This is a genomic window from Pseudomonas sp. TE6288, from assembly GCF_054062095.1.
On sequence record NZ_JBSSEW010000008.1, the window covers coordinates 171,702 to 229,372 of the forward strand.

A 57,671-nucleotide genomic window follows, 5' to 3' on the forward strand; every position below is an offset into this window, starting at 1 on the left:
GCTCAGGGACTTGCTGCGGTACGGCAGGCCGTCTAGGTATTCGCCGAGCACACCGCCCTGGGCCAGGTTGGCGCCCTTGCGCAACGCGCCGGGGTCGCGGCTCATGTAGGCACTGGCGCTGGCGATCTCGTTGAAGAAGTCGCCTGGCGAGCTGCGGGTCTTGCGCGCGGCATCGACGATCAGCTTGAGCGACTGCTGCAAGTCGTTGAGCTGCAGCTTGGTCAGCATCACGCACACCTGCAGGGTCGGCAGCATCGGGTTGGTCAGGTCGCGGTCGGCGGTCCAGGCGCTGACCAGTTGCGGCGCCTGGCTGGCGCCGTGGCGGCCAAGGAAGTCCATGTGCATGGCGTAGCCGATGGCCTGCGACTTGGCCGCCAGGCTCGAGGCCGAGGTCAGCAGCGGCACGGGTTGCGGTTGCTGGTTGCGCACCTGGTGCACCAGGTCGGCAAAGGTCGAGCCGATCTCGCGCACGCGGTCGCCGAAGGCACCGACTTCACCGCCCGGCACGCTGACGTAGAGGTCGCCGATCTGCGGGTTGCTGTCGGCGGTGAGCACACGGTACTGGGTCTCGGCCGCGCCGTGGTTCTTGAGCCCGGCGGGGGTGCGCAGGTGCAGGGCGTAGATCTTGATCTGCTTGCTCAGGGCGGCCTGGCGCACTTCGGCTTCGTTCATCTGGGTGCTGCTGAACGGGTCGTTCTTGCGCAGCGCGCCGGCATCGCTGACCAGCAGGATCAGACGCCCGCCGTAGCCGGACCAGTCCATGCCCTCGACCGCCTGCATCACGCCGGCGAAGGCGTCCTCGTTGAACGAGTGGCTGGAGACGCTGGTGGCCTTGACCTGCGAGGCGGCCTTGAGGAAACGCGCCGGATCGCGGCCCTGCTCCAGGCTGACCAGGGTCTTGCTCAGGTACTCCAGGCCCGGGGTGCGCTTGACGCTGTTGCGAAAGCCGACCAAGCCGAAGCTGACGCTGTCCAGCTCACCACGGGCCGCCAGTTGCTGCTGCAGCTCGCTGACCACCTGGCGCACCCGATCGATGTACGGCTGCATGGACACCGAAGTGTCCACCACCAGGACGATGCCGGTACGGAAGCTGTTGTCGCCGACCGCCGCGACGCCGGCCGCCTTGGGCGCGCTGTCGCGGGCGCTGGCACCGGGGTCGATGGAGGCGATGTTAAGCAGTTGCACCGGCTGGCCGCCGGCGTCGAAGCTTTCGCGGTAGTCGAAGATCGGCATCAGGTAGAACTGGTTTTGCGGCACGGCGCTGGCCGCCGGTTCCAGGGCCATCACCTGGGGCACCTGGTCGGGGTTGTTCTGCGCCTTGAGCAGGCTGTCGCGGGCTTGGGCGGTGTCGTCGAGCAGATGCTGCACATCGTCCACCTGACGCATGAACATCACCGGCGAGCGCCCCGAGCGTTCGGTGAACTTGAGCACCAGGCTCTGTTTCCAGTCACTGGTTTGCGCCGCCGGCAGCCAACCCTCGCGCTGGCCGTCACTGGCGGCGCCGACCTGGACCCAGGCCTGGCCGCCGACGTCCTTGCGCTGGTAGACATAGAGCACGGAGAAAGCTGGCAGTGTCTCGCCCGCGGCATCGCCAGGCTGGGTCACCAGCTGGGCATCAGGCTTGGTCAGCACACGCTGGAACAGGGTCTTCTTGCCGGGCATCAGCAGTGGACGACCGTCGTCCGAGGCGGCCACCGGTGTGACTTTGGGTTCGGTGGGGGCCACGCTGTCGGCGGGCGCCTGCACCACCGGCGTTTCAGGCGCGGGCGCGTCATTGCCGCCGAGCAACCAGAAGAACGCGCCGCCCAGCCCCAGCGCCGCCGCGATCGCCACCGCCAGCACGGCCTTGGCCGGCTTGTTCGAGGCGGGCTTCACAGCGGGCGCGGGCTTGGGTTCGGACCGCCGGGCAGGCTCGCTCACGGGAGCGGCAACGGCTTGCGGAATATTGATGGACACCGGCTGCGGGATGGCCGGTGGCGGGATCGGCAGCGGGCGAACCAATGTGCTGTCGTTGTCCTCGACCGGCGCCTGGACCGTCAGGCGATCCAGCGCCGCCAGCAACGCCGCCGCGTCAGCGAAGCGCTCGTTGGGATCCTTGGCCAGCAGACCGCGCAGGATGTCCTGGTAGCGGCCATGTTCGATGGGCAGTTCCGGCAACGGCTCGGTCAGGTGCGCCAACGCCGTGGACAACGCATCGGTGCCGTTGTACGGCAGCTTGCCGACGAGGATTTCGTACAGCACCACACCCAATGCATACAGGTCGGCGCGCCCGTCGATGTCCATGCCGCGCGCCTGTTCCGGGCTCATGTAGCTCGGCGTGCCGACGGCGAAACCGGCCTGGGTGAACTGGGTGCGGTCATCCAGCGACTTGGCGATGCCGAAGTCCGATAGCACCGCGGTGCCATCGGCGCGGAACAGGATGTTGGCGGGCTTGACGTCGCGGTGCACCAGGCCCTGGGCGTGGGCATAACCCAACGCCTGGGCGATCTGGCGCACGTAGACGAGGCCCTGCTCGGGCGTCAGCCCCGCGGCGATCCGCTCCTTCAGCGTGCCGCTGGGCAGGTACTCCATGGCCATGTAGTACAGCTCGCCGACGTTGCCGATGTCGTGGATGGTGGCGATGTTCGGGTGCGCCAGCCGCGCCAGGGTTCGGCCCTCGCGCAGGAAGCGCTCGCAGAAGGTCGGGTCGGCGGCCAGGCTCGCCGCCATGATCTTCAGCGCCACCTTGCGCTCCAGGGAGCGCTGGGTGGCGAGGTACACGCTGGCCATGGCGCCCTGGCCAAGCTCGCTGTCGATGTCGAATCCGGGAATCTGCATGTCCATGGTGTCTTCAGCTGGCCTTCACGACGACGGCGGTGATGTTGTCGGGGGCGCCACGGGTCAGCCCCAGGTGTACGAGACTGCGCACTACCTCATAAGGGTCGGCGTGGCCGAGCACCTCGGCGATCTCGTGGTCCTCGGCGGTCTTGTTCAGGCCGTCGCTGCACAGCAGGTAGGTGTCGCCGGGCTGCACCTGCAAGGCAACGGCCTGCAGCTCGAGGTGGTCCTCGACGCCGATGGCGCGGGTGACGATATTGCCGCGAGGGTGCACACGGGCTTCGGCTTCGTTGAGCAGGCCGCTGTCCTGCAGCTCCTGGACATAGCTATGGTCGTGGCTCAGGCGCTCGATGCGGCCGTCGCGCAGGCGGTACAGGCGGCTGTCGCCGGCCCACAGGCCAATCGCCTGGTCGCCACGCGCCGCCAGCACCACCACCGTGCTGCCCATCATCGCCACGCCACGGCGCACGGTTTCCTCGCGCACGATGCCGTTGACCCAGGCCAGGCCGTCGCGCACCTCGCCGCTGAAGTCGTCGAGCGAGTCGAGCATCGGCAAGCTGCGCAGGCTGTCCATGGCCAGGCTGCTGACATAATCGCCCGCCGCATGGCCGCCCATGCCGTCGGCCACCGCCCACAGGCCTGCCCAGGTCAACTCCAGGCAGGCGTCCTCGTTGATCTTGCGCACCATGCCGACATGGCTGTAGCTGGCCGCTGTGTACTGCATGCCGGTCATCCGATCCGCGCCTCGCTACCCAATAGAAAACCGGCGAAATCCTCGCTGCGCGGCAAGCCCGCGCAGCGCATCAACCCCGGGGCGATCCGTTCGGAACCCTTGCCCCACCAAAGGCTCATGCCTTCGCAGGCGCATTCGGCCAAGGCCAGTGCGCGCCCCTGCGGCGTGGTCGCATCCAACCGCTGCAACCCGCCCACCGTCACACGCGGTTCTTGCACAAGCGGCCTCGCGAAGCGAAACGGCTGCAAAGCGGCCTCGAACGCCTCGAAGACGGCACCCGGCTCAAGCGTCGCCAGCAAGGTTTCCTCGACCGCCTCGAACCATTCCTCGGCCCCGGCCACCACAGGCGCCAGCGGCTCCCCCGGCTCCAGCACTTGGGCCACGGTCAGCGGGAAGTACCGCCCCACCCGGTCGATGCTCGGCATCAGCACCCCGACCACCCCCTCGGGCCCGCAAAGCCCCGGCGCCAGGGCGAAACGCCACAAGGGGCTGACCAGATAGGCCTCGAGCCAGCGCTCGCCCAGGGCCTGCTGGCTCGCCTGGATCCCCGCCGCCAGCCACTGGTCCCAGGGCTGGATGAAACCGTGCGGCAGGCCGCGGCTGACAAAGTCGCCGCGGCAGGCCAGCTTTCCGTAGAAACCCACGTCGTTCACAGATGCTCCGGCAGGCTGAAACCGCTGAGCACTCGGCTGCGGAACGGGTTGAAGGCGCTGCTGGCACGCAGCTCGTAGGACACGCTGGCGCCGTCGACGCGCAGGCGCAGGTTGAAGCGCTCCGGCGAGCCGCCGGCCACCAGGTCGGACTGGTCAAGCAGGCGGAACCAGGCCCACGGCCCTTCCACGGTCAGCCCCGAACGGCCGGAGGCCGACGGTGGCGAGATCGACAGGCGCACCACGCCGATGCTGTTGGGGTTCGGCCACTGCAACGCCACCGGCCGGCTCGGGCCGTGGTCGTAGCTCACCTGCTGGCCGTCGAGGTCGAGCAGGAACTGGGTGATGGTCGCGTCCATCGCCACCGGCTTGAGCTCAAAGCGCACCCCCGGCTGCACGCCGTTGCTGTTGCGGAAGAACGCGTCGCGGATGCTCGCCGCGCGCTGGAAGGTGTACAGCACGTTGCTGTTGATCCCCAGCTTCTGCGCCGCGCCGGGCTGCCAGCTCCAGGGCGTGCTCGACGTGTTGACGTAGGGTTGCAGGTACTTGCGGAAGTAGTTGTCCATGACCCCGCCGACGCCGAAGAACAGGCCGAAGTCTTCCAGGGTCGCATCCCGCGAACTGCCGGCCACCAACGGGTAGCGGCCGCTGAGGGACTGACGGTAGACATTGACCACTTCGCTGGTCCAGGCGGCGTTGAGCTGGTTGCGCACCCCACCCATGACCAGGTTGTGGGTCGAGCCAAGCACCGAGCTCACCAGGTTCTGCACCACCTTCGGCTGACGCGCGGCCCCCAGGGCAACACGCTGCGCCGCGGCCTGGGCCTGGTTCTTGGCCTCGCCCAGCAGCGCGTCGCCGCTGGCGCCGACCATGGCGCTGACCTGCACGTACAGGGCGTTGAGGTCGGTAAGCAGGCCATCGATGGCCGCAGGCTGGCCTTCGCCGGTTTCCACCAGGCCGGCCAGCTCGGCGAAGTGCGCGGTGACCGGGTCCACCTCACGGGCGGCCGGGTTGTCACTGGGCAGCGGCGCATCGCCGAGCAGGCCGCCCAAGCGTTGGCGCAGTTGATCGACACCGGCCTGCTCGGCTTTGGCCTGGACCTTGTCGAGGGTGGTCGGCTGTGCCAGGTTGGTCTCCTTGGCGACCGCCTGCAGCAGCTTCTTCATCGGCGATGTCGGCCCGGACAGCACCCGCAGCACATCGGCGGCCTGGCCGACACTGGTGATCGGCACGAAGTCCAGGTCGGCCAGCAAGGCATCCCAATGACGGATGTAGTCCTGGTAGTACAGCTGCAGCACATCGTCGGCCAGGCGCTTGGCATCGGCCGACTCGCTGGCCTCGCGGCCCAGCACCCAGCGCTCCTCGGCCAGGGTCTCGCTGTGGGCCAGGCTGGCGGCGAGGAAGGCCTTGCGGTAACCCTCGACGGTGAAGATACCCGGCAGCGGCTCGCTCAATGGCTTGCCGTCCTTGAAGCGGAACACCAGCGCGGCGTCACGCCCGGCGGCATCGCTGACCCGGAAATCGCTGAGCCCGGCGGGCAGCTTCTGGCGCTTGACCCGGTCGTAGACCCGTTGGGCCACCGGCAGTTGCTGCAGCTGGCGACGGGTGTCGTCGATCAGGCGCTGGTCCAGGCGGGCGTTCGGCGGACGCTTGTCGAACAGCGCCGCCAGGTGCTGCTCCAGGGCCTGGCGCAGGTCCGGCGCCAGGTCGCGCGGCAGGCTGCGCTCCCAGTCCAGGGTGACCCAGGCCTTGATGAACTCGGCGTCGTAGTGTTCGCCGTCGGCCAGCATCAGGTAGGCCTTGAGCCCCTCGTAGAGGTAGTCGGACGGACCACCGCCGTACAGCTGCTCCTCGATGCGGGTGACCAGGCGCGGGGCGAAGATGGCGATCAGCAGCTTGCGGTAGACGCTGTCCGACTCGCCTTCGAGCATGTCGCCCTGGTACAACCCCAGGCCCTCGGCCCAGCCAGGCGGATCTTCGGCCAGGCGGCGCACGCCATTGAGCAGCGGCAGCACCTCGACCACGTTGCGCTGCGCCGGGCTCAGCTCCTGCACGCTCTTGCCCAGCGGCTTGAGGCGGCTGTCGACCTCGGCGATGTATTGCTGGTTGGCGCGGTAGCTCAGGGTCCACAGGGTACCGACCACCAGCACCAGGGCCACGCTCAGGGCCAGGGCGCCACGGGCGATCCACTTGCGCCGCTGCTCGACCTTCGGGTTGCTGCCGACCAGGCCGCGCTCGGCGAAGGCCACGGCGCTGAACAGCTTCTCGATGAAGTAGCTGCGCCCGGTGCCGTTCTGTCGCGCCAGGTGGGCACGGTCCAGGCCCATGCTCTGGGCCATGCTGCCGATCAGGCGGTCGATGGGGCTGCCTTCCTGGGTACCGCTGGTGAAGTACACACCGCGCAGCAGGGCGCGCTCTTCGAAGGCGTTGGGTTTGAAGATGCCGTCGAGGAAGGTTTTCAGGTTGCCGCGCAAGGCGGCGAACTGCTGGACGAAGCCGTAGACCAGGTCGCGCCGCGCCGGATCGCGCTCCTGCTGCAGGCGCTCGACCAGGCGTTGGTTCAGGCGCTGCTCCAGCAAGGCGAATTCATTGCCGAACTGCGCCAGCGGTCCGTCGCCCTGCTGGCCATCGTCGAGCGGGAAGGTCATGCCCCATACCTGGGCGCGCTCCTCCTTGCTCAGAGTGTCGAAGAACTCCATGAACCCCGGCACCAGGTCGAGCTTGGTCAGCATCAGGTAGATCGGGAAGCGCACGCCCAGCTGGCTGTACAGTTCCTGGATGCGGGTACGGATCGCCGCCGCGTGCGCGGCGCGCTCGGCGTCACTGCCCAGCAGCAGGTCGGACAGGCTGATGGCGATGAACGCGCCGTCGATGGGGCGGCGTGAGCGTTGGCTCTTGAGCAGGTCGAGGAAGCCCAGCCAGGCCGCCTTGTCCACCTGGGCATGGCTGTCCTGGGTGGTGTAGCGGCCGGCGGTGTCCAGCAGCACGGCCTGGTCGGTGAACCACCAGTCGCAGTTGCGCGTCCCGCCAACACCACGGATGGCGCCTTCGCCCAGCTGCGCCGCCAGCGGGAAGTGCAGGCCGGAATTGACCAACGCAGTGGTCTTGCCCGATCCGGGCGGGCCGATGATCACGTACCACGGCAGTTCATACAGGTTGCGTCGCTCGTCGCCGCCCAGGCGTGCCTTCTTCAGCAGCACCAGGGCTTCGTCCATGCGCTGGCGCAGGGTCGCCAGTTCTTCGGCGGTGGCCACGCTGGCGGGGTCCGGCGCGGTCTCCGCAGCCAGGCTCTGCATGACCTTGGCCGCCTGACGGCGGGCCTGGACGATGCGCCATACGCGGTAGGCGATCCACACTGCGAACAACAGGGCGATCAGCACCAGGCGCGGGGCGGCCGGCACCAGCATGTCCAGCAACGGGCCGAGGAACCAGATGATCAGGCTCAGGGCCAGCAGGCCCAGCAGCGGAATCACCCAGCGAATGACAAAACTGAAAAACGCCTTCACTCGACGCCCTCCGCCAGAACGGTGATTTCAACCCGGCGATTCTTCGCCCGGCCTTGCGCGCTGTCGTTCGACGCCAGCGGTTCGGTGTCGCTCAGGCCCTGCGCGGTAAAGCGCTCGGGCTGGCCGGTGCGGGCGGCGAGGAGGTTCTTCACCTCTTCGGCGCGGGCCTGGGACAACGCCCAGTTGGACGGGAAGCGCAGCGTGGCGATGCGCTGGTTGTCGCTGTGGCCGGTGACTTTCACGTTGCCTTTCACTTTCGCCACGGCTTCGGCGATGCGCAGCATCAACGGCTCGAAGTCGCCCTTGATGCTGGCGCTGGCCGAGGCGAACAGTTCGTCGCCACGGATGGTCACCACCGAACGGTCCACCGCGTCCTGCACGGCGACCCGCCCGGCCTTGATGTCTTCGGCAAGGAAACCGGCCAGGCGCGGACGCTCCACGGGCTTGGGCTGCACCACCGGACGATCCATGGCCTGCACCGGGATCTCGCCCAGGGCATGAATGCCGCGGAACACCGGCTCCGCGTCGGCCGCCAGCTTCAGGCGCAGGCCGAACAGCACCAGCAGCAGCAACGCCAGGGCCACCGCCAGGCCGACCCAGGGCGGCACGAACTGCGCCAGGCGATCGCGGGCCACGGTGACACCGCGCCAGTGCGGTGACAGCTCGCGCTCGAACTCGCCACGGGCGCTGCGGATAGTCGCGGCGGTGCGCTCGCGCAAGGCTTCGAGCTGGGCGCGGCCACCGTTCATCACCCGGTAGCGGCCTTCGAAGCCGAGGCTGGTGCACAGGTACAGCAACTCCAGCAGATGCAGGCGTTCACGCGGGCTCTGCAGGCAATGCTCCATCAGCTGGAACACCTTCTCGCCGCCCCAGGCCTCGTTGTGCACGGTGATCAGCAGGCTCTGCTTGCCCCAGTCGCTGGCGCTGCCCCAGGGCGTGCTCAGTACCGCCTCGTCGAGCGCGGTGCACAAGGCATAGCGCGCCAGCAGCACCTCGTTGCGCGGCACCTCGGCGGCCTCGGCGCGCTCCTCGAACTGGCGCAGGTAGGCCAGCAGTTGCGCACGCAGGCTGGCCGGGGCCGGATGGGCGATGGTGTTGCGCAGGCGCGTGAGCAGCGCCAGCAATGGACCGGCCGCTTGCTCCAGCGGGTTCAGGCCCGCCGCCTGCCCAGGCGCCAGCGGTTCGGCCGGCACGTTCAGGGGTGGCGGCGGCGCAGCTTGCGCAGGCCCCGGCGCGGCCGGTTGCGGACCACGGCCACCTGGGCGCGGCATGAACTGGGTGCGGTCGTTGGCGAGCGGATCGTCCGATTGCATCGCGGCTTATCCTCGAATGGCCCAGAAGGCCAGGTTCAGGCCGGGGAACTCGCCGGCGACGTAGAAGGCAAAACCACCGGAATGCTGCAGCTGCTTCCAGTGTTCGCTGCCCCGGTCGAGCTCGAAGTAGGTGGAGCCGGCATGGAACGGAATCTGCCGTGGCGCCACCGGCAGCGGCAGCAGGCCGATGCCCGGCAGTTGCAGGTTGACCAGGTCGCGGATGTGCTCCACCGCGCCGATCTTGCTCTGTTGGCCAAAGCGGCTGCGCAGGGTTTCGCTGGGCACGTCGGCGCGCACCACCAGGATGAAGCTGGCGCTGTCGAGCAGGCTGCGGTCGGCGAGCATGCCGACGTGGATGCCGTAGGCCTTCTCGACCAATGGGATGGCCACGGCCTTGCTGTCGATCAGCATCGACAGCGCCTCGCGCAGCGCGGCCATTACCGGGGCAAAGGTCGCCGCCAGGTCGTCGTGCTGGTACACCGGATAGCTGTCCGGACGGCGGCCATCGCGGGTGAAGGTGGCGAACTCGCCGGCCAGGGCCACCAGCTCGCTGTACAGCCGCTCGGGGTGCAGCGGCGTCAGCTGGTTGAGGTGCTCGACCAGTGGCTGGGCGCGGTTGACCAATTGCAGCAGCATGAAGTCGGCGATCTCCGAGGCGCCGCCATTGGCCGAGGCGACCACGCGCCCGGCCAGGGCTTCGCCGCGCTGGTGCAGCAAGCCCAGCAGCTCGCCACGAAAGCCTGAGAGCGGGTTGCTGGCGGCCACGTCAAGCAGTGGCGGGATGTAGCTGTCATCCAGCACCAGTGCGCGGTCGGCACGTTTCTCGCGGATACGCACCACGCCCAGCGCGGCATAGTCGCTCAAGCCATCCTCGGCGCGCAGCAGGCGCAGTGCACGGCTGCCCAGGGCAAGCGGCGCGCGGTTCTCGAACGGGGCGTTGTCGTCGCGCACTTCGCTGACACGGCTGACGTAGCGCGCGCCGTCAGGCACCTCGCCGTCGTCGACGGTATCGCGGGCGCCGGCACGCTTGAGCGGCAGGCCGAGGTGGATCACACCGTTGCGCAGGTCGTCGGGAATCTCCAGCGGCGCGGGCGGCAGGTCGTCACGGGGAATATCGAACGGCGTGCCATCCGGCAGCAGGCCACGGGCGCTGAGGATCGCCAGCTTGCCTTGGGCCAGCAGGCCCTGATCGATCAGCAGTTCGGAAAACCCCCAGGCGGCGGCGCTGAGCGGCCGGCTGCGGGCATCGACGAAGTTTTCCAGGTAGCGGTCGTGCTGCTGGAAGTGCTGGGTGGTGATGAACATCCCTTCCGACCAGACCACGCGATTGTTCCAGGACATGCTTTCTCCGATTGCCTAGCGGGCAGGCTCAGGTTGTGGGGCGGCCACGGCGCTGCGCACGGCGCGCACATCGAGGCTGATCTGATAGTCACGGGGCGGTACCGGCAGCACGCTGCGCCACTGGGCGCGATCGACCTCGCGGTAACCGACCACCAGGCCGATCTGGCGCGTGGCCGGGTCGAGCGGGCGCTCCAGGCGCAGCTGCTCGCCGGGCTGGAGCAGGACTTCGTCCTGGTCGATCAGGTCGGCGCCCAAGGTGGCCTGGGCGCGTTCGGCCAGGGCGAAGTAGTCGGCACGGGCGAAGGCGGCGCTGTTCTTCAACTCGTAGATGCGCACCCGTACCGGCGCGGGCATGCCGCTGGCACCGGGGTTGAGCCCGGCGGCGGCGCTGAAGTACAGGGTGACGCCCGTGGCGGGCGCCGCCTCGGGGGCTGGCTCGCTCGGCGTGTCCTTGCTGCAGGCACTGAGCAGCACCATGGCCAGGGCTGCGATCAGTCTTGTTGCACTCATCCTCGTCCTCATGACGTCTTGTGTTCTTCCTGTGTCCCGGGCATTGGCCTCAGGAACGTTGAATGCGTTGGCTGTGGGCCTCGTAGGCGCGGCTGAATTCGCGGCCGAACAGGTCCTGGAAGTCGTCTTCGGCTTCCCGGGAAATCTGGCTGTAGAGCTCGGTGAACTGCTGCCAGCAATGGGCCTGGCGTGAACCGCCGAACAGCTTGGCCAGCCCGGCCGCTGGCGCCAGGCGTTCCTCCAGGCGGGCGGGTTCGAAGCGTTTGAGCAGGTGCTTGAGCGCCGCCTCGATACCCGCCATCACCGCCAGTTGGTGGGCGCGCAAGTCGTCGAAGCTGTCGCGTACCGCCTGGTCGGGGGCCATGAACGCCTGGTTGCCCTCGCGCAGCAGCAACAACAGCGCTTCGTCGGCATTGGGGGCGAACTTCAGCGGGTTGTTCTGTACCGGGGCGATGGTGGTCTGCTGCATGCGGAACTCGCCTTTGAGGCTGCTGCGCGCGCGCAACACATCGATCAGGCCCTCGACCATGAGCCGATAGCTGCGGCCAATGGCCTCCATCTGCGCGGCGGCATCGACGGCGTCGATGCGCAGGTGCTCGATACCTGCGCCACGCAGGAAAGCCTGGAGCAGCGCATCGCTGTCAGCAGGCGCGGCAACCGTCACGACGGGCTGCGGCCGAACAACAGGCTCGCTCGGGGTCAGTGGCTCCGGCAGCGGCGGTGGCGGTGCTGGCGCCAGTACAGGGGCGGGCTGGATAACAGGTGCCGGGGTTTCATCGAACAAGTTCCAGTCATCCGGGATCACGCCCGGCGCGCCGGGCATGGCTGCCGGTAAAGGCGCGGGCGGCGGCGCCACCGGCGTGGGCGGTCGAAAATCATGCTGCTGCGCGGGGACATGATCCGGCTGGCTGACAGGCGGCACGCTGGAAGGGCCGAGAAAATCGAACAGATCCGGCAAGGTGTCGTGGCTCGACGCCCCCTGCAGGAAGGCGGCGGGTGCACCGGCGATGGGCGCGCTCGGAGTGGCCACCTGGTTGGCCATCAAGGCCTCGAAACTATGGGCCTCGGACTGCCCGGCAATCGGGATCGACAAGCCGGAATCAATACGTGCCTGGATCTCGTAATCGCCAATTCGAATAACTTCGCCGTCCATCAACGGCTCACTGTTACCGCGACGCAGGCGAATGCCGGCATGCACCAATTCCACGCCATTGGTGCTGTTATCGGTCAAATAGTAGCGACCATCCTTGAACTGGATCACACAATGTTTCGAAGAAACAAGGCGTTCCGGATCGGGAAGTACCCAATCATTATCCGCGGCCCGACCGACGCTGATGGCACCGTTTTCCAGCAACTTCTCCGGGCACTGCCCCGGGGTGATCTTGTGATAACTGGTAATGGTCAGGCAAAGTGCCATCATGCCTCCTTGCATATATATGAAACACTCATCCATCCATTTGAGTGGATAAACGAGCCCGACCCGGCATTTCGACCAAGCCCTTTGAAATCAAGGGCTGGATGCCAAAACACGCTTCCCGGAAGGCCGTATTAAACCCTATCGGCAAGGCACTTTGATGGCACCTGACCAATGGACGCCAAGGGTTGCCAACTGGTTCACAGTCGCCTTGCGCGGCGCGTAGCTTACCTTGACAGCAATTTGGAAATAAACCATAAATGCGCAACTTAAGAGTGCCAAAGTGATATCACCGTGATATCAAGTTCGCATTCTTTGACAAGTTTGTGCGCCAATTCACATTTGCAACTTGGCGCATACGAAGCCCTCGCCAAGGGCCGATATGGAGATCGATTTCTGGTGAACTCACCGCAGCTGCTCGCCGCTGTTTCCGCAGACTTCCCGTGCGGCGATGACCTCGAATACGACGCCGATTTCCTGCAACTGGAACGCGATGCCCAGGGCCGCCCCGAGCGCGTGATGGGCGATGCCGTGCAAGCAGCCGAACCGCCGCAGTGGCGCGCCATCGAACAGTCCTGCACCGACCTGCTGCAACGCAGCAAGGACCTGCGCATCACCCACTTTTTGGTCCAGGCCAACCTGGCCCTGCACGGCCTGCCGGGACTGGCCGCCAGCCTCGAGCTGATCCGCGACTTGCTCGGCGAATACTGGCTGCACCTGCACCCGCAGCTGGATGCCGCCGACGACAACGACCCTACCGTACGCATCAACGCCCTGGCCGGCCTTACCTGCGACACCAACATCGGCCTGCTGCGCGACGCCGTGCTGGTGCGCTCCCGGGCGTTCGGCCCGGTGACCCTGCGCGCCGCCCTGCATGCAGCCGGTGTGCAGCACTTCGCCAGCGAGCAGCTGAGCGCAGAGGAACTGGCCGCCGCCCTGCGCGATGCCGACCCCGAGCAGCTCGAACAGTGCCGCCAGGCGCTGCAACTGGCCCGCGACGCCCTTGACGTCATCGAGAGCCGGGTCAATGACCAGGTCGGCTCGTCCAGCGGCGTCGATCTGTCCGCGTTGCGCCAGCCGCTGCGCCAGGTCCAGCAGGTGCTGGCCGACTACAGCCCGGAAGGCGCAGCGCCGCCTTCGAGCAGCAGCGAAGACCAACCCGCCAGCAGCAGCCATGACGACCGGCAACCCGTTGCCAGCGCCGCCGGGCCACGCCCGACGGCGCGGCCCGGCGAAGTGAACAGCCGCGACGACGTGCTGCAGAGCCTCGAACGCCTGCTGCAGTACTACGCCCGCCACGAGCCATCGAGCCCGTTGCCGGTGCTGCTGCGCCGGGCGAAGAACCTGGTCAACGCCGATTTCGCGACCATCGTCCGCGACCTGATCCCCGAGGGTCTGTCGCAATTCGAGAACCTGCGCGGCCCCGAAGGCGACTGACGCCTCGACACCGCATCAACACCGACGCCTGCAACAAGCAACGCCGCCTTACCGGCGACCAGGAGGAACAACGTGGCGAAAGACAGCTCCCAGAAGTTCATCGCGCGCAACCGTGCGCCGCGGGTGCAGATCGAATATGACGTCGAGCTGTACGGCGCCGAGAAGAAGGTCCAGCTGCCCTTTGTCATGGGCGTGCTCTCGGACCTCGCCGGCAAGCCCGCCGAACCACTGCCGGCGGTGGCCGACCGCAAGTTCCTGGAGATCGACGTCGACAATTTCGACTCGCGCCTCAAGGCCATGAAGCCCCGCGTGGCGTTCAACGTGCCCAACGAGCTGACCGGTGAAGGCAACCTGAGCCTGGACATCACCTTCGAGAGCATGGACGACTTCAGCCCAGCCGCCGTGGCACGCAAGGTCGACGCGCTGAACCAGCTGCTCGAGGCCCGCACCCAGCTGGCCAACCTGCTGACCTACATGGACGGCAAGACCGGTGCCGAGGACATCATCCTCAAGGCCATCAAGGACCCGGCCCTGCTGCAGGCCCTGGCCAGCGCGCCGAAACCCGCCGACACCGAGCCGAAGGCCTGAGGAGACCGACCATGAACGATCCGTTGCGCGACAGCCAGGCCCCGCAGGCGGCCACCCAGGACCCGAGCGAGTTCGCCAGCCTCCTGCTGCAGGAATTCAAGCCCAAGACCGAGCGGGCCAAGGAAGCCGTCGAGAGCGCCGTGCGCACCCTCGCCGAGCAGGCCCTGGCGCAGACCAGCCTGGTGTCCAACGATGCCATCGGCTCGATCGAGCAGATCATCGCCGCCATCGACGCCAAGCTCACCGCCCAGGTCAACCAGATCATCCACCACGATGACTTCCAGAAACTGGAAAGCGCCTGGCGTGGCCTGCACTACCTGGTCAACAACACCGAGAGCGACGAGCAGCTGAAGATCCGCGTGCTCAACATCTCGAAGAACGACCTGCACAAGACCCTGAAGAAGTTCAAGGGCACCGCCTGGGACCAGAGCCCGGTGTTCAAGAAGCTCTACGAAGAGGAATACGGCCAGTTCGGCGGCGAGCCGTACGGCTGCCTGGTGGGCGACTACTACTTCGACCAGTCGCCGCCCGACGTCGAGCTGCTCGGCGAGGTGTCGAAGGTTTGCGCCTCTATGCACGCGCCGTTCATCTCCGCCGCCTCGCCGACGGTGATGGGCATGGGCTCGTGGCAGGAGCTGAGCAACCCCCGTGACCTGACCAAGATCTTCACCACTCCGGAATACGCCGGCTGGCGCTCGCTGCGCGAATCGGAAGACTCGCGCTACATCGGCCTGACCATGCCGCGCTTCCTGGCGCGCCTGCCCTACGGCGCCAAGACCGATCCGGTGGAGGCCTTCGCCTTCGAGGAAGACACCGACGGCGCCGACAGCAGCAAGTACACCTGGGCCAACGCCGCCTACGCCATGGCGGTGAACATCAACCGCTCGTTCAAGCACTACGGCTGGTGCTCGCGCATCCGCGGCGTGGAGTCGGGTGGCGAAGTCGAAGGCCTGCCAGCGCACACCTTCCCCACCGACGACGGTGGCGTGGACATGAAGTGCCCGACCGAGATCGCCATTTCCGACCGCCGCGAAGCGGAGCTGGCCAAGAACGGCTTCATGCCGCTGCTGCACAAGAAGAACACCGACTTCGCCGCCTTCATCGGCGCCCAGTCGCTGCAGAAACCGGCCGAGTACGACGACCCGGACGCCACCGCCAACGCCAACCTGGCCGCGCGTCTGCCGTACCTGTTCGCCACCTGCCGCTTCGCCCATTACCTGAAGTGCATCGTTCGCGACAAGATCGGCTCGTTCAAGGAAAAGGACGAGATGCAGCGCTGGCTGCAGGACTGGATCCTCAACTACGTCGACGGCGACCCGGCGCACTCCACCGAGACCACCAAGGCCCAGCACCCGCTGGCGGCCGCCGAAGTGGTGGTCGAGGAAGTCGAAGGCAACCCGGGTTACTACAACTCACGCTTCTACCTGCGCCCGCACTACCAGCTCGAAGGGCTGACCGTGTCGCTGCGCCTGGTGTCGAAGCTGCCTTCGGCCAAAGGGGCCTGATCATCGCGGGCCAGCCCGCTTCCACGCTGGGGGCGGGCTGCCCGCGATTAGCCACTCAACGCTAACCGACGCGAAATCCCGAGGACATCATGGCTGTAGATATTTTCATCAAGATCGGCGACATCAAGGGCGAGTCCCACGACAAGGCCCACAAGGACGAAATCGACGTGCTGAACTGGAGCTGGGGCATGTCCCAGTCCGGCAACATGCACCTGGGCAGCGGTGGCGGCTCGGGCAAGGTCAACATCCAGGACCTGTCCATCACCAAGTACATCGACAAGTCCAGCCCCAACCTGATGGCCCACTGCTCCAGCGGCAAGCACATCGACAAGGTCAAGCTGACGGTGCGCAAGGCCGGCGGTGAAAGCCAGGTCGAGTACCTGATCATCAACCTCGAAGAGGTGATCATCAGCTCGCTGAGCACCGGCGGTTCGGGCAGCGACGACCGCCTGACCGAGAACGTGACCCTGAACTTCGCCAAGGTCACCGTCGACTACCAGCCACAGAAAGCCGACGGCACCAAGGAAGGCGGCCCGATCAAGTACGGCTGGAACATCCGCTCGAACGTCAAGATCTGATCGACCGCGCCCGTGCCGCGCCACCGTGCGGCGCGGGTGCACCTCCCCACGCGTCACCCGCTCACGGTGAACATCATGGCCAAGCCTTCTTTCATCAACCTGTGGAATGCCTACCCGAGCGTGTCATCGCCCTGCGACGGCCCGTGGGACAACCAGTGCGCCATCCGCATGAGCATCGCGCTCAACGGCGAGATGAGCCTCAAGGTCAACAAATCGACCTATACCGAACCCAAGTGCGCCCACGACCATGCCCGTGGCGCCGAATCCCTGGCCAACTGGCTGGAGACACGATTGTTCTACCCGCTGAAGATTGCCGGTACCGCCCAGGCCCGCGACGCGCTCAAGGCCAAGACCGGGATCATCTTCTACAAGGACTGCTTCGCCCGCACCGGGCAAAGCCAGGAGAACCGCACGGGCGACCATATCGACCTGTGGAACCGCGGCCTGACCAAAGGTTTCTCCGACCACAACTACCAGTCGAAGCAAGTCTGGTTCTGGGAGCTCACATGACCCGCGCTGCCCTGGCCGGCGCCCTGCTGCTGGCCCTGAGCGCCTGCGCCGACGCCGAACTGCTGAACCAGGCGAATCTGGGCGGGCAGACCGTGACACTGAGCGAGAATGCCGGCCAGTGTGTGCTCGATCGCGGCGAACAGCGCCTGGCGCTGGACATGCAATGGCCCTGCGACCTGAGCCCGGACCGCGCCGGCAAGGCCCGGGTCGAGCAGTTCAATGGCACGCCGATCGTGCTGGTGACCCATGTACAGCCACACCCAACGCTCAAGGGTGAATGCCTGAAGACCTCGCGCGCCGTGCGCCTGACCCAGGCCGGCCTGGAAGCCTCCACGCCCGCGCCGAGCGCCTCGTGCGACACCGGCTTCGAAGACCAGAAAATGTTCACAGGGATGTTCCAGTGGTAGCCGAAATCGCCACCCGCGACCGCCTGCAGCCTTCGCTGCTGGATCGCCTGACCGACGATGACCCGGGCAACCCACAGGAAGCCCCCGACAAGCGCGTGCTCAGCCTGCAGCAGCTCAAGGCCTCGGTACTGCGCGACCTGGCCTGGCTGCTCAACACCACGTCGCTGCTCGACACCGGCGCCACGCTGAACTCCCCGGCCGGCGCCTCGGTGATCAACTACGGGTTGCCGGCATTGGCCGGCAACAGCGCGTCGAACATCGACCTCAACGCGCTCGAACGCATCATCCACCAGGCTATCGCCACCTACGAGCCGCGCATCCTCGCCCATACCCTGAAGGTACGCGCCCAGGCCGCGCCCGGCGAGATGAACGCCAACGCCCTGAGCTTCGAGATCGAAGGCGACCTGTGGGCCCAGCCGGCGGCCCTGCCGCTGCTGCTGCAGACCGACGTCGACCTGGAATCCGGGCACGTGCGCGTGGCCCCCGCCGACCGCCGGAGGCGCGCATGAACCCGCGCCTGCTAGAGCTGTACAACCAGGAACTGCAGCACATCCGCGAGGGTGCCGCCGAGTTCGCCAAGGAATACCCGAAGATCGCCGGGCGCCTGACGCTGTCCGGGATCGAGTGCGCCGACCCTTACGTCGAGCGCCTGCTCGAAGGTTTCGCCTATCTCACCGCGCGGGTGCAGCTCAAGCTCGACGCCGAATACCCGACCTTCACCCACAACCTGCTGGAGATCGCCTACCCGCACTACCTGGCGCCGACCCCGTCGATGACCGTGGTGCAACTGCAGACCGATCCCGACGAAGGCTCGCTGGCCGCCGGGTTCCAGCTACCCCGCGACAGCGTCCTGCGCGCCAATCTCGGGCGCAATTCGCAGACGCCCTGCGAATTTCGCAGCACCCAGGACGTCACCCTGTGGCCGTTGCAGGTGGCCCGGGCCGAGTATTTCGGCAACCCCGGCGCCGTGCTCGGGCGCCTGGCCGCCAGCGAACCGAAAGCCCGCGCCGGGCTGCGCCTGACCCTGCGCAGCGGCGCCGAGATTCCGTTCTCCAGCCTGCCGCTGACGCACTTGCCGCTGTACCTCAACGGTGCCGACGAAACCCCGTTCCGCCTGTACGAACAACTGCTCGGCAGCGCCTGCGCGGTGTTCGTGCGCCAGCCGGGCGCCGACTGGGTCGAACGCATCCCGGTCGAGGACGCCTTGCTGCCCTGTGGCTTCGATGACCGCGAAGCGGCATTGCCGGTGGTGCCGCAGGCCTTCCAGGGCTACCGCCTGCTGCAGGAGTACTTCGCCCTGCCCCAGCGCTACCTGTTCGTCGACTTCGCCGGGCTCGAGCGCGCGGTCAAGCGCTGCGACGGCCAGGAGCTGGAGCTGCTGGTGCTGTTCGACCGCATCGATACCGCGCTGGAAAGCAGCGTGGGCCCTGCCCAGTTCGTGCCGTTCTGCACCCCGGCGATCAACCTGTTTCCGCGCCGGGTGGATCGCATCCACCTGACCGACCGGGTCCACGAGCACCATGTGATCGCCGACCGTACCCGGCCCACTGATTTCGAGATCCACTCGTTGCAGCGGGTCACCGGCCACGGTACCGGGCCGGACCAGGAATTCCTGCCGTTCTACGCGGTACGCGACCCGTCGCGCTATGGCCGTGACCAGGCGTATTACCTGGTGCGCCGCGAACCGCGCGTGCTCTCCAGCGAGCAGCGGCGCAACGGTACGCGCTCCAGCTACATGGGCAGCGAGACCTTCGTCAGCCTGGTCGATGGCAACCAGGCGCCGTACCGCCATGACCTGCGCCAACTGGGCATCAGCGCGCTGTGCAGCAACCGCGACCTGCCGCTGTTCATGAATGTCGGCGACGGGCGCAGCGACTTCAGCCTGGCCGACAGCGCCCCGGTATCCGCCGTGCGCTGCCTGGCCGGCCCCAGCCGACCGAAGGCCAGCCACGCCCACGACAACCGGGCCTGGCGCCTGATCAGCCAGTTGTCGCTGAACTACCTGTCGCTGGCCGAACAGGGCCAGGGCGCCGCCGCCCTGCGCGAGCTGCTGCGCCTGTACGGCGACCAGCAGGACAGCGCCCTGCAGCTGCAGATCGACGGCCTGCGCGAAGTCAGCTGCAAACCCTGCACGCGGCGCCTGCCGATGCCCGGGCCGATCGTCTTCGGCCGTGGCCTGGAGATCACCCTGACGTTCGACGAGAACGCCTTCCGCGGCACGGGCGTGTTCCTGCTGGGCGCGGTGTTCGAGCGCTTCCTGACCCGTTACGTGTCGATCAACAGCTTCACCGAAACCGTGCTGCGCACCAGCGAACGAGGCGAGATCATGCGCTGGAAAGCCAAGCCCGGGCGCAGGCCGAACCTGTGAACACGCTACAGGCCATGCAGGCTGAGCCCTGGGAGTACGACTTCTTCCAGGCGCTGCGCCGTCTCGAGGCGGAGAACCCCGAGCTGCCCCGCTTCGGCCACTCGCTGCGCCTGGCTGACGAACCGGTGCGCCTGGGCCAGCGCCTGGACTGCGGCTTCGCCCCGGCGACCCTGGCCTCGGTCACGGCCAACGACGACCAGCCAGCGCGCCTGGAGCAGTTTTTCTTCGGCCTCGGCGGCCCCAACGGCCCCCTGCCGCTGCACCTGACCGAGTACATGCGCGAGCGCCAGCGCAACCACGCCGACCCAACCAGCAAGCGCTTTCTCGATGTCTTCCACCACCGCTTGCTGAGCCTGTTCTATCGCGCCTGGGCCGAGGCCCGTCCAACCGTCAGCCATGACCGCCCGGGCGACGATTACTGGGCCGCGCGCCTGGCCGCCCTCAGCGGCCGCGGTCAACCGGAGCTGCAAGGCCAGGGGCCGCTGGCCGATACCGCCAAGCTGCACTGGTCCGGTCACCTGGCCGCGCAGACCCGCTACCCGGATGGCCTGTGCAGCATCCTGGCCAGCTACTTCGGCGTGCCGGTGAAGCTGGAGGAATACGTCGGCCAGTGGCTGGAGCTGCCTGAACGCAGCCAGCTCGGCGTGCGCGCCAACCGCCTGGGCGTCGACCTGTGCCTGGGCCGCTACGTCTGGGACCGCCAGCACAAGTTCCGCCTGTGCCTGGGCCCGCTCACCCTTGACCAGTACCACGCCCTGCTCCCCGGTGGTCAGGCGTTCGTCGAGCTGGCTGCGTGGGTCGCCGAGTACCTGGGCCAGGAGCTGGACTGGGACCTCAACCTCATCCTCGCGCAGGGCCAGGTGCCCGCGCTGCAACTCAATGCCGGCCAACGCCTGGGGTTCGACACCTGGCTCGGCCGGCCGTCGCACGATGCCAACGACCTGAAGCTCGCCCGGTACTACGCCGAGCGGCCGGTCAACGCCCCGCCAACAAGGAGTCAGGACCATGGGTGAAATCAGCCGCGCCGCGCTGTTCGGCAAACTCAACAGCGTCGCCTACAAGGCCATCGAGGCCGCCACGGTGTTCTGCAAGCTGCGGGGCAACCCCTATGTCGAGCTGGCGCACTGGCTGCACCAGTTGCTTCAGCTGCAGGACAGCGACCTGCATCGCATCATCCGTCAGTTCAACATCGAGCCGGCGCGCCTGGCCCGCGACCTGACGGACGCCCTGGACCGCCTGCCGCGGGGCTCGACGTCGATCACCGACCTGTCCTCCCAGGTCGAGGAAGCCGTTGAGCGCGGCTGGGTGTACGGCAGCCTGATGTTCGGTGAAAGCCAAGTGCGCACCGGCTACCTGCTGGTTGGCATCCTCAAGACCCCGAGCCTGCGCAACGCCCTGCTGGGGCTGTCCAGCGAGTTCGCCAAGCTGAAGGTCGAGGCCCTGAGCGAACGCTTCGACGAGTACGTGGGCGATTCGCCGGAAAACAACCTGGCCGCCAGCGATGGTTTCAGCGCCGCCGCCCCCGGCGAGGCCAGCGGTGCCGTGGCGCCGGCGGCGATGGGCAAGCAGGAGGCGCTCAAGCGCTTCACCGTCGATCTCACCGAGCAGGCGCGCAGCGGCAAGCTCGACCCCATCGTCGGCCGTGACGAGGAAATCCGCCAGTTGGTGGACATCCTCATGCGCCGCCGCCAGAACAACCCGATCCTTACCGGCGAGGCCGGCGTCGGCAAGACCGCCGTGGTCGAAGGCTTCGCCCTGCGCATCGTCGCCGGCGACGTGCCGCCGGCCCTGAAAGACGTCGAACTGCGCAGCCTGGACGTCGGCCTGCTGCAGGCCGGCGCCAGCATGAAGGGCGAGTTCGAGCAGCGCCTGCGCCAGGTCATCGAAGACGTGCAGGCCTCGCCCAAGCCGATCATCCTGTTCATCGACGAAGCCCACACCCTGGTCGGCGCCGGTGGCGCGGCCGGCACGGGCGATGCCGCCAACCTGCTCAAGCCGGCCCTTGCCCGTGGCAGCCTGCGCACCGTGGCGGCAACCACCTGGGCCGAGTACAAGAAGCATATCGAGAAGGACCCGGCGCTGACCCGGCGCTTCCAAGTGGTCCAAGTGGACGAGCCGAGCGAGGCCAAGGCGCTGCTGATGATGCGCGGCGTGGCCTCGACCATGGAGAAGCACCACCAGGTGCAGATCCTCGACGAAGCGCTGGAAGCCGCCGTGAAGCTGTCGCACCGCTACATTCCGGCGCGCCAGTTGCCCGACAAGTCGGTGAGCCTGCTCGACACCGCCTGCGCCCGCGTGGCCATCAGCCTGCACGCGGTGCCGGCCGAGGTGGACGACAGCCGTCGGCGCATCGAGGCGCTGGAAGTCGAACTGCAGATCATCGCCCGCGAGGCCGCCATCGGTGTGAACACCGGGCAACGTCAGCCCCAGGCCGACAGCCTGCTGGCCGAAGAGCGCGAGCGCCTGGCCGCCCTGGAAAGCCGTTGGGCCGAGGAGAAAGCCCTGGTCGACGAGCTGCTGGCCACCCGCGCGCAACTGCGTGAACAGGTCGGTGTGGTCGATCAGGAAGTGGACGTGCAGGGCAGCCATGAGCTGCGCGAAAAACTCATCGACCTGCAGCAGCGCCTGAGCCAGCTGCAAGGCGAGAGCCCGCTGATCCTGCCAACCGTGGATTACCAGGCGGTGGCCTCGGTGGTCGCCGACTGGACCGGTATCCCGGTGGGGCGCATGGCGCGCAACGAGATCGAGACCGTGCTCAACCTCGACTCGCATTTGGCCAAGCGCATCATCGGCCAGGATCACGCGCTGAAGATGATCGCCAAGCGCATCCAGACCTCCCGCGCAGGCCTCGACAACCCGAACAAGCCGATCGGCGTGTTCATGCTCGCCGGCACCTCCGGCGTGGGCAAGACCGAGACCGCCCTGGCCCTGGCCGAGGCCATGTATGGCGGTGAACAGAACCTGATCACCATCAACATGAGCGAATTCCAGGAAGCCCATACCGTCTCGACCCTCAAGGGCGCGCCACCCGGCTACGTCGGCTACGGCGAAGGCGGCGTGCTGACCGAGGCCGTGCGCCGTCGCCCGTACAGCGTGGTGCTGCTGGACGAGGTGGAAAAAGCCCACCCCGATGTGCATGAAATCTTCTTCCAGGTGTTCGACAAGGGCGTGATGGAAGACGGCGAAGGCCGCCAGATCGACTTCCGCAATACCCTGATCCTGCTCACCACCAACGCCGGTACCGAGCTGATCGCCAACACCTGCAAGGACCCGCAGGCCCTGCCCGACCCCGAGGCCGTGGCCACTTCGCTGCGCAAGCCGCTGCTGGAGATCTTCCCACCAGCGCTGCTTGGCCGCCTGGTGACCATCCCCTACTACCCGCTCAGCGACACCATGCTCAAGGCCATCACCCGCCTGCAGCTGGAGCGCATTCGCAAGCGTGTGGAAGGCACCCACAAGGTCGGCTTCGCCTACGACGACGAGGTGGTCGAGCTGATCGTCTCGCGCTGCACCGAAACCGAAAGCGGTGGCCGCATGATCGACGCCATCCTCACCAACGGCCTGCTGCCGGATATGAGCCGCGAGTTCCTCACCCGCCTGCTCGAGGGCAAGCCGCTGGCCAGCGTCAGCATCAGCCGTCGCGACAGCGACTTGCACTATGACTTCGGCGCCGCCGACTGACAGGACCGACCATGCTGTTCAAGCAGTTCACGCGCCTGGCGCAAATCAACAGCCCCCTGGGGCCGGACAAGCTGATCCTTGCCGAGATGGGCGGCAGCGAGGAGCTTGGCCGCCTGTTCGACTACGAGCTGCAGCTGACCAGCGACGATCCGGCCATCGACCTCAACCAGCTGCTGGGCAAGCCCATGAGCCTGAGCGTGCAGCAGAGCGTCGGCACATCGCGGCACTTCCACGGCATCGTCGCCCGCTGCAGCCAGTCGGTGGATCAGGGCCAGTTCGCCAGCTACCGCGTCACCCTGCGCCCTTGGCTGTGGTTGCTGACGCGCACCAGCGACTGCCGGATCTTCCAGCACCTGAGCGCGCCGCAGATCATCAAGCAAGTGTTCCGCGACCTGGGTTTCTCGGATTTCGAGGACCTGCTCAGCCGCAACTACCGCGAGCGCGAGTACTGCGTGCAGTACCGCGAGACCAGCTTCGACTTCGTCAGCCGGCTGATGGAGGAGGAAGGCATCTACTACTTCTTCCGCCACGAGCAGGAACGCCACGTGCTGGTGCTCGCCGACGCCTATGGCGCGCACCAGAAAGCCCCCGGCTACGAGACCGTGCCCTACTACCCGCCGGACGGCCAGCACCGCGAGCGCGACCACATCAACGACTGGCACCTGGCTCAGGAAGTCCAGCCCGGCTCCCTGGAGCTAAACGACTACGACTTCCAGCGCCCCAGCGCGCGCATCGACGTGCGCTCGGCCATGCCCCGGCCGCACCAGGCCGGCGACTACCCGCTGTACGACTACCCCGGCGCCTACGAGCAGACCCAGGACGGCGAGCACTATGCCCGCACCCGCCTGGAGTCGCTGCAAAGCCTGCACGAGCGCGTCGAGCTGCGCGGCAACGCCCGGGGCCTGGGCAGCGGCCATCTGTTCAGCCTGAGCAACTTCAGCCGCCAGGACCAGAACCGCGAGTACCTGATCGTCGCCGCCCGCTACTACGTGCACCAGGAACGCCTGGAAAGCGGTGGCGGCAGCGGCGCGGCGCAGTTCGAGAGCAACCTGAGCTGCATCGACGCGCAGCAGAGCTATCGCCCGGTGAGCAGTTCGCTGCGCCCGATCGTCAAGGGGCCGCAGACCGCCGTGGTGGTCGGCCCGGCTGGCGAGGAGATCTGGACCGACCAGTACGGCCGGGTCAAGGTGCACTTCCACTGGGACCGCCACGACCAGTCCAACGAGAACAGCTCGTGCTGGATCCGCGTATCCCAGGCCACGGCCGGCAAGAACTGGGGCTCGATCCAGGTCCCGCGCATCGGCCAGGAAGTCATCGTCAGCTTCCTCGAAGGCGACCCCGATCGGCCGATCATCACCGGGCGGGTGTACAACGCCGAACAGACCGTGCCCTACGACCTGCCCGGCGGCGCCACCCAGAGCGGCATGAAGAGCCGTTCGAGCAAGGGCGGCAGCCCGGCCAACTTCAACGAAATCCGCATGGAGGACAAGAAGGGCGCCGAGCAACTGTACATGCATGCCGAACGCAACATGGACACCGTGGTCGAGCAGAGCGAGACGCTGTCGGTGGGCATCAACCGCACCCAGACCGTCGGCATGCTCGAGACCATCACCATCGGCCAGGACCGCATCCGCGCCGTGCGCCGCGACGACATGCTGCTGGTCGGCGCGAGCAAGACCGACAGTGTCAGCACCAGCTACCTGATCGAAGTCGGCGAGAACCTGCGCCTGGTCTGCGGCAAGAGCGTGATCGAGCTCAACGCCAGCGGGCAGATCAACATCAGCTGCGAGCAGTTCAGCTTCCACGCCAACGCCGACGCCGAGATCAACACCGGCGGCACCCTTGACCTGAACGTGGGCAGCGGCGCGCAGACCGCCCCGAACAACCAGGGCGTGAAAACGGCCATCGACGGCGCGGTGAAGGCCCTCTTCCCCGGCGCCGGCAAGTAACGAGACCAAACCATGAGCTACCGCGTCAACGAATTCCGCTTCGCCCTGCCCGATGCGCAGGTGCGCGACACCAGCATCAACATCCTGCGCTTCGAAGCCCTGGGCACCTCGCTGATCGTCAGCCGCAGCCTGCTCGAAGAGGGCGAGACCCTGCAGAGCAACTTCGACGGCCAGTTGCAGCGCCTGCAGCAGCAGGTCAAGGACCTGCAGTTCCAGCCGGCCCGCGCCACCCAGGTGGGCGCGGCGCAGCCGATCGAGGCGATCGAGCTGAGCAGCCAGTTCAGCAAGGGCCAGGAAAAGGTCTACCAGTACCAGCTGGCGCTGGTGCTGCCGGGCACGCGCAAGATGTTCGCCCTGAGCTACGTCAAACCCACCCCCCTGGGCGAAGCCGAGGCGACACACTGGGCGGCGCTCAAGCAGTCCCTCGACTTCGACAACCTGGGCTGACCCCGCACCATGTCCGACGCACTCTGGGCCGCCCGCGAAGGCGATGCGCTGCTGCACACCTCGGTGATGGCCGACATCATCGGCGGCGTGCTGGAAGTGGCCGCCAACGTCGCCATCGGCGCCCTGGCCACCGCCGCGGTGGCCGCGGCATTGGGCATTACCGTGGTCACCGGCGGCCTGGGCTGCTTCGTGCTGGGCGCGGTGGTGGGCCTGGTGGTCGGCGTGGTCATGGCCAAGACCGGCGCCGACACCGGGCTCAGTCGATTATGCGAGGGCATCGGCAACGCCCTGTTCCCGCCGACCGTGCAAGCCACCATCGCCAGCGGCTCGCCCAACACCAAGACCAACGGCAAGCGCGCCGCGCGCGCGGCCGGCGTTGTCACCGCGCCCTCGGCACCGGCCAGTGGCGAGGGCGGTGGCGCGCAGGCCGAGGAACAGGAAGAGACCTTCCTCGACATGGCCAAGGGCTTTTTCTCGCAGATGTGGCGGCCGACCGTCGCCAGCCCCGCGCCCAACACCCAGGAAGCCCCCGACGACAAGGTGCTGTGCACCAAGCACCCGCCGATGCCGCCGCAGTACCTTGCCGAAGGTTCGAGCAAGGTATTGATCAACGGCCACCCGGCCTGCCGCAGCGGCGATCGCAGCACCTGCGAGGCGGTGATCGTCGATGGCGGGCTGGTTTCGGACAACGTGCGCATCGGCGGCGGGCCGATCGTGGTGCGCGAGATCCGCAGCGGCAAGACGCCGGGGATCGGCCTGGCGATCACGGCGTTGATGATGTTGCGGGGGCGGGGGGGGAAGTTTTATAGCAAGTTTGGGTGCATGCTCGTCGGAGGCGTGGTCAGTTTTGCCAGCAGCCAGGTGACCGCCGCCCTGACTTCGGCCATCGTCGGCTCGCCAAACCCTGTCCACGCGCCTACTGGCGCGAAGATCCTGAGCGACGAACACGACCTCGACTTCACCCTCCAGGCCATGATCCCACTGGACTGGCAACGCTACTACAACAGTCGCGATGAACGCCGCGAGGGTCTGTTCGGTGCCGGTTGGAGCGTCCCCTATGAAGTGTCTGTAAGGGTCGAGCACGACCGTCTGCTGTATACAGACGAGCAAGCTCGTGTCATCGACATGGGAATGATCGCCCTCGGCGACGCCGTCTTCAGCGCTGGCGAAGGCATCAGCGTGCGACGCGCCCTTGATGGCGAGCTGCTGATCGAAGACATCAGCAGCGGCCTCTATCGTTTGTTCGAACCCAGTCCACAGGACGCCAACCACCTCCGTCTGGCGAAACTGGGAGATCGCAACGACAACCGCATCCACCTGGACTATGACGATCTCGGGCGCCTGATGTGGCTGCGCGACACCTTTGACCGCGTGCGGATCAAGCTGCACTACAGCGGCGCTTGGCCACGTCGAGTCAGCCATATCGAACGGGTGTTCGTCGATGACGATGCTGAAACGCTCGCCAGCTATCGCTACGACGCCGCTGGCGATCTGGCCGAGGTCCACGATGCACTGGGGCAATTGCAGCGTCGATTCATGTATGACGAAGGTCGGCGCATGGTCGGGCATCAAACAGCCAATGGCCTGCTTTGCCATTACCAGTGGCAGAAACTGGACGACTGGCGGGTGATCCGGCACTGGACCAACGCCGGCGACGAGTATCACTTCGAATACGATATCGAGGCTGGCATCACCTGCATCACCGACCCGCTGCTACGCACCAGTGTGCGGCGCTGGAACGCGCAGTTCCAGATCATCGAGTCGAGCAACGCGCTGGGCCAGACCTGGCGCTTCCACTGGAACGATGAACGTCAGCTGCTTGCCGCCACCGATCCTGAAGGCGGTGAGTGGCGCTTCAGCTACGACGAATCCGGCAACCTGTGCGAAACCATCGATCCGTTGGGACGCAGTGAATCGACCCAGTGGCTCGAGCATTGGGCGTTGCCTCGCAGTGAAACCAATGCCGCCGGGGCAACCTGGACCTATCGCTACGACCAGCACGGCAACTGTATTCGCGAAACCGACCCCTTGGGCGAGGTGACGCGCTACCGCCATGACGAACATGGCCTACCGCTGGAAACCATCGACGCCACGGGCAAGCGCCAACGTCAGCGCTGGAACGAACAAGGTCTGCTGATCGAGCAGGTGGACTGCTCAGGCTACGCCACACGGTTGCGCTACGACCGGCGCGGCCATTTGCAGAGTCTGACCAACGCCCTCGGCCAGACCAGCCACTTCCAACACGATGCCTTGGGACATCGGATACGCCAGGAGCTGGCGGATGGGCGCATTGTCCAGTACCGGTACACCGCCTCGGGCCTGCTCGAATGCTTCATCGATCCGCTCGGCAACACCGAGCATTTTCGCTATGACCTGAATGGCCAGATCATCGAGCAGCAGGACAACCTTGGCCGTCCGACACTGTTTACCTATGACCGTTGCACACGGCTGGTGGCACTGACCAACAGCAACGGTGAGTCCTATCGTTTCACTTGGGATGAGGCGAACCGCCTAGCCGTGCATGAAAATCTGGATGGCAGTCGCAAGGCCTATCAGTACGATGGACTCGGCCAGATCATCGCCATGGACTTCATTCCGGCTCCGGGCGCCGGAGAGGCGCCGATCCATCACCGCCTTCGACGTGACGCCGCCGGCAGGCTGGTTGCGTTGCTTACCGAGGACGACAGCACTACCTACAGTCTCGATCCGATGGACCGGTTGATGGAGGTGATCAGCGAGGATCGTCAGGGGAATGTGCAACGCGTCGCGTTCGAGCATGATGCCTGCGGACGCCGCACTGCCGAAAGCAACAGTGCCGGAAGGCTGGAGCACACCTACGACGCACTGGACAATCGCTTGCAGACGCGGCTGCCCGATGGCCGCCAACTGAACCGCCTGGTGTATGGCTCGGGACACCTCCATCAGATCAACATCGACGGGCAGGTGATCAGCGATTTCGAGCGCGATCGCCTGCACCGTGAGGTCTCGCGAACCCAGGGACGGCTGCTGACCCGTAACCAATACGACCTCAGTGGCCGACCGAGCGCCCGTCTGCGCTGGGACACCGACCACAACGAACACCTGCCCGCGCCCTGGCAGCAGCGCTTCGACTTCGATGATCGCGACAATCTGGTGCGCTACCTGCGCCAGCAACCCGATCATCAGCATCAGCTGCTGATGCATTACGACGCAACGGATCGCCTGCTCGCCAACCAGGGACCGTTGCCAGGCCAAAACGAACAATACCTCTATGACGCTGCGGCAAACCGTGTGCCCGGTGCTGGGCAAGTCGCCCGCCATGACCAGTTGCTCCAACTGGAAGATCGCCACTACCGCTATGACGGTTTCGGGCGCCTTTCGGAAAAACGTAGCACGCTGTATGGCGAACAGCATATGAGCTACGACCAGCATCATCGCCTTGTTCAAGTGCGCTCTATACGCGGCGGACGCGAGCGCATCGTCAAGCTGCACTACGACCCTCTCGGACGCCGCATCGGCAAGACCGACCACGACGATCAGGGCAATCTGCTGGGCAGCACCGACTTTGGCTGGGACGGTCTCAAGCTGCTGCAAGAACGCTGCAACGGCCACCTCACCCTATATGTCTATGAGCCGGGCTATAGAGTCCTGGCACGTGTCGACGGTCAAGGCGCGCATCAACGCACGTTCCATTACCACAACGCCCTCAACGGTCTGCCCGAGCAACTGACCGACAGTGACGGTACGTTGGCCTGGGAGGGCGAATGCTCCGCCTGGGGCATGACCTTACGCGAGTGGCGGGCTGACGACTTCATCGAACAGCAGAACCTGCGCTTTCAAGGTCAGTACCTGGACCGTGAGACAGGCCTGCACTACAACCTGTTCCGCTACTATGACCCACAGAGCGGCCGCTTCACTCAGCCCGACCCTATTGGCCTGGAAGGCGGCATCAACCTATACCGCTATGCGCCGAACCCTGTCGGCGGGATAGATCCGCACGGGTTGGACTGGAGCTATTTCCTTTCCGACGAGAAAGGCAACCCGTATTACAACGGGCGAGCCTCGGACAACGATACGCTCGAAGGCGTGGTACGCCGACATATGGAGACCAAGGGCGCAGACGGCCCACGCCTCAAGGAAGGTGACCGCATCAACCGCGTGACACCGATTGGTACCGACTACGACACGATACGCGGCATTGAGGATTCGGGGATCCGCGAGCGAGAAGTGCTCGGCAGGAAGAACCCGAACGTGCGAGGCAACAAGATCTATGGCATCTCCGACGCCAAGGCGAAAAAAGACCCTGGCCTCGAGCGGATAGCGCTCGCCAACGACTTCCTGAAGGCACGCGGTGTCAGCAAAGTCACGCAACTGCCCGTGCTCGACAGCCGTGGCGCCCTGCCCCCCAAGGCCAACAAAAGCTCCTGCGGGAAATGAACATGACTGCAACTCCGGAACAACTTTGCAAGATCCTCAAGGCCCAGCATCCCAGCGAGCCACCAAGCTCGGCGCTGGTAGCCACAGGCCTGGCGACCGAGACCCGCAGGATGAGCCATGACCAGGTGCTTACCTGGCTGTTCAAGGAGCGAGAGACCGTGGTGAAGAAAGAGGTGGTCGCCAACTTTCTCACCGGTGTCGAGCGCAACCAGGCCTACCTGCGCGCGGCTCTGTCGGCCTATGCTTGCGCGACACACCTGCCGCAACACGCTTTCACGGCGCAGGACCAACCGAACTGTCAGGTCTGCAGTTTCTTCAAGGAGCGCGAAGTCAACTTCATTGCCCTCAACAGGGTGCGTTTTCTGATCGGCGCAGCGCTTTTCGGCAGCCCCTCCCACATCGCGTTCCAGTTGCAGGAACATAGCGCCGGGCCGAAAGAACGGCCGGGTAACCTGGACCTAATGGTGTCGATTCTGGACCTGATCCGTAACGTGCCTGCCGTGACCAAACCCAAGGACCTGCTCAAGCTACTGCGTAAACTACCCGGCATCAAGATGAGCGAAGAAGAAGGCCGGGGTTTCCTCGACCTGCTTGGACACTGCGGGATACTGCAGACCCCGGAGCACCCTGGCCTGCTGTACCGCTACACCAACCTCGGCCTGGCACCACGCAGCGCACGCTCGTCGGACTGGAGTTACCCGATGGACTTCTGGCGCGGTGAGCATGGCCTCAACCAGGACGCCCTGCGCTATTGGTTCAGCGACTATCCCGAGTTGCTCAAGGCGTAGGCCATTGGCAGGCAGATCACAGCAACAGCCACGACCATTGCGGAACTGCACAATCAGACTCGCCAAAAGCAAAGGATGCTATCGACCATGAGCTCGCAAAAAATCGTGCTTTCCGACCAAGATCACGGTCTGGGCCAGATCGGCGGCGGTGCCCGCCTCAAGGATGCCTCGCTGTGGCCAAGAAGCCCGGATACCGGTGAGCCGATGACCCCACTGCTGACATTGAGCGAACGCTTCCTGCCCGTCACCTTCATTCCACCCGGCATGGCAATCACGGTGTTCATCAGTGCGCGTCAGCATGACGGCGCCTTCAGTCGTTCCACCCAGCGCCATTACACCGTCAACCAGCAGAGTGAGCTCGACGAAAAACGCGCCAAAGGTTTTGCCCGGGTCATTCTGCATGAGCTGGCCGACCAGTCGATCGCGCCGCCCACCGCAGCCCTCCTGCTGGAACGTGCCTACATCCAGTTCGAACCGTTCAACGATGAAGAGGAAGAGCAGGAACTGGAGGACGAGGACAGCGGTATCGACCTGAGCAAGCCCGTCGGGCGGCCTTGCTGGCTGCAGGATCCGATCTACGAACCCCAGCGCTTCCTGTTCCTGATGCAACTGCTCGACAGTGATGTGGCCAGCGCCAGCCCGCAGCATGTGGGATTGTTCTCGGACGGTATCGGCTACCTGTATATCGACAGGCAGGCTCGGCGCGGCAAGCAAGGCGATGAAGCCGGCTTCTTCTTCATCCAGTTCACCTGATCGGATACCGCGACCTTGGCTCCCATCGAAACTGGCCGTAGCTACCGCCCCAGGCAATTCCGCGTCGAGTAACAGTCTTTTACCGAAACCCCAGGTTTTCCCTGCGCAGCCTTTGCCTATCCTAGGCCAGGTCATCCCGCCTGCGATGGACCCATGAAAGACTCGCTCCCCAGCCGCTATGCTTGCCTGTTCCTGTGTCTGGTCTTCACGATTGCCAGTGCCCCTTTCCTGCTTGCCCACACCTGGCTCTGGCCCTTCATCGTCATCAGCGCCCTGCTCAGCCTGGTCGGCCTCAACGACCTGCGCCAACGCCACCACGCCGTGCGCCGCAACTATCCGATCCTGGGCAATATCCGCTACCTGATCGAGACCATCCGCCCGGAGATTCGCCAGTATCTGATCGAGGGCGACGACGACAAGCTGCCGTTCTCCCGCGCCCAGCGTTCGCTGGTGTACGCCAGGGCCAAGAACGAAAGTGCCGAGAAAGCCTTCGGCACGCTCAACGATGCCTACAAACCGGGCTTCGAGTTCATCAGCCACTCGATGCTGCCGGTGCCGATGCCCGACCCTGCGTCGTTCCGCATTCGCATCGGCGGCCCGCAGTGCCGTCAACCGTACTCGGCGTCGATCTTCAATATCTCGGCCATGAGCTTCGGCGCCCTCAGTGCCAACGCCATCGCCGCGCTGAACAAGGGCGCGCGCCTGGGCCGTTTCGCCCATGACACCGGCGAGGGCAGCATCAGCCCCTACCACCGCGAGCACGGCGGCGACCTGATCTGGGAAATCGGCAGCGGCTACTTCGGCTGCCGCAGCGAAGACGGCCAGTTCGACCCCGAGCGCTTCGCCGAGCAGGCCCGCGCCGCCCAGGTGAAGATGATCGAGATCAAGCTCAGCCAGGGCGCCAAGCCGGGCCATGGCGGGATCCTGCCGGGGCACAAGGTCAGCGCCGAGATCGCCGCCACCCGAGGCGTGCGCGAGGGCGAGGACTGCATCTCGCCGGCCGCCCACAGTGCCTTCGCCACACCGCGGGAGCTGCTGCAGTTCGTCGCCCGGCTGCGCGAGCTGTCCGGCGGCAAGCCGGTGGGCTTCAAGTTCTGCCTGGGCCACCCGTGGGAGTTCATGGGCATCGCCAAGGCCATGCTGGCCACCGGCATCACCCCGGACTTCATCGTCGTCGACGGCAAGGAAGGCGGCACCGGCGCGGCGCCCCGGGAGTTCTCCGACAACATGGGCGTGCCGCTGCGCGAGGGCCTGATGTTCGTGCACAACACCTTGGTGGGGCTGAACCTGCGCGAGCGCATCCGCATCGGCGCGGCGGGCAAGCTGGTCAGCGCCTTTGACATCGCCAGCGTGCTGGCCATCGGCGCGGACTGGGTCAACTCCGCCCGGGGCTTCATGTTCGCCATCGGCTGCATCCAGTCGCAAAGCTGCCACACCAACAAGTGCCCGACCGGGGTGGCGACCCAGGACCCGCTGCGCCAGCGCGCGCTGGTGGTGCCGGAGAAGGCCGAGCGGGTCGCAAGCTTCCACCGCAATACCCTGCACGCCCTGGCCGAGATGCTTGCCGCCGCCGGTCTGGACCATCCTTCTGAACTCAAGCCCAAGCACCTGGCGCGGCGTATCAGCGCCAGCGAGATTGGCCTGTTCTCGCAACTGCACACCTTCCTCAAGCCAGGCGAGCTGCTCAGCGGTGCGATCGACAGCGAGTTCTATGCACGGATGTGGCGGATGGCGCGCAGTGACAGCTTTGCGCCGGAGACGGGGGAGATCGAGGTGGCGCCGGTGACGGCCAGCGTGCTGCGGAAAGAAACAGCCCCGGCATAGGCCGGGGCTGCGGGTGACGCGGGATCAGGATCAGAAGATGCTGATCGGGTACTCGACGAATACGCGGACTTCGTTGCCGTCGTCGTTGTATTCGCTCTGGCGAACAGCCGTGTTGGTGCGCAGGAACGAACCACGCAGCTTGACCGACAGGTCCTTGGCCGGGCCTTCCTGGACGACGTAGCGGATCTGGCTGAACAGTTCACGTTCTTTGCCTTCACCATAGCCTTCTGGCTTGTCCAGGGTACGGGTATTGATGTTGTCACCCACGACGTAGGCAATTTTGTAGGTCAGGCCCGGTACGCCGAATGCGCCAAAGTCCAGGCCGTAGCCCAGCTGCCAGGAACGCTCGTCCTCGGCGTTGAAGTCGGACCAGTAGGAGTTGGCCAGGTAGATGGTCGAACCACCGTCGCCGATGCCGCCGCCTTTCTGGTAGCCGCCGTAGTTGTAGCCGGTATCGCCCGTGCTGCGCTGGTAGGCCAGGGTGAACGAGTGCGGTCCGTAGGCGTAGGTGGCTGCCAGGCTCCAGATGGTGTTGGAGTCGCCGGTCAGACGGCCTTCGACGTATTTCTTGTCGATGTCCGACTTGTAGCCGTTGAAGTCCAGGGTCAGGGACTGGTCAGCCGCAATCGGGAAGACGTAGTTCATGCCCAGGTAGTGCTTCTTCATCACGTCTTCGTTGTCGGCGGTGTACAGCGACGCGGTGAAGTTGTCGGTGAACTTGTAGCTGCCGCCCAGGACGTTGATCGACTTCAAGCGACCGCTGTCATGGCCTTGGGCGCTCTTCTGCACTTCGCTGGTGAAGCGACCGGCATTCAGCTCCAGGCCCTTGATCTCCTTGGACGTGATCAGGGTACCGCTGAAGCTCTCTGGCAGCAGGCGCGAATCGTCGTACTGCAGCACAGGCAGGGCCGGCATCTGGTCGCCGTACTTGAGCACGGTGTTGGAGACACGGAACTTGATCGCGGCACCGGCACGCGCCAGGTCGTCCGCTGCATCGCTACGCTTGCGCTCGTTGACGGTGTTCTCACGCTTGAAGAAGTCGATACCGCCGCCGCCGTTGCGGCCCTTGCCGCCATCGAGGCGCAAGGCGTACAGGCCGAACGCGTCGACACCTACACCGACGGTACCCTGGGTGAAACCGGAGGAGAAGTTGGCGATGACGCCCTGGCCCCACTGGGACTGGTCGTTGGTGTGATGCTTCTTGTCACGGTTGATGAAGGCGTTGCGCAGAAGGACGTTGGCGTGGCTGTCCTCGATGAAGCCCTTGCTCTCGGCCTGGTCATTGGCCTGTGCCTGGGTCGCGGCGATCATCGCCAGGGCGACCAGGCTGATCCTGGTTTTCAACATGTTATTTTCCTTATTTCGTATTCAAAAACGCTCTGCATCAGAACGCCAGGAACCAACGCCCCTTCGTAGGTTCGACGCTATGCGGATCCAAGCCGAAGGCCCGCCAATGGTCTGCAACGGGCCTTGCAGCCGCATGGCCAGAGAATGGCCAGCAGGCGTAGAGCCCGAATCCTAGCCCTGCCTGCTTATACATGTCAAAAAAACGTGAAATGCAGGTTGATATAACCAAAAACAAGGTCAGCGCTGGTGCATTTCCATGCATATCTGCCGTGGGTCAGCGCAAATTTGTCTCTTTTGTGGAAAACGCTCGAAATCCATAAAACCGTCATACGGCCATGTTCCCGCAGGCCTTCCGAAAGCCTGTTGGAAAGTGCCCTGCCCTTCCAGCTGCGCTGTCACGCGCAGAGCAGCATTGCACGCACCGCCGCTCCCACAAGCCATTCCGGAAATGCACCCCTAAGAATGCCAAGATAATTTCAAATCAATTCAAATGAATAGCAACATCTTGAAACATTTGTAAAGACAACCCTTTACAAATGTCGATGCAACAGTAAATAGCAAGCATTACCATTCGCGCCCAATTTCTCACTCCTTCCCTTGGACGCCTTCGATGCCTGCCCCCTGCCGCCTTTCACCCTTGACCCTGGGCCTGTCGCTGCTGTTCAGCGCCGGCCTGGCCAGTGCTGCCACCACGACCCTGCCGGAAACCTCGGTGACCGCCGACAGCACCCGCGAAGAGGACAACCCGCGAGTCAAGGACGTGACCACCGCGACCCGCACCTCGACCCCCGCGCGCTACGTGCCACAGGCCATCGATTCGGTGAAGACCCGCAACGTGCTGGACTACGGCAGCAGCAACCTGGGCAAGGCGCTGGAAGGCATCCCCAACGTCAGCAGCGGCGCCGACACCCGCTTCGACAGCCTGCGTATCCGCGGCTTCGACGCCAGCAACGACTTCTACCTGGACGGTGTCCGCGACGACAGCCAGTACACCCGCGATCTGCACAACATCGAGCGGGTCGAGGTGCTCAAGGGGCCGGCGGCAGTGCTTTATGGCCGTGGCAGCCAGGGCGGCATCGTCAACCGGGTGAGCAAGGCGCCGGAGCACGGCCGCCGCTCGACCATCGAGGCACAAGGTGGCAGCCAGGACCTGCGCAGCCTGTACGCCGACCTCAGCGCCGACCCCAGCGACACCCTCAGCCTGCGCCTGAACCTGGGCAACGAGGACAAGAACAGCTTCCGCGAAGGCATCGACGGCAACCACCGCCAGCTGTTCGCGCCGTCGATGAGCTGGCAGATCACCCCCGAGCTGAACTGGCTGGTGCAGTACGAGTACAGCCGCTACGACCGTACCCCTGACCGTGGCATCCCCGGCAACCCGCTCACCGGGCGCCCGGCCGATGTCAGCCGCAAGACTACCTACGGCGACACCCAGCGCGACTACATCAACGACCGCGCCGAGTCGCTGCGCTCGCGTCTGAACTACGAGCTGAACGATCAGTGGCAACTGCGCCACACCTTCAGCCTGTTCACCCTGGAGAGCGACTTCGACAACACCTACCTGACCGCCTACCGCCCCGTTGCCGGTCTGGTGGACCGCCAGCGCTGGCAGCAGGACCTGAGCACCCGCAATCTCTACAACACCGTCGAACTCGAAGGTCATGTAGAAACCTTCGGTCTGGAGCACACGCTGCTGGTGGGCCTGGAAATGGGCGAACAACGTCGCAACTCGCTGCTGAGCCAAGGCGTAGGCGTTCCCTCGGTACCGCTGCAGGGGGCCACGCCCAGCCAGCAGCACAACGGCACGATGCGGGTGTCCAGCAACAACCACACCGACGTCGAGAGCCGAGGGATCTACCTGCAAGACCAGATCCGCCTCAACGACCAGTGGCAGCTGCTGGCCGGCGTGCGCTTCGACCAGTTCGAGGTGGACACCACCAACAAACTGCGCAACATCTCGGAAAAGCAGAAGGACAACAGTTTCAGTCCGCGTATCGGCGTGGTGTACACCCCCTGGCAGGACCACTCCTTCTATGCCTCCTGGAGCAAGACCTACTCTCCGGTCGGTGGCGGCCTGATCGGCATCACCCCCGGCGCGGCCGGCAACGCCAACCAGACCGACCCGGAACAGACCCGGCAGAAGGAAATCGGGGTCAAGAGCGAATGGTTCGACGAGCGCCTGAGCACCACCCTGGCGATCTACGAACTGGAACTGTACAACCGCCGTACCCGCGACCCGATCAACCCGGAACTGATCCAGCTCAGCGGCCTGCAGCGTTCACGCGGCATCGAGCTGACCGCCACCGGCAACGTGGTGGGCAACTGGTACGTGCGCGGCGGCATCGGCCTGCAGGACGCGACCATCGTCAAGGACAACAACGGCCAGCAGGGCAACCGCATCAACGACGTGGCCAAGCGTAACGCCAGCCTGTTCGTGACCTGGAAGCCGGAGCTGGGCTGGTACGCCGAAACCGGCCTGACCCTGGTCGGCGACCGCTACGCCGACAACCAGAACACCGTGATCCTGCCGGGCTACGGCCGTTGGGACGCGCTGGCGGGCTATCGCACCCACGACTGGGATGTACGCGCGGCCTTGAGCAACATCACCGACAAGGCCTACTACAGCTCGGCAACCAGCGCGGCGCAGATCCAGGTGGGCGATCCGCGCAGCCTGGTGGTGACCGGAACCTACAGCTTCTGAGTTGTGACAGCAGCGAGCATCAAGGACGGGCCGCCCAAACGAAAACGCCACCGCAATTGCGGTGGCGTTTTTTTCTGCGGCGGGATCCTTCCCGGTCAATGCCAGATAGCCAGCAGAGCTTCGAGCTCTTCCTCGCTGATCAGGCCTTGGGGGTATCGCCCATCCAGCAGGCGTCGTGGGTCGGTCGTCCTGACCCGATCGTCTCCATGACGTTTCAACCACTGAGCCAGGATTCTGAGCGATTGGTGACTGGCCGCCGTTGAGGGCAAAGCCGACTCACTTGCTGCGTTCATTTCCTCACGTACTCCCTGGGCCGAGTGAGCGGCTAAGTTACTTCAGATGCATTACAGAATGGCGTAGGCCCATTCGTCTGAAGTACGAGGAAAAATCAATACAATTGCTGTGCCATGCCGCCCGACCGACTATCGCGAGCATTAAAAACCCGCCTTTCGACGGGTTTTTCACTCATTGGCCGATCAACGTTTTACCGGTGCCGGTTGCTGCTGGGTCAGGCAGTGGATGTTGCCACCGCCTAACAGCAGCTCACGCCCCGGGATCATCACCACTTCGTGATCCGGGAAGACCTTGGCCAGGATAGCTCTGGCTTGCGCATCAGCAGGGTCGTCGAAGCTCGGCGCGATGATGCCACCATTGACGATCAGGAAGTTCACATAGGACCCGGCCAGGCGTACCGAAGGGTCACGCTCTTGGCTGCCCACCACATGATCGACGCCATCGCATTCGGCCTGGGTGGCGTAAAGCGGCCCCGGAATCGGCATCTTGTGCACCACGAACTCGCGCCCTTTGGCGTCGCGGGTGTTTTTCAGCACCTCGTAGGCGGCGTGGCAGCGCGCGTAGTTGGGGTCATTGGAATCATCGGTCCAGGCCAGTAACACTTCGCCTGGGCTGACGTAACAGCAGAAGTTGTCGACGTGGCCATCGGTCTCGTCGTTGTACAAGCCGTCCGGCAACCAGACGATGGTCTCGACCGCCAGGTGCTCGCGCAGGATCTCCTCGATCTGTTCGCGGTCCAGGTGCGGGTTGCGGTTGCGGTTGAGCAGGCATTCTTCGGTGGTGATCAGGGTGCCTTCGCCATCGACGTGGATCGAACCGCCTTCGAGCACGAAGCCTTCGGTGTGGTAGCGCTGCACGCGCTCCATCTCCATGACCTTGGCGGCCAGCTCCTCGTCGCGGTTCCAGGGCGCGTACAAGCCGCCGTCGAAGCCGCCCCAGGCGTTGAAGCCCCAGTCCACGCCGCGTACCTCGCCGTGGTCGTTGATGACGAAGGTCGGGCCGGTGTCACGCACCCAGGCGTCGTCATTGCTGATCTCGACCACGCGGATGTTGGGCAGGTCGAGCTGGCGACGGGCGTTCTCGTACTGGCCGGCGGACACCGCCACGGTGACCGGCTCGAAGCGGGCAATGGCCTTGGCCAGGGTCACGTGCGCGGCCTGCGCCGGCTTGCCGCCCAAGCGCCAGTTGTCCGGACGCTCCGGCCAGACCATCCATACCTGGGTCTGCGGGGCCCACTCGGCGGGCATGTGGAAACCGTCGGCGCGGGGGGTCGAGTTGAGGGTCTTCATGGGTAACCTCTGCGAAGGCCCGGGGCCAGTGGCGCCAGGTCAGTGATCGAAAAAGATGCAGGCTCGCCAGTATAGGCAGCGTAATGTTCAGCCGATATTACAACCGATAAATATCGACTTTAAATAGCTAATCACAAAATATTTAGGCATAAAAAAGCCTGGCGAACCGATAACAATCGACTTGCCAGGCCTGCATGCCGTGATTCAGAGCCCTTCGCCGAGGACCCGCTCCACGCTGTCGACGAAGTAGTCCACGCTGGCCCGCGTGGTGCACATCGGCGGCTTGATCTTGAGGATGTTCAGGTAGTCGCCGGTCGGCTGCATGAAGATCCCCAGATCGCGCAGGCGATCGCACAGAATCATGGTCTCCTCGGTCGCCGGTTCCAGCGTCTGGCGATCGCGTACCAGCTCCAGCCCCAGGTAGAACCCGGAACCATGGGCGGCACCGGCAAGCGGATATTTATCGACCAATGCCTGCAGGCGTGCCTTGAAGTAACGGCCCACGTCACGGGCGTTGTCCCACAATCCTTCGTCACGCATTACGTCCAGCACCGCCATGCCGATGCGGCAACTGACCGGGCTGCCCCCGGCCGAGGAGAAGAAGTAGCCCTCGGCCTCCAGCGCCTCGGCGATCTCGCGCCGGGTGATCACCGCGCCCAGCGGCTGGCCGTTGCCCATGCCCTTGGCCATGGTGATGATATCCGGCACCACACCCTGCTCCTCGAAGCCCCAGAAGTACTCGCCCAGGCGCCCGTAACCGACCTGCACCTCGTCGGCGATGCACACCCCGCCGCGCTGGCGCACCTTGGCGTAGGCCTCGCGCAGGTAGCCCGGCGGCAGCGAGATGCCCCCGGCGTTTCCGTACACCGGTTCGCAGATCATCCCGGCCAACTGGCGACCACGGGCGTCGAGGTCGGCCAGCTTGGCATCGACATCGCGCAGGTAGTCGGCGGCGCTGTCGGCGCCCCGGTAGCGCCCGCGGAAGGTATTCGGCGCCTCCACCGGATGCACCCAGTCCGGCCGGGTCTCCAGGGCCTGGGGGTTGTCGGCGATGGAGGTGGAGATCGCGTCAGTGGCCACCGACCAGCCGTGGTAGGCCTCCAGCACGCTGAGCAGGTCGCGCCCGCCGCTGTAGGCCCAGGCCAGACGGATCGCCAGGTCATTGGCCTCGGTGCCGCTGTTGACCAGGAACACCCGGTCGAAGCCTTCCGGGGCCACTTCCAGCAGGCGTTCGGAGAATTCGGCGATGGCTGCGTAGTGAAAGCGCGAGTTGGTGTTGACCAGCGACCACTGGCGCGCCGACTCAGCGGCCATGCGCGGATGGCCATGGCCGAGCACCGCGACGTTGTTGAGCATGTCCAGGTACGAGCGGCCTTGCATGTCGATCAGGTAGTTGCGCCAACCGCGCTCGATGTGCGGAGGCTGGGCGTAGTAGTGCTTCTGCGAGCGCGCGAAGCTGGCATCGCGACGGGCCAGCAGGGCCTGCGGGTCGGCCAGCGGCTCGGCGTCGCAGGCGAAGCCCAGCAAAGCTTGTGGCGACGGGCACAAGGCCAGCCAGGCGGCAGCATGGGAGGGCGTGGCAAAGAAGGGTGGGCGGGTATCGGTATCCAGACACAGCTGCACGCGAAGGTACCCACAGGTCGCGCCCATGGCTTGTCCCTTGAGCAGCGCCTGGCCATCCGTCGGCGCCTCTTCCAGGCCTTCGAACCACAGGTTCCAGTGCGCGGTGCGCAAGCAGCCACGACCATCGCCGATACATTGCCATACCCCAGCTTCGGGCGCTTGCAACGCGGTGCCGGGCGACAGGTTCAGCTCTACGCCCAGGGCGCAGGTGGCCGGTTCTTCAGGTCGGTCGATGTGGGTTTGCGACAGGCGGTACTGCCCATGCAGGCTACACGCCGGCCCTGGCTGGATAGCGAGCAGACGCTGGTCAAAGCCGGGCTGCTCCCAGTTGCCTGCCTCGCAGTGAGGGCTGAGCACGCCCAGGTCGACGCGGATCACCGACTGGCCGTTGAGTCCTGGCAGCAACACGGCGCAATCACCAAGGTCGATGCTGGCCGGCTTTCGCCCGGCCGCCTGGAGAATTGCCGCCTCCATCAAAGCTACGGGCACGGCGCAGGCGGTATCGAAGATCTCCCATTCATGGGCGATGTTGTCGCGGGTGTACTGGTTGTCCGGATCAATGGCCAGTTGCTGTTCGCTGCTGAGCACCAGCACGGCGGCGCGGTTCAGCACCAGCGGCCAGAGGGCGCGCAACTCGGCGTCCTGCAGGGGATTCACGGCATGATAGGCGCTGACCGCCGGCAGGATCCGCAGCGGGTCGCCCTCGGCGTGATGCAGCAAGGCCGCGCAGGTCACCGACAGATCGGCGATACGCCAGGTACGCACCAGGTCACCAAAATCGATGACACCTTGTACCTGCCACTGCCGCTCGGCATCCCGGGCCCAGACCACGTTGTCGTCGGTGATGTCCAGATGCACGGCCTGGATCGGCAACTGTTCGACCAGCGGCTGCAATCGTGCGCTTGCCGCCTTGGCCACGCTCTCCACCCGCGCCCGGCGCTGTGCATCCCGCAACACCGGCAGCAGATGCTGGATCAGGGCCTGGGCATGGCGCGGATCCCACTGCAAGGTGCGCTCGAGGCCGGGATGGTCGAAGTTGGCCAGGCCCCTGTCGACGCGGGCGCAAAGCGCGCCGAGTTCCACCATCACCCGCGCCGGTAGGTGGCTCAGGCGGGTCAACGGCCGCCCGTCGATGTAGTCGAGCAGGCGCACGCGCAAGGTCTGGCCGTCGACATCCAGCGCCAACAGGTCCTGCCCGTTGCTGGCCAGGCGTACCGCAGGTACCGGCAGGCCGCAGTCACGCAAATGAGTCAGCGCGGCATGCTGTGCTTCCAACTCCTGCCGGGCGTAGTTGGCGTGGCAGATCTTGAGCACATAGCACTCATCGCTGCCGTTGACCTGGAAGTTCAGGTCCTGCTGGCTACCCAAAGGCTGCAAACCACCGGCCAGATCGTAATGCGCCCGCAGCAAGGCATGGGCCTGCGCCTCGCTCAGTGAGGGGACGGGCAAACTGGAACGCTGGATCAGGATGGAAAGCGGCATGGCGGAAGCTCTCGTTTTTTTCGTATATCGCCATCAGGCAGGCAAATTGGCAAGCCGGCAGCGTACAATTGGCGTTTCGTCGCACAGGCCTTGCAGCCCAGCGCATTCAACTTGCCTATAGCCTTGTCAGCCGACAAGCTGTGAGCCCGCTAGCCACCGTCATTATTGGAAGGAAAGGGAATCCGACATGCGTATTCTCATTACCGGGGGAGCCGGTTTCATCGGATCGGCCCTGGTACGCCACCTCATCAGCAATACCGAGCATGAAGTCCTTAATCTCGACAAGCTGACCTATGCAGGCAACCTGGAATCACTGTCGAGCATCGCCAGCAATTCGCGCTATGAGTTCGCCCAGGTCGATATCGTCGACCAGGCCTCCGTCAGTGCAGTGCTCGCCCGGTTCCAGCCACACGCCATCATGCACCTGGCAGCGGAATCGCATGTGGATCGCTCCATCGACGGCCCTTCGGACTTCATCCAGACCAACATCGTCGGTACCTACAGTCTGCTGGAGGCCACTCGGGGTTACTGGAACACACTGGGCGAGGAGGAGCGCAAGTCTTTCCGCTTCCATCACATTTCCACCGACGAGGTCTACGGTGACCTTCACGGGGTCGACGACCTGTTCACCGAAACCACGCCCTACGCCCCCAGTTCGCCCTATTCGGCGAGCAAAGCGGCCTCCGACCACCTGGTCCGCGCCTGGCACCGTACCTATGGATTGCCGGTGCTGCTGACCAACTGCTCCAACAATTATGGGCCGTTCCACTTCCCCGAGAAGCTCATTCCACTGGTCATTCTCAACGCCCTCGAAGGCAAACCGCTGCCGGTCTATGGCGATGGCCTGCAAGTGCGTGACTGGCTGTTCGTCGAGGATCACGCCCGCGCGCTGTTCAAGGTGGTTAGCGAAGGGGAGGTAGGTGAAACCTACAATATCGGTGGCCACAATGAGCAGAAGAACATCGATGTGGTGCGCGGCATCTGTGCCCTGCTCGAGGAGCTGGCCCCGCAACACCCTGCAGGAATTGCCAACTACGCTGACCTGATCACCTTCGTCAAGGATCGCCCGGGCCACGACCAGCGCTATGCCATCGACGCCAGCAAGATCGAGCGCGAGCTGGGCTGGGTTCCCGAGGAAACCTTCGAGACAGGCCTGCGCAAGACTGTCCAATGGTACCTGGACAACCTTGAATGGTGCCGCCATGTCCAGGATGGCAGCTATCAACGTGAACGACTGGGTAACAACGATTACAAGGACTCGATCGCATGACCAAGGGCATCATCCTCGCCGGCGGCTCCGGCACTCGCCTGCACCCGATCACACTGGCCACCTCCAAGCAGCTGCTGCCCATCTACGACAAGCCGATGATCTACTATCCGGTCTCTGTCCTGATGCTGGCGGGTATCCGCGATATCCTCCTGATCTCCACGCCCGCCGACCTCCCGCAGTACCGCCAGCTGTTCGGTGACGGCAGCCAGTTCGGCATCAACCTCAGCTATGCCGAGCAACCGTCGCCCGACGGCCTGGCCCAGGCCTTCCTGATTGGCGAGGAGTTCATCGGCAACGACTCGGTATGCCTGATCCTGGGCGACAACATCTTCCATGGCCAAGGCTTCAGCGAACAGCTCCAGCGCGCGGTCAAGCACCAGGCCGGCGCCACGGTGTTCGGCTACTGGGTCAAGGACCCCGAGCGCTTCGGCGTGGTCGAGTTCGACGGCAATGGCCGGGCCTTGTCGATCGAAGAAAAGCCAGCCAAGCCAAGGTCCAGCTACGCGGTTACCGGCCTGTACTTCTATGACAACGATGTGGTGAAGATTGCCAAGGGGGTCAAGCCCTCCCCACGCGGCGAACTGGAGATCACCGACATCAACAACGCCTACCTGGAGCGTGGCGACCTGCGCGTGGAGCGCTTGGGGCGCGGCCTTGCATGGCTCGACACCGGCACCCACGACAGTCTCCTGGAAGCGTCCCAGTATGTGCGGACCATCGAACACCTGCAGGGACTGAAAATCGCTTGCCTGGAAGAGATCGCTTATCAGAAAGGCTGGATCAGCCGTCAAGAATTACAGAGGAAGGCCGAAGAACTTAAGAAGACGGGGTACGGACAGTACCTCAGTAAATTGATAGAAGAGACCCCATGAATATCATCGCCACGGCCATCCCGGATGTTCTGATCATCGAACCGAAGATTTTTGGTGATAGCCGTGGTTTCTTCTTCGAAAGCTTCAACGCACGGGACTTTGCCGACAAGGCTGGCGTTGATGTGAACTTCGTGCAGGACAACCACTCACGCTCGCAAAAGGGCGTACTGCGCGGCCTGCACTACCAGATCGACAATCCCCAGGGGAAACTGGTGCGGGTCATGCAGGGCGAGGTCCTCGACGTCGCCGTGGATCTGCGCCAGAGTTCACCTACCTGTGGACAGTGGGTCGCGACGCGGCTGAGCGCCGTGGACCACCGGCAATTCTGGATACCACCAGGATTCGCCCATGGCTTCCTGGTGCTGAGCGAGTCGGCCGACTTTCTCTACAAGACCACCGATTACTACACCCCGAGCGCCGAACGCTGCATCCGCTGGGATGATCCGCAGCTGGCGATCGACTGGGGCATGCAGGAAGCACCGATCCTGTCCGCCAAGGACCAGGCCGGCAGATTGTTCAAGGATGCGGAGCTGTTCCCGTGAAAATCCTTGTCTGCGGCCACAATGGCCAGGTTGCCCAGGCGTTGCAGGGCGCCCTGGCCGGATTGGGCGAGGTGTGCCTGGTTGGCCGCGACCAGTTCGACATGGCCCGACCGGAACAGCTGCGCGAACCACTGCGCCGACAGGCTCCAGATCTGATCATCAATGCGGCGGCACACACTGCGGTGGATCAGGCCGAGAACGAGCCGGAACAGTCCTTCGCCATCAATGCCGAGGCGCCGGGAATATTAGCCGAAGAAGCCGCACGCCTCGGCGTTCCACTGATCCACTACTCCACCGACTATGTCTTCGACGGCAGCAAGGCCACGCCATACGACGAGGACGACGCGCCCAATCCCCTGGGAATCTACGGTCGCAGCAAGCTGGCCGGAGAACAGGCGATCCGCGCTGCAGGCGCAGAACACCTGATCCTGCGCACCAGCTGGGTCTATTCACTGCATGGGCGCAATTTCCTGCTGACCATGCAGCGCCTGCTTCAGGAACGTCCACAGCTGAAAGTCGTCAACGACCAGATCGGCGCCCCGACCTGGGCGGGCACCCTCGCCGCCAGTACCCGCGCGCTGATCGAGCGCTGGCGCAACGGTCAGGCCGGTGCCTGGGGCACCTACCACCTGACCGCCCAGGGCGAGACCTCCTGGTTCGGCTTTGCCCAGGCCATCGGCGAACAGCTCAAGGCGCGCGGACTGTCCTGTGCCGAGCTGCTGCCGATCCCTTCCAGCGAGTACCCGACACCGGCCAGACGACCGCTCAACTCGCGCCTGGACTGTTCGCGCCTTGCCCGTGAATGGCAGGTCGTCCAGCCGCACTGGCACGATGCACTCATCGACTGCCTCAAGTAGCGCATAATTGCGCCAGAACTTTCTGGCGCAATAAACCGCGATGATCCCAAGACCCACGCCTCCCCGCCGACCCCGCTGGCGCAGCCTGGCCCTGCTGGCGCTGTGCCTGGCCCCGCTGCTGTGGCCGCTGCACCACCTGGCCGAGCGCTACTACCAGGATGAGCTGGCTTCACAGAACCGCCAGACCCTAGACCTCTACGTCGCCAACCTGCTGGGCACCCTGCACCGCTACGAAACCCTGCCGCAGATCCTCGGCGACCTGCCGGCGCTGCGCGGCGTGCTGGCCGACCCGCTGCGCCTCGAGGCGGTAACCAACGCCAACCGGTTGCTCAAGGGCATCACCCAGCAGACCGGTGCCGAGGTGATGTACCTGATGGATGTCAGCGGCAACACCCTGGCCGCGTCCAACTGGGACAAGCAGGACAGCTTCGTCGGCCGCAACTTCTCGTTCCGCCCGTACTTCATCGAGGCGATGGAGGGGCGGCTGGGACGGTTCTTCGGCCAGGGCACCACTTCGGCCAAGCGCGGCTACTTCTTCGCCGCCGCCGTGCACGACCGCGACAAGGTAATCGGCGTGCTGGTGGTCAAGGTCGACCTCGACCACACCGAAACCCTGTGGGGCCGCACGCCGGAACAACTGCTGCTGACCGACCAGAACGGCGTGGTGGTGCTCACCTCTCGCCCGGACTGGCGTTTCCGCGCCACCCGCGAATTGACCGCGGCCGAGCGCCAGGCCATCGTCGCCATCCAGCCCTACCCGACCCAGGCCCCGCAGCCGTTGAGCCTCAACCGCGACGCCTGGCTGGTCCAGACCCGCGACATCAAGGAAACCGGCTGGCAAGTGAACATCCTCGCCCCGCGCCTGCTGGTCGACCGCTCGGTGCAAACGGTCATGGCCATCGGCGGTGGCGCGCTGCTGGTGACCATGCTCCTGGCTGGCCTGGTCATGCAGCGCCGACGCCACTACATCGACCGCATCGACTTCGAGGCCCTTGCCCGGCAAGAGCTGGAAAAGCGCGTGATCGAGCGCACCGCCGACCTCGAAGGCCTCAACACCCGGCTCAAGAGCGCGGTACTGGAGCGCGAGAGCGCCCAGCAGGAGCTGGTGCGCGCCCAGGATGAACTGGTCCAGGCCGGCAAACTGTCGGTACTGGGCACCATGTCGGCAAGCATCAGCCATGAACTCAATCAGCCGCTGGCGGCGATTCGCTCCTATGCCGAGAACGCCGAGATTCTCCTCGACCATCAGCGCACCGAGGACGTGCGCGGCAATCTCAAGCTGATTGGCGAACTGACCGGGCGCATGGCCTCGATCATCGCCCACCTGCGCGCCTTCGCCCGCCGCGACCAGCACGCCCCGGAGAGCGTTGCCCTGCAACCGGCCCTGGATGATGCCCTGGCGCTGCTGGCCAAGCGTCGCCGGGCCATGGCCGTGGAACTGGTGCGCGACCTGCCCGAGGCCACGCTGTGGGTACAGGCCGGCGAGACCCGCCTGCGCCAAGTGCTGGGCAACCTGCTGGCCAACGCCCTCGATGCCCTGACCGAAAAAGCCAACCCGCGCAGGCTGTGGCTGAGTGCCGAGCGCCAGGACGGCTGCGTCTACCTGTACATCCGCGACAATGGCCCAGGCTTCAGCCGCCAGGCGCTGGAGCACGCCAAGGAGCCGTTCTTCACCACCAAGACCCGCACCCAGGGCCTCGGCTTGGGGCTGGCCATCTGCGAAAGCCTGATGCACGCGCTGGGCGGCGAGCTACTGCTGGGCAACCACCCGGAAGGCGGCGCACTGCTGACCCTGAAACTGCGCGTGGCCAAGCCCGGCGCCAACCTGCAATCTTCGGAGGATACCTCGGCATGAGCACCGAGACACCGATCGACAGCCGTGCCCAGGTGATCCTGGTCGATGATGACCCGCACCTGCGCCAAGCCCTGAGCCAGACCCTGGACCTGGCCGGGCTCAAGGTGGTGGCCTTGGCCGACGCCCAGGGCTTGGCCGAACGCCTGGAGGAGGACTGGCCGGGCGTGGTGGTCAGCGATATCCGCATGCCCGGCATCGATGGCCTGCAACTGCTGGAGCAACTGCACGCCCGTGACAGCGAACTGCCGGTGCTGCTGATTACCGGCCACGGCGATGTGCCACTGGCAGTGCAGGCCATGCGCGCCGGGGCATATGACTTCCTGGAGAAACCCTTCGCCAGCGACGCCCTGCTCGACAGCGTGCGCCGCGCCCTGGCCCTGCGCCGCCTGGTGCTGGACAATCGTAGCCTGCGCCTGGCCCTGAGCGATCGCCAGCAGTTGGCCACGCGCCTGGTCGGGCAATCCCCCGGCATGCAGCGCCTGCGCGAGCAGATCGGCGCCCTGGCCGGCACTCGCGCCGACGTGCTGATCCTTGGCGAGACCGGCGCCGGCAAGGAGGTGGTGGCGCGTGCCCTGCACGACCTGTCGAGCCGACGCGACGGCCCGTTCGTGGCGATCAATGCCGGCGCCCTGGCCGAGTCGGTGGTCGAGAGCGAACTGTTCGGCCATGAGCCGGGCGCTTTCACCGGTGCGCAGAAGCGCCGCATCGGCAAGTTCGAATTCGCCAATGGCGGCACGCTGTTCCTCGACGAAATCGAAAGCATGAGCCTGGATGTTCAGGTCAAGCTGCTGCGCCTGCTGCAGGAGCGGGTGGTCGAGCGCCTGGGCGGCAACCAGCTGATCCCGCTGGATATCCGTATCATCGCCGCCACCAAGGAAGACCTGCGCCAAGCCGCCGACCAAGGGCGTTTCCGTGCAGACCTGTACTACCGCCTGAACGTCGCACCGCTGCGTATCCCCGCGCTGCGTGAGCGCGGCGACGACATCCTGGTGCTGTTCCAGCACTTCGCCGACGCCGCCAGCGAACGCCATGGCCTGCCGCCCCACAACCTGCAACCGGCGCAGCGTGCCCTGCTGCTGCGCCACGACTGGCCGGGCAATGTACGCGAGCTACAGAATGCCGCCGAACGCTTCGCCCTTGGCCTGGAGCTGGCCCTTGATGGCCAGGCGCCTGCGGCGGCCAACGATATCCATGTCCCGGTGCCGGCCGGTAACCTCAGCGAGCAGGTCGAGCAGTTCGAGCGCTCGCTGATCGCCGCCGAGCTGATGCAGCCGCACAGCTCCATGCGCAGCCTCGCCGAGGCCCTCGGCATCCCACGCAAGACCCTGCACGACAAGCTGCGCAAGCACAGCCTGAGCTTTGGCGGGCACGACGACCAGGAGGACAACCGTCAATGAGCAACGACAGCCAGTACCTGCAGTCCGTACTGCACGGCGACATCCCGCTGACCCGCGAAATGGGCATGGAGGTCATCGATTGGCAGGCACACACCTTGCGCCTGAAGCTGCCGTTGGCACCCAACGTCAACCACAAGAGCACCATGTTCGGCGGCAGCCTGTATTGCGGCGCGGTGCTGGTGGGCTGGGGCTGGCTGCACCTGCGTCTGCGCGAGCTGGGGATCGATGACGGGCATATCGTCATCCAGGAAGGGCAGATCAGCTACCCGCTGCCAGTCACCGGGGCCGCCGTGGCACGTTGCCCGGCGCCGGACGAGAAGACCTGGGAGCGGTTTCTGACGATGTATCAACGTCGTGGACGGGCACGACTGACGCTGGAGACGGTGGTGAGCAACGAGGGTAGTGACGAGCCTGCGGTGACGTTCAGCGGGCAGTACGTGCTGCATCGCTGAAAGCTGGGGGTGCTTCGCCCCCTTTCGTCGCGACGAACCGCGGCGATGGGGCGCGTAGCGGCCCCGACGAGCTCAAGCCTTGATCGCACTCGCCAGTTCGACGAGCGCCTGACGCCATTCAGCCGCGCGGGGCAACGCCAGGAAGAACGGATTGAGCAGCGACTCACGCGGTGGGTAGCGGAACGGCAACCCGTCCAGCCCGATCACTTCGCCCCCGGCTCCCTCCAGCACGCCCTGGGCAGCCGCAGTATCCCACTGCGAGGTCGGCGCCAGCCGCGGATAACAGTCGGCACTGCCTTCGGCCAGCAGGCAGAACTTCAGCGAGCTGCCGATGTTGGCCAGTTCCAGCTCCCCCACCGCACTCCCAAGCCCCGCCAGCAGCGCTTCCTGCTCCGGACTCGAATGCCGACGGCTGGCGACAACGGTAAACCGCTCCTGTGCCGGTGGGGCATTACGCACCTGGATCGGTTGAGCCTTTTCGTTACGCTCGGCCCTCCAGGCACCGAACTCGCGCCCACCGAAGTAACAGCGGCCATTGGTTGGCATCGCCACCACACCGAACACCACCTCGCCGTTTTCGATCAGCGCGATGTTGACGGTGAACTCCTCGCTACCGGCGATGAACTCCTTGGTGCCATCCAAAGGATCGACCAGCCACCAGCGCTGCCAGCCTGCGCGGGTTGCCAGCGGGATGTCGCAGTCCTCTTCGGAGAGCACCGGAATCTGCGGCGCCAACGCCTGCAAGCCATCGGCGATAACCCGATGGGCCGCCAGGTCGGCAGCGGTCACCGGTGAATCGTCGGCCTTGTTGCTTACCGCCACGTCAGCGCGCCAGAACGGCAAGGTCGCCTCGCCGGCCAACAAGGCGAGCTTGGCTACGTCCTGCATCAGTCGCCGATCATTCATACGCTCAGCACCCCACGCTGGATCAGCAGGTCACGGGCCAGGTACAGCGCCGCCAGCGCCCGGCCTTCGCTGAACTGCGGGTGCATGGCCAGGGCCGAGAGCTCGCGCAGGTTGACCTTGTCGACGCGCATCGGCTCGGGTTCGTCGCCCTCCAGACGCTCTTCGTACAGATCGGTGGCCAGGACCACCTGGATCTTCTGGCTCATGTAACCGGGCGACAGCGACAGCTCTGTCAGGTGTTCCAGCTGACGCGCGCCGAAACCGGCCTCTTCCTTGAGCTCCCGGTCGGCGGCGGCGAGCACGTCCTCGCCCGGCTCGATCAGGCCCTTGGGCAACGACAGCTCGTACTCGTCGGTACCGCCGCAGTACTCCTCGACCAGCACCGCATGCTCGGCATCGAGCATGGCCACGATCATCACCGCGCCATAGCCATTGCCACGGCCGACCAGTCGCTCATAGGTGCGCTCGGTACCGTTGGCGAAGCGCAACTGCACGGCTTCGACGCGGAACAGGCGGCTGCTGGCGACGATTTCGCGGCTGAGGACGGTGGGTTTCTGGCGCATGGGGCGGCTCCTTGGCGTGAACGGGTTACTATACCGTGGCTTGCCGACTGATCGAGAATTTCCCATGCCCGTTCTTCCCTGGTCCGCCATCGATACCGTCCTGCTGGATATGGACGGCACCCTGCTCGACCTGCATTACGACAACCGCTTCTGGCTGCAGCACTTGCCCCAGCGCTACGCCGAGCTGCATGGTGTGAGCCGGGCCATGGCCGAGCTCGAGCTGCGCCCGCTGTTCGAACAGCACGCTGGCACGCTCAACTGGTACTGCCTGGATTTCTGGAGCCGTGAACTGCGCCTGCCGATCCGCGAGCTCAAGCTGGAGATCGCCGACCTGATCGCCTTGAAGCCGGATGCCGATACCTTCCTCGCCGCCATTCGCAAGGCCGGCAAGCGGGTGGTGATGATCACCAACGCGCACCGTGACTCGCTGTCGTTGAAGCTGGAGCGGGTGGAGCTGGCGCCTTATTTCGAACGGCTGATCAGCTCACACGACTATGGCTATCCGAAGGAGAGCCCGCAGTTCTGGGATGCGTTGCAGGCAGACATCGGCTTCGAGCCGGCGCGCAGCCTGTTCATCGATGACACCCTGGCGATTCTGCGCAGTGCCCGGCAATTTGGCGTGGGGCACCTGCTGGCTGTGCGCCAGCCGGATAGTCGGGCCGAGCCACGCGATACCCAGGAGTTCGCGGCAGTAGAGGATTACCGGGCGTTGCTGGCAGGCTTGTAACTGCGCATTCGCCCCGTAGGAGCGGCTTCAGCCGCGATCACCCGCGACGCGGGTGCCAGGCACCGCGATGCCCGCATCGCGGCTAAAGCCGCTCCTACAAGCGCCCCCTCAGTCAGGAATACGCAGTACTTGCCCCGGATAGATCTTGTTGGGGTCCTTCAGCATCGGCTTGTTCGCCTCGAAGATCTTGTTGTACTTGTTGGCATCGCCGTAGACCCGCTTGGAGATGGCACTCAAGGTGTCACCCTTCTCGACCTCGATGAACCGGGCCGCCTGGGCCACCGGCCCGGTGACGGTGATCTGGTCATCCACCGAGGCCACGCCAGCGATATTGCCGGCCGCCAGGATGATCTTCTCTTTCTCTTCCTGGCTGCTTACCTCGCCCTTGAGGATGACCTTGTCACCCTCTACAGTGGCCGAGATGTTCGGGTTGCCCAAACCAACGTCCTGGACGTGTTTCTTCAACTGTTCCTCGGCATTGGCATTGCCGGGGGTCAGCAGGTCGATCAACTTCTCGCCGGCTTCCTTCACGAAACTGAACAGGCTCATGTGGCGCTCCTTTGATGAGTGAATCCATGGAAGCAGGAGTCTAGGCCAGGATCGGCCATCCCGCCCCGCTGCGACCAATCGACGCGCTCTATCACGACATAGACGCTAGCGATTAGACGCCACCGGTACAGGGGCCTAGGCTTGTGGGGTCAAACTGCCAGCCGGTATTCGCCCCGATGAACAGCAAGCCACCGGTCTGCGCGGCGTCCACGCCCTTTGCCCTACCCGCCGCCAGCAACACCTACGACTATGTCCAGCTTTCCGATGCCGCCCGCGACAATACCCCGCTGGCCGAGGAAGTGGCGCTGGCGATCGTCTACAACGGCCTGAACCAGGCGGTGATGCTGGTCAGCCCGACCGACCTGGAAGACTTCGCCGTCGGCTTCAGCGTGGGCAGCGGCATCGTCGCCGGTACCGAGGAAATCTACGATGTGAAGCTCTCCGGCAGCGGTTCGGCGCTGTATGCCGACCTGGAGATCTCCAGCCGCGCTTTCTGGAACCTGAAGAATCAGCGCCGTCAGCTGGCCGGCACCAGCGGCTGCGGCCTATGCGGCGTCGAGGCCCTGGAGCAGGCATTGCCCGAACTGAAGGTGCTGCCCGGGGCGCCGTTGCCGCCCGCGCACTGGCTGAAAGACCTGCGCCAGCGCATCGATGCCTTCCAGCCCCTCGGCCAGCATTGCGGAGCTGTTCACGCGGCGCTGTTCATGGACCGCGACGGCCAGCTGCTGCTGGGCCGCGAGGACATTGGCCGGCACAACGCCCTGGACAAGCTGATCGGCGCCCTGCTGCGCCAGCGCATCGACACCCAAGGGGGGCTGGCCATCGTCACCAGCCGCTGCAGCCTGGAACTGATCCAGAAGGTCCTGCGCGCCGGCATCCAGACCTTGGTGAGCCTTTCCGCGCCCACCGGCCTGGCCCTGCAATGGGCGCGCAAGCACAACCTCAACCTCATTCATCTGCCCAAACACAGCGCACCGCGGGTGTTCAGCCCAGCGGCGGAGTAGCAACAGCCGTGACCTCCTACGAAAAACTGCCAGACAACACCCCCGCCTCCACCCCTCGCTACAAGCCTTATCCCGGCCCCGCCGGCGGCTGGGGTGCGCTGCGCAGCGTGGCCAAGGCCTGGGTGGGCAGCGACAACGCCCTGAAGAACATCCGCGCCCTGCTCAAGACCAACCAGAACGGCGGCTTCGACTGCCCCGGCTGCGCCTGGGGCGACTCGCCCGAAAGCGGCATGGTCAAGTTCTGCGAGAACGGCGCCAAGGCGGTCAACTGGGAAGCCACCAAGCGCCGGGTGGACGCCGCGTTCTTCGCCCGCTACAGCGTGAGCGCGCTGCTGGGGCAGAGCGACTACTGGCTCGAGTATCAGGGCCGACTGACCGAGCCAATGGTCTATGACCCGATCACCGACCGTTACCGGCCGATCGACTGGGACGCCGCCTTCGCCCTGATCGCCCGGCACCTGAACAACCTGGCAAGCCCCGACCAGGCCGAGTTCTATACCTCTGGCCGGGCCAGCAACGAGGCGGCCTATCTCTATCAGCTGTTCGTGCGCGCCTACGGCACCAACAATTTCCCCGACTGCTCGAACATGTGCCACGAGGCCAGCGGCGTGGCCCTGGGCCAGAGCGTCGGCGTGGGCAAGGGCACGGTCACCTACGACGATTTCGAGCACGCCGACACGATCTTCGTCTGGGGCCAGAATCCCGGCACCAACCACCCCCGCATGCTCGACCCGCTGCGTGACGCGGTGAAACGCGGCGCCCAGGTGGTGTGCGTCAACCCGCTCAAGGAGCGTGGCCTGGAGCGTTTCCAGCACCCGCAGAACCCGTTGGAGATGCTGACAAACAGCGACCGTCCGACCAACACGGCATTCTTCCGCCCGGCGCTGGGCGGCGACATGGCGCTGTTGCGCGGCATGGCCAAGTTCCTGCTGCAATGGGAGCGTAAGGCCCAGGCCAGCGGCGCGCCGGCCATCTTCGATCATGCCTTCATCGCCGAACACGGCCATGGCGTGGACGAATACCTGGCGGTGGTCGACGCCACCCCATGGGAACAGATCCAGGCCCAGTCCGGGCTGACTCTGGCCGATATCGAGCTGTCGGCACGCATGTACTGCAAAGGCAAACGCGTGATCATGTGCTGGGCCATGGGCATCACCCAGCACCGCCATTCGGTGCCGACCATCCAGGAAATCGTCAACCTGATGCTGCTGCGCGGCAACCTCGGGGTACCGGGCGCCGGCCTGTGCCCGGTGCGCGGCCACAGCAACGTGCAGGGCGACCGCACCATGGGCATCAACGAACGCCCACCGGTGTTCCTGCTCGATGCCATCGAAAAACGCTTCGGCTTCCCGGTGCCACGCCACAACGGTCACAACACCGTCGAGGCCATCCACGCCATGCTGGAAGGCCGGGCCAAGGTGTTCATCGGCTTGGGCGGCAACTTCGCCCAGGCCACGCCGGACACCGAGCGCACCGCCCAGGCGCTGCGCAACTGCGAGCTGACCGTGCACATCAGCACCAAGCTCAACCGTAGCCACCTGATTCATGGCAAGCAGGCGTTGATCCTGCCTTGCCTGGGCCGCACCGATATCGACCTGCAGGGCGAAGGCCCACAGGCGGTGACGGTGGAGGACTCATTCAGCATGGTCCACGCCTCCAACGGCCAGCTCAAGCCGCTGTCTCGACAGATGCGCTCGGAGCCAGCCGTGGTTGCCGGCATCGCCGCCGCCACCCTGGGCAAGCAGCCGGTGGACTGGCACTGGCTGGTGGCCGACTACGACCGTATCCGCGACCTGATCGCCGACACCATCCCGGGCTTCACCGACTTCAACGAGCGTCTGCGACTACCCGGCGGCTTCTATCTCGGCAACAGCGCCGGCAGCCGCCAGTGGAAGACCGCCAGCGGCCGCGCCAACTTCAAGGCCAACCTCCTACCGGACAGCCTGCTCGACGAACGCGTGCGCGCCAGCGGCCAGCTCCCGGACCTGATCATGCAGTCGATGCGCTCGCACGATCAGTACAACACCACCATCTATGGCATGGACGACCGCTACCGCGGCGTGCGCGGCCAGCGCGACGTACTGTTCGCCAACGAAGCCGACATCGTCCGTCTCGGCTTCCAGCCGGGGCAGAAGGTCGACATCGTGTCACTGTGGGGCGATGAGCACGTACGCCGGGTGCAGGGCTTCACCCTCCTGGCGTTCGACATCCCCGCCGGCCAGGCGGCGGCGTACTACCCTGAGGTGAACCCGCTGGTGCCGCTGGAGAGCATCGGTGACGGCAGCCACACGCCGACGTCGAAGTTCATCGCCATCAAGCTGGAGCGCGCGCGGGACGACGGGCGCATCATCTGATTCGCGCCCGGCAAAGCTGAACGCCGCCCACAAAAAAGCCCTGTTCCGCAACGGTTCAGGGCTTTGTCATAAGTACCTCAGACAAGCAAAAATCGAGAAAGTTTCATACACAATTCAATAACTTAGAGAATTGTGTACAACTCGTGCTACTCGTCGGATTCCGATTGCCAGCCGCTTCGCCGAGCCTCAAATTCCGCATCGTCATCCCTCTGAGGCTCTCTTGATGAAGAAGTACTCCTCGATTCTGTTGTTGTCTTTCGGTCTGCTCAGCGGCGTTGCCATGGCAGGCGGCACCACCGAGGCCGGCATTGGCGGCGCGTTGGGTGGGGTACTGGGCTCCGTGGTGGGCAACTCGATCGGTGGCAGCACCGGCGGCGCCATTGGTGCCGGCCTGGGTGGCGCGGCCGGCGGTGCCCTGGGTGCCGACAAGCGCCAGCGCGGCGAAGCGGCCATCGGTGGCGCACTGGGCGCGGCCGGCGGCAACGTGGTTGGTCGCTCGGTGGGCGGTACCACCGGTAGCTACATCGGTGCGGCGGCCGGCGGTGGCGCCGGGGGCGCACTGGGTAACTACATGGGCAACAAGGCCGACGAAGACGAGCGCCATGAATCGCGCCGCTACCGTCGTGACTACGATGACCGCCGCCATTACGACCGCGGCCATCACTACGGCCACCGCAAGCACAAACGCCACTGGCGCCATGACTGATCGCCAGGCTTAAGCCTGACGCCTAAGGCCCTGCCCTCACCGGCAGGGCCTTTTCGTTTGCAGACAAGCCAGGGGATTAAGGGCCACCCCGATATGGAGGCCACTAGCCACTAGTTATCATCGCTGTTTCGACCACGTACAGGACGCAGGGAATGCGCGCGACCTTCACCGATCTCATCTGTCTGCCCCGAGCCAGGAGAGGCTGAAGGATGCCCAGCCGCCGCCCGCCACTGCTCAGCGAAGCCGGCTTTGCTTCGATACGCCAGCGCGTGATGCAGGCTACCGGCGTGCAACTGGCCGATGATCGCCGGGCCGTGGTCGCGGCACGTCTGCACAAGCGCCTGAAAGCGCTGGGCCTGGCTAGCTTCGAGCATTACCTCAGCTTGCTCGAAAGCCCACAGGGCACAAACGAGCACGAGCACCTGCTGCGCCTGCTGGTCGCCCGCGACAGCTACTTCTTTCGCGAACATCGCCATTTCGAATGCCTGGCCCGCTGGCTGGCCGAGCTCGACCACCCCGCTCGCCTGTGGAGCGCAGCCTGTGCCACCGGCGAGGAGGCCTGGAGCCTGGCCATGGTCGCCGCAGAAAAAGCCCGTCACCCAGGCTGGCAGGTGCTGGCCAGCGACTTCGACCCGCAACTGCTGGAAACCGCAGGCGCCGGCATCTACGACATCGCCCAGGCCCGCTACTTCCCCGAGGGCTGGCTGACCCGGCACTGCCTGTGCGGTGTCGGCGAGATGGCCGGGCGCCTGCGCATCGCACCCGCCCTGCGCGAGCAGGTACGCTTCGAGGCCATCAACCTGATCCGGCCCCTGCCTGCCCACCTCGGCAGCTTCGACGTCATCTTGTTGCGCAACCTGCTGTCGAGCCTGGCGCCACGCTACAAGAGCGAGATGCTCCAGCAGTTGCTAGCGCACCTGCGCCCCGGTGGCCTGCTGATCATCGGCCACAGCGAAAGCGTCCACGCGCTGGGCCTGCCACTGCGCCCGCTACTGCCGTCGGTGTTCGAACGCCTATGATAATAGGCACTGCCGCGCCAATCGGCAGACAAGGACTGATCGCGCAGTTGCGCGGCAGTGCGCTTTCGGATCGAGCAGGCCTGCCGCCCCCCTTCCCTTGCGAAACAGGCCCTAATCCATGCCTTGCCGAATCCTGCTTGCCGATCATTCGCCCCTCTTCCGCGCCGGCCTGCGTGCCTTGCTGGAGCAGAAGAAAGATTTCGTCGTGGTGGGCGACACCGGTGATGCCATGAATGCCGTGAGCCTGGCCGAAAAGCTCAAGCCGGACATCGTGGTGCTCGACATGAGCGGCGAACTGGACGGCCAACAGGCCCTGCAGGAACTGTT

At 65.4% G+C, this 57,671-nt stretch carries 44 protein-coding genes (2 of these 44 cut by a window edge); 30 read left to right on the top strand and 14 right to left on the bottom strand.

What is annotated here, in order from left to right:
- The 8 genes in view from ACVWY1_RS10505 to tagH are tightly spaced (at most 49 nt apart) and all read right to left on the bottom strand, a layout consistent with a single transcriptional unit that may run on beyond the window.
- On the bottom strand, positions 1-2,823 hold the 5' portion of the coding sequence (locus ACVWY1_RS10505) for a serine/threonine-protein kinase (RefSeq protein WP_457378234.1). The gene continues 180 nt to the left of window position 1, outside the view; the window shows 2,823 of its 3,003 coding nt (coding positions 1-2,823); it begins with the start codon at positions 2,821-2,823; the stop codon falls past the left edge of the window.
- Positions 2,824-2,830: 7 nt separating this feature from the next.
- Positions 2,831-3,550: a PP2C family protein-serine/threonine phosphatase gene (locus ACVWY1_RS10510; RefSeq protein WP_102681837.1), complete on the bottom strand. Its 720-nt coding sequence runs from the start codon at positions 3,548-3,550 to the stop codon at positions 2,831-2,833.
- Positions 3,547-4,203 (bottom strand): type VI secretion system-associated protein TagF, encoded by a 657-nt coding sequence (gene tagF / locus ACVWY1_RS10515; protein WP_102719447.1) that lies wholly within the window; start codon positions 4,201-4,203, stop codon positions 3,547-3,549. The genes ACVWY1_RS10510 and tagF overlap by 4 nt, the downstream gene beginning before the upstream one ends.
- On the bottom strand, positions 4,200-7,706 hold the full coding sequence (gene tssM / locus ACVWY1_RS10520) for a type VI secretion system membrane subunit TssM (RefSeq protein WP_457378235.1): 3,507 nt from the start codon (positions 7,704-7,706) through the stop codon (positions 4,200-4,202). The genes tagF and tssM overlap by 4 nt, the downstream gene beginning before the upstream one ends.
- Positions 7,703-9,019, bottom strand: a complete 1,317-nt coding sequence (locus ACVWY1_RS10525; RefSeq protein ID WP_457378236.1) for a DotU family type VI secretion system protein — start codon at positions 9,017-9,019, stop codon at positions 7,703-7,705. The genes tssM and ACVWY1_RS10525 overlap by 4 nt, the downstream gene beginning before the upstream one ends.
- Positions 9,020-9,025: 6 nt before the next feature.
- On the bottom strand, positions 9,026-10,360 hold the full coding sequence (gene tssK, locus ACVWY1_RS10530; RefSeq protein WP_102683421.1) for a type VI secretion system baseplate subunit TssK: 1,335 nt from the start codon (positions 10,358-10,360) through the stop codon (positions 9,026-9,028).
- Between the two features lie 15 nt (positions 10,361-10,375).
- Complete coding sequence (gene tssJ / locus ACVWY1_RS10535; RefSeq protein WP_214500861.1) at positions 10,376-10,870, bottom strand: type VI secretion system lipoprotein TssJ; 495 nt, start codon at positions 10,868-10,870, stop codon at positions 10,376-10,378.
- A 49-nt stretch (positions 10,871-10,919) separates the two neighbouring features.
- Positions 10,920-12,287 (bottom strand): type VI secretion system-associated FHA domain protein TagH, encoded by a 1,368-nt coding sequence (gene tagH, locus ACVWY1_RS10540; protein WP_277502494.1) that lies wholly within the window; start codon positions 12,285-12,287, stop codon positions 10,920-10,922.
- A gap of 396 nt (positions 12,288-12,683) precedes the next feature.
- Between tagH and tssA the strand changes: the two genes are divergently transcribed.
- From tssA to ACVWY1_RS10620, 16 genes are all read left to right on the top strand, one after another.
- Positions 12,684-13,721 carry a type VI secretion system protein TssA gene (tssA, locus tag ACVWY1_RS10545; protein ID WP_457378237.1) on the top strand — a complete coding sequence of 346 codons (1,038 nt, stop codon included), beginning with the start codon at positions 12,684-12,686 and terminating at the stop codon, positions 13,719-13,721.
- Between the two features lie 72 nt (positions 13,722-13,793).
- Positions 13,794-14,309, top strand: a complete 516-nt coding sequence (gene tssB / locus ACVWY1_RS10550; protein WP_023632506.1) for a type VI secretion system contractile sheath small subunit — start codon at positions 13,794-13,796, stop codon at positions 14,307-14,309.
- A gap of 11 nt (positions 14,310-14,320) precedes the next feature.
- Positions 14,321-15,814 (top strand): type VI secretion system contractile sheath large subunit, encoded by a 1,494-nt coding sequence (tssC, locus tag ACVWY1_RS10555; RefSeq protein ID WP_046857484.1) that lies wholly within the window; start codon positions 14,321-14,323, stop codon positions 15,812-15,814.
- 89 nt (positions 15,815-15,903) lie between these two features.
- Positions 15,904-16,392 (top strand): Hcp family type VI secretion system effector, encoded by a 489-nt coding sequence (locus ACVWY1_RS10560; protein WP_023632508.1) that lies wholly within the window; start codon positions 15,904-15,906, stop codon positions 16,390-16,392.
- A gap of 75 nt (positions 16,393-16,467) precedes the next feature.
- Entirely contained in the window at positions 16,468-16,902 is a 435-nt protein-coding gene (locus tag ACVWY1_RS10565; RefSeq protein ID WP_277502491.1) for a type VI secretion system amidase effector protein Tae4, read from the top strand.
- Entirely contained in the window at positions 16,899-17,309 is a 411-nt protein-coding gene (locus tag ACVWY1_RS10570) for a hypothetical protein (protein ID WP_457378238.1), read from the top strand. The genes ACVWY1_RS10565 and ACVWY1_RS10570 overlap by 4 nt, the downstream gene beginning before the upstream one ends.
- Positions 17,303-17,818, top strand: coding sequence for a type VI secretion system baseplate subunit TssE (tssE, locus tag ACVWY1_RS10575; RefSeq protein ID WP_038707176.1), 516 nt, complete (start codon positions 17,303-17,305; stop codon positions 17,816-17,818). The genes ACVWY1_RS10570 and tssE overlap by 7 nt, the downstream gene beginning before the upstream one ends.
- A complete protein-coding gene (gene tssF / locus ACVWY1_RS10580; RefSeq protein ID WP_457378239.1) occupies positions 17,815-19,677 on the top strand; it encodes a type VI secretion system baseplate subunit TssF in 1,863 nt (620 codons plus the stop codon). Before tssE ends, tssF begins: the two co-directional genes overlap by 4 nt.
- The gene (tssG, locus tag ACVWY1_RS10585; RefSeq protein WP_038707645.1) at positions 19,641-20,690 is read left to right on the top strand and encodes a type VI secretion system baseplate subunit TssG; all 1,050 of its coding nucleotides are present in this window, start codon (positions 19,641-19,643) and stop codon (positions 20,688-20,690) included. Before tssF ends, tssG begins: the two co-directional genes overlap by 37 nt.
- Complete coding sequence (tssH, locus tag ACVWY1_RS10590; protein ID WP_102683429.1) at positions 20,683-23,358, top strand: type VI secretion system ATPase TssH; 2,676 nt, start codon at positions 20,683-20,685, stop codon at positions 23,356-23,358. Before tssG ends, tssH begins: the two co-directional genes overlap by 8 nt.
- Before the next feature lie 11 nt (positions 23,359-23,369).
- A complete protein-coding gene (locus ACVWY1_RS10595) occupies positions 23,370-25,307 on the top strand; it encodes a type VI secretion system Vgr family protein (RefSeq protein ID WP_277502488.1) in 1,938 nt (645 codons plus the stop codon).
- A 12-nt stretch (positions 25,308-25,319) separates the two neighbouring features.
- A complete protein-coding gene (locus ACVWY1_RS10600) occupies positions 25,320-25,754 on the top strand; it encodes a DcrB-related protein (RefSeq protein ID WP_102683431.1) in 435 nt (144 codons plus the stop codon).
- 9 nt (positions 25,755-25,763) lie between these two features.
- Complete coding sequence (locus tag ACVWY1_RS10605) at positions 25,764-30,170, top strand: RHS repeat-associated core domain-containing protein (RefSeq protein WP_457378240.1); 4,407 nt, start codon at positions 25,764-25,766, stop codon at positions 30,168-30,170.
- A gap of 2 nt (positions 30,171-30,172) precedes the next feature.
- The gene (locus ACVWY1_RS10610) at positions 30,173-30,958 is read left to right on the top strand and encodes a hypothetical protein (RefSeq protein ID WP_102683433.1); all 786 of its coding nucleotides are present in this window, start codon (positions 30,173-30,175) and stop codon (positions 30,956-30,958) included.
- A gap of 87 nt (positions 30,959-31,045) precedes the next feature.
- The gene (locus ACVWY1_RS10615) at positions 31,046-31,711 is read left to right on the top strand and encodes a hypothetical protein (protein WP_457378241.1); all 666 of its coding nucleotides are present in this window, start codon (positions 31,046-31,048) and stop codon (positions 31,709-31,711) included.
- A gap of 153 nt (positions 31,712-31,864) precedes the next feature.
- Positions 31,865-33,535, top strand: a complete 1,671-nt coding sequence (locus tag ACVWY1_RS10620; RefSeq protein WP_457378242.1) for an FMN-binding glutamate synthase family protein — start codon at positions 31,865-31,867, stop codon at positions 33,533-33,535.
- A 30-nt stretch (positions 33,536-33,565) separates the two neighbouring features.
- On the opposite strand, the gene ACVWY1_RS10625 is transcribed toward ACVWY1_RS10620, so the two are convergent.
- Entirely contained in the window at positions 33,566-34,882 is a 1,317-nt protein-coding gene (locus ACVWY1_RS10625) for an OprD family porin (RefSeq protein ID WP_277502484.1), read from the bottom strand.
- Between the two features lie 610 nt (positions 34,883-35,492).
- Between ACVWY1_RS10625 and ACVWY1_RS10630 the strand changes: the two genes are divergently transcribed.
- Positions 35,493-37,583 (top strand): TonB-dependent receptor, encoded by a 2,091-nt coding sequence (locus ACVWY1_RS10630; protein WP_457378243.1) that lies wholly within the window; start codon positions 35,493-35,495, stop codon positions 37,581-37,583.
- Positions 37,584-38,059: 476 nt separating this feature from the next.
- Here ACVWY1_RS10630 and aguA read toward each other — a convergent pair whose 3' ends face one another.
- Together aguA and ACVWY1_RS10640 are read right to left on the bottom strand one after the other, a co-directional pair.
- Positions 38,060-39,166, bottom strand: coding sequence for an agmatine deiminase (gene aguA, locus ACVWY1_RS10635; protein WP_111532493.1), 1,107 nt, complete (start codon positions 39,164-39,166; stop codon positions 38,060-38,062).
- A 204-nt stretch (positions 39,167-39,370) separates the two neighbouring features.
- Complete coding sequence (locus ACVWY1_RS10640; RefSeq protein WP_457378244.1) at positions 39,371-42,271, bottom strand: aminotransferase; 2,901 nt, start codon at positions 42,269-42,271, stop codon at positions 39,371-39,373.
- Positions 42,272-42,458: 187 nt separating this feature from the next.
- On the opposite strand from ACVWY1_RS10640, the gene rfbB reads away from it, so the two are divergent.
- Genes rfbB through ACVWY1_RS10675 form a run of 7 tightly spaced genes read left to right on the top strand, consistent with a single transcriptional unit; the run spans position 42,459 to position 49,516 of the window.
- On the top strand, positions 42,459-43,541 hold the full coding sequence (gene rfbB, locus ACVWY1_RS10645; RefSeq protein WP_277502481.1) for a dTDP-glucose 4,6-dehydratase: 1,083 nt from the start codon (positions 42,459-42,461) through the stop codon (positions 43,539-43,541).
- The gene (rfbA, locus tag ACVWY1_RS10650; protein WP_102683442.1) at positions 43,538-44,413 is read left to right on the top strand and encodes a glucose-1-phosphate thymidylyltransferase RfbA; all 876 of its coding nucleotides are present in this window, start codon (positions 43,538-43,540) and stop codon (positions 44,411-44,413) included. Before rfbB ends, rfbA begins: the two co-directional genes overlap by 4 nt.
- Positions 44,410-44,955, top strand: coding sequence for a dTDP-4-dehydrorhamnose 3,5-epimerase (rfbC, locus tag ACVWY1_RS10655; protein WP_102683443.1), 546 nt, complete (start codon positions 44,410-44,412; stop codon positions 44,953-44,955). Before rfbA ends, rfbC begins: the two co-directional genes overlap by 4 nt.
- The gene (rfbD, locus tag ACVWY1_RS10660) at positions 44,952-45,812 is read left to right on the top strand and encodes a dTDP-4-dehydrorhamnose reductase (protein WP_277505529.1); all 861 of its coding nucleotides are present in this window, start codon (positions 44,952-44,954) and stop codon (positions 45,810-45,812) included. Before rfbC ends, rfbD begins: the two co-directional genes overlap by 4 nt.
- A 40-nt stretch (positions 45,813-45,852) precedes the next feature.
- Complete coding sequence (locus tag ACVWY1_RS10665; RefSeq protein WP_102683445.1) at positions 45,853-47,667, top strand: sensor histidine kinase; 1,815 nt, start codon at positions 45,853-45,855, stop codon at positions 47,665-47,667.
- Positions 47,664-49,064 carry a sigma-54-dependent transcriptional regulator gene (locus ACVWY1_RS10670; RefSeq protein ID WP_102683446.1) on the top strand — a complete coding sequence of 467 codons (1,401 nt, stop codon included), beginning with the start codon at positions 47,664-47,666 and terminating at the stop codon, positions 49,062-49,064. Before ACVWY1_RS10665 ends, ACVWY1_RS10670 begins: the two co-directional genes overlap by 4 nt.
- The gene (locus ACVWY1_RS10675; RefSeq protein ID WP_102683447.1) at positions 49,061-49,516 is read left to right on the top strand and encodes a thioesterase domain-containing protein; all 456 of its coding nucleotides are present in this window, start codon (positions 49,061-49,063) and stop codon (positions 49,514-49,516) included. Before ACVWY1_RS10670 ends, ACVWY1_RS10675 begins: the two co-directional genes overlap by 4 nt.
- A gap of 72 nt (positions 49,517-49,588) precedes the next feature.
- On the opposite strand, the gene cysQ is transcribed toward ACVWY1_RS10675, so the two are convergent.
- Both cysQ and nudE read right to left on the bottom strand, forming a co-directional pair.
- Positions 49,589-50,422, bottom strand: a complete 834-nt coding sequence (gene cysQ, locus ACVWY1_RS10680; protein ID WP_277502480.1) for a 3'(2'),5'-bisphosphate nucleotidase CysQ — start codon at positions 50,420-50,422, stop codon at positions 49,589-49,591.
- Entirely contained in the window at positions 50,419-50,985 is a 567-nt protein-coding gene (nudE, locus tag ACVWY1_RS10685; protein WP_457378245.1) for an ADP compounds hydrolase NudE, read from the bottom strand. Before nudE ends, cysQ begins: the two co-directional genes overlap by 4 nt.
- Positions 50,986-51,049: 64 nt before the next feature.
- On the opposite strand from nudE, the gene yrfG reads away from it, so the two are divergent.
- Positions 51,050-51,712, top strand: a complete 663-nt coding sequence (gene yrfG / locus ACVWY1_RS10690; protein WP_102683449.1) for a GMP/IMP nucleotidase — start codon at positions 51,050-51,052, stop codon at positions 51,710-51,712.
- 108 nt (positions 51,713-51,820) lie between these two features.
- Here yrfG and lysM read toward each other — a convergent pair whose 3' ends face one another.
- The gene (gene lysM, locus ACVWY1_RS10695; protein WP_457378246.1) at positions 51,821-52,261 is read right to left on the bottom strand and encodes a peptidoglycan-binding protein LysM; all 441 of its coding nucleotides are present in this window, start codon (positions 52,259-52,261) and stop codon (positions 51,821-51,823) included.
- A gap of 176 nt (positions 52,262-52,437) precedes the next feature.
- Here lysM and fdhD point away from each other — a divergent pair, with 176 nt between their 5' ends.
- The 5 genes from fdhD to ACVWY1_RS10720 form a co-directional block, all read left to right on the top strand.
- Entirely contained in the window at positions 52,438-53,265 is an 828-nt protein-coding gene (gene fdhD / locus ACVWY1_RS10700) for a formate dehydrogenase accessory sulfurtransferase FdhD (protein ID WP_102683452.1), read from the top strand.
- 8 nt (positions 53,266-53,273) lie between these two features.
- A complete protein-coding gene (locus ACVWY1_RS10705; RefSeq protein ID WP_457378247.1) occupies positions 53,274-55,619 on the top strand; it encodes an FdhF/YdeP family oxidoreductase in 2,346 nt (781 codons plus the stop codon).
- 223 nt (positions 55,620-55,842) lie between these two features.
- A complete protein-coding gene (locus ACVWY1_RS10710) occupies positions 55,843-56,325 on the top strand; it encodes a glycine zipper domain-containing protein (RefSeq protein WP_046857505.1) in 483 nt (160 codons plus the stop codon).
- Between the two features lie 209 nt (positions 56,326-56,534).
- Positions 56,535-57,344 (top strand): CheR family methyltransferase, encoded by an 810-nt coding sequence (locus ACVWY1_RS10715; protein WP_457378248.1) that lies wholly within the window; start codon positions 56,535-56,537, stop codon positions 57,342-57,344.
- A gap of 118 nt (positions 57,345-57,462) precedes the next feature.
- A protein-coding gene (locus ACVWY1_RS10720; protein ID WP_102683455.1) for a response regulator crosses the window boundary here: on the top strand, positions 57,463-57,671 show its beginning. The gene runs 448 nt beyond the window's last position; the window shows 209 of its 657 coding nt (coding positions 1-209); it begins with the start codon at positions 57,463-57,465; the stop codon falls past the right edge of the window.

Bases quoted from the DNA above. Each gene is read 5' to 3' on its own strand.
- ACVWY1_RS10630 (WP_457378243.1), top strand. From the start codon at position 35,493: ATGCCTGCCCCCTGCCGCCTTTCACCCTTGACCCTGGGCCTGTCGCTG.
- ACVWY1_RS10670 (WP_102683446.1), top strand. From the start codon at position 47,664: ATGAGCACCGAGACACCGATCGACAGCCGTGCCCAGGTGATCCTGGTC.
- ACVWY1_RS10525 (WP_457378236.1), bottom strand. From the start codon at position 9,019: ATGCAATCGGACGATCCGCTCGCCAACGACCGCACCCAGTTCATGCCG.
- ACVWY1_RS10715 (WP_457378248.1), top strand. From the start codon at position 56,535: ATGCCCAGCCGCCGCCCGCCACTGCTCAGCGAAGCCGGCTTTGCTTCG.
- tagH (WP_277502494.1), bottom strand. From the start codon at position 12,287: ATGGCACTTTGCCTGACCATTACCAGTTATCACAAGATCACCCCGGGG.
- ACVWY1_RS10605 (WP_457378240.1), top strand. From the start codon at position 25,764: ATGTCCGACGCACTCTGGGCCGCCCGCGAAGGCGATGCGCTGCTGCAC.
- rfbC (WP_102683443.1), top strand. From the start codon at position 44,410: ATGAATATCATCGCCACGGCCATCCCGGATGTTCTGATCATCGAACCG.
- ACVWY1_RS10570 (WP_457378238.1), top strand. From the start codon at position 16,899: ATGACCCGCGCTGCCCTGGCCGGCGCCCTGCTGCTGGCCCTGAGCGCC.
- ACVWY1_RS10675 (WP_102683447.1), top strand. From the start codon at position 49,061: ATGAGCAACGACAGCCAGTACCTGCAGTCCGTACTGCACGGCGACATC.
- yrfG (WP_102683449.1), top strand. From the start codon at position 51,050: ATGCCCGTTCTTCCCTGGTCCGCCATCGATACCGTCCTGCTGGATATG.
- tssJ (WP_214500861.1), bottom strand. From the start codon at position 10,870: ATGAGTGCAACAAGACTGATCGCAGCCCTGGCCATGGTGCTGCTCAGT.
- tssK (WP_102683421.1), bottom strand. From the start codon at position 10,360: ATGTCCTGGAACAATCGCGTGGTCTGGTCGGAAGGGATGTTCATCACC.
- ACVWY1_RS10620 (WP_457378242.1), top strand. From the start codon at position 31,865: ATGAAAGACTCGCTCCCCAGCCGCTATGCTTGCCTGTTCCTGTGTCTG.
- rfbA (WP_102683442.1), top strand. From the start codon at position 43,538: ATGACCAAGGGCATCATCCTCGCCGGCGGCTCCGGCACTCGCCTGCAC.
- tssC (WP_046857484.1), top strand. From the start codon at position 14,321: ATGAACGATCCGTTGCGCGACAGCCAGGCCCCGCAGGCGGCCACCCAG.
- aguA (WP_111532493.1), bottom strand. From the start codon at position 39,166: ATGAAGACCCTCAACTCGACCCCCCGCGCCGACGGTTTCCACATGCCC.
- ACVWY1_RS10640 (WP_457378244.1), bottom strand. From the start codon at position 42,271: ATGCCGCTTTCCATCCTGATCCAGCGTTCCAGTTTGCCCGTCCCCTCA.
- ACVWY1_RS10510 (WP_102681837.1), bottom strand. From the start codon at position 3,550: ATGACCGGCATGCAGTACACAGCGGCCAGCTACAGCCATGTCGGCATG.
- nudE (WP_457378245.1), bottom strand. From the start codon at position 50,985: ATGCGCCAGAAACCCACCGTCCTCAGCCGCGAAATCGTCGCCAGCAGC.
- fdhD (WP_102683452.1), top strand. From the start codon at position 52,438: ATGAACAGCAAGCCACCGGTCTGCGCGGCGTCCACGCCCTTTGCCCTA.
- ACVWY1_RS10565 (WP_277502491.1), top strand. From the start codon at position 16,468: ATGGCCAAGCCTTCTTTCATCAACCTGTGGAATGCCTACCCGAGCGTG.
- ACVWY1_RS10610 (WP_102683433.1), top strand. From the start codon at position 30,173: ATGACTGCAACTCCGGAACAACTTTGCAAGATCCTCAAGGCCCAGCAT.
- ACVWY1_RS10595 (WP_277502488.1), top strand. From the start codon at position 23,370: ATGCTGTTCAAGCAGTTCACGCGCCTGGCGCAAATCAACAGCCCCCTG.
- cysQ (WP_277502480.1), bottom strand. From the start codon at position 50,422: ATGAATGATCGGCGACTGATGCAGGACGTAGCCAAGCTCGCCTTGTTG.
- tssF (WP_457378239.1), top strand. From the start codon at position 17,815: ATGAACCCGCGCCTGCTAGAGCTGTACAACCAGGAACTGCAGCACATC.
- ACVWY1_RS10560 (WP_023632508.1), top strand. From the start codon at position 15,904: ATGGCTGTAGATATTTTCATCAAGATCGGCGACATCAAGGGCGAGTCC.
- ACVWY1_RS10615 (WP_457378241.1), top strand. From the start codon at position 31,046: ATGAGCTCGCAAAAAATCGTGCTTTCCGACCAAGATCACGGTCTGGGC.
- ACVWY1_RS10600 (WP_102683431.1), top strand. From the start codon at position 25,320: ATGAGCTACCGCGTCAACGAATTCCGCTTCGCCCTGCCCGATGCGCAG.
- tssH (WP_102683429.1), top strand. From the start codon at position 20,683: ATGGGTGAAATCAGCCGCGCCGCGCTGTTCGGCAAACTCAACAGCGTC.
- ACVWY1_RS10665 (WP_102683445.1), top strand. From the start codon at position 45,853: ATGATCCCAAGACCCACGCCTCCCCGCCGACCCCGCTGGCGCAGCCTG.
- lysM (WP_457378246.1), bottom strand. From the start codon at position 52,261: ATGAGCCTGTTCAGTTTCGTGAAGGAAGCCGGCGAGAAGTTGATCGAC.
- ACVWY1_RS10710 (WP_046857505.1), top strand. From the start codon at position 55,843: ATGAAGAAGTACTCCTCGATTCTGTTGTTGTCTTTCGGTCTGCTCAGC.
- rfbB (WP_277502481.1), top strand. From the start codon at position 42,459: ATGCGTATTCTCATTACCGGGGGAGCCGGTTTCATCGGATCGGCCCTG.
- ACVWY1_RS10625 (WP_277502484.1), bottom strand. From the start codon at position 34,882: ATGTTGAAAACCAGGATCAGCCTGGTCGCCCTGGCGATGATCGCCGCG.